This is a genomic window from Sphingomonas sp. 77B (assembly GCF_056497825.1).
Genome location: NZ_JBWMBY010000001.1, coordinates 3,295,800 through 3,351,521 on the forward strand (window position 1 = coordinate 3,295,800; position 55,722 = coordinate 3,351,521).

At 66.5% G+C, this 55,722-nt stretch carries 53 protein-coding genes, 1 tRNA gene and 1 pseudogene (2 of these 55 running past the window's edge); 40 read left to right on the forward strand and 15 right to left on the reverse strand.

Annotation, left to right across the window (positions count from 1 at the left end; genetic code table 11):
• The 4 genes from AC1GI4_RS15490 to metH all read left to right on the forward strand — a co-directional run.
• Positions 1–748: the 3' portion of an ArsR/SmtB family transcription factor gene (locus AC1GI4_RS15490; RefSeq protein ID WP_479630097.1), read on the forward strand. The gene continues 215 nt to the left of window position 1, outside the view; the window shows 748 of its 963 coding nt (coding positions 216–963); its start codon lies off the left edge, out of view; its stop codon occupies positions 746–748.
• Positions 745–1,686 carry a methylenetetrahydrofolate reductase gene (gene metF, locus AC1GI4_RS15495; RefSeq protein WP_479630098.1) on the forward strand — a complete coding sequence of 314 codons (942 nt, stop codon included), beginning with the start codon at positions 745–747 and terminating at the stop codon, positions 1,684–1,686. Before AC1GI4_RS15490 ends, metF begins: the two co-directional genes overlap by 4 nt.
• 254 nt (positions 1,687–1,940) lie before the next feature.
• Entirely contained in the window at positions 1,941–2,987 is a 1,047-nt protein-coding gene (locus AC1GI4_RS15500; RefSeq protein ID WP_479630100.1) for a homocysteine S-methyltransferase family protein, read from the forward strand.
• A 128-nt stretch (positions 2,988–3,115) separates the two neighbouring features.
• The gene (gene metH / locus AC1GI4_RS15505; protein ID WP_479630101.1) at positions 3,116–5,713 is read left to right on the forward strand and encodes a methionine synthase; all 2,598 of its coding nucleotides are present in this window, start codon (positions 3,116–3,118) and stop codon (positions 5,711–5,713) included.
• A 197-nt stretch (positions 5,714–5,910) separates the two neighbouring features.
• Here metH and AC1GI4_RS15510 read toward each other — a convergent pair whose 3' ends face one another.
• Positions 5,911–6,114, reverse strand: a complete 204-nt coding sequence (locus AC1GI4_RS15510; protein WP_294273634.1) for a hypothetical protein — start codon at positions 6,112–6,114, stop codon at positions 5,911–5,913.
• Positions 6,115–6,141: 27 nt separating this feature from the next.
• Here AC1GI4_RS15510 and AC1GI4_RS15515 point away from each other — a divergent pair, with 27 nt between their 5' ends.
• The 3 genes from AC1GI4_RS15515 to AC1GI4_RS15525 all read left to right on the forward strand — a co-directional run bounded on the left by AC1GI4_RS15515 (position 6,142) and on the right by AC1GI4_RS15525 (position 8,518).
• Entirely contained in the window at positions 6,142–7,068 is a 927-nt protein-coding gene (locus AC1GI4_RS15515) for an EAL domain-containing protein (RefSeq protein ID WP_479630102.1), read from the forward strand.
• Positions 7,069–7,187: 119 nt separating this feature from the next.
• Positions 7,188–7,907 carry a guanitoxin biosynthesis heme-dependent pre-guanitoxin N-hydroxylase GntA gene (gene gntA, locus AC1GI4_RS15520; RefSeq protein WP_479630103.1) on the forward strand — a complete coding sequence of 240 codons (720 nt, stop codon included), beginning with the start codon at positions 7,188–7,190 and terminating at the stop codon, positions 7,905–7,907.
• Complete coding sequence (locus tag AC1GI4_RS15525) at positions 7,904–8,518, forward strand: DUF1989 domain-containing protein (protein ID WP_479630104.1); 615 nt, start codon at positions 7,904–7,906, stop codon at positions 8,516–8,518. The genes gntA and AC1GI4_RS15525 overlap by 4 nt, the downstream gene beginning before the upstream one ends.
• Before the next feature lie 110 nt (positions 8,519–8,628).
• Here AC1GI4_RS15525 and AC1GI4_RS15530 read toward each other — a convergent pair whose 3' ends face one another.
• On the reverse strand, positions 8,629–10,323 hold the full coding sequence (locus AC1GI4_RS15530) for an alkaline phosphatase family protein (protein ID WP_294273620.1): 1,695 nt from the start codon (positions 10,321–10,323) through the stop codon (positions 8,629–8,631).
• Between the two features lie 71 nt (positions 10,324–10,394).
• Here AC1GI4_RS15530 and AC1GI4_RS15535 point away from each other — a divergent pair, with 71 nt between their 5' ends.
• The 4 genes from AC1GI4_RS15535 to AC1GI4_RS15550 all read left to right on the forward strand — a co-directional run bounded on the left by AC1GI4_RS15535 (position 10,395) and on the right by AC1GI4_RS15550 (position 15,829).
• Positions 10,395–12,416 (forward strand): protein-disulfide reductase DsbD family protein, encoded by a 2,022-nt coding sequence (locus tag AC1GI4_RS15535; RefSeq protein WP_479630105.1) that lies wholly within the window; start codon positions 10,395–10,397, stop codon positions 12,414–12,416.
• A 208-nt stretch (positions 12,417–12,624) separates the two neighbouring features.
• A complete protein-coding gene (locus AC1GI4_RS15540; protein ID WP_479630106.1) occupies positions 12,625–14,118 on the forward strand; it encodes a circularly permuted type 2 ATP-grasp protein in 1,494 nt (497 codons plus the stop codon).
• On the forward strand, positions 14,118–15,053 hold the full coding sequence (locus AC1GI4_RS15545) for an alpha-E domain-containing protein (protein ID WP_294273612.1): 936 nt from the start codon (positions 14,118–14,120) through the stop codon (positions 15,051–15,053). Before AC1GI4_RS15540 ends, AC1GI4_RS15545 begins: the two co-directional genes overlap by 1 nt.
• Positions 15,053–15,829, forward strand: a complete 777-nt coding sequence (locus AC1GI4_RS15550; RefSeq protein WP_479630107.1) for a transglutaminase family protein — start codon at positions 15,053–15,055, stop codon at positions 15,827–15,829. The genes AC1GI4_RS15545 and AC1GI4_RS15550 overlap by 1 nt, the downstream gene beginning before the upstream one ends.
• A 45-nt stretch (positions 15,830–15,874) precedes the next feature.
• Here AC1GI4_RS15550 and AC1GI4_RS15555 read toward each other — a convergent pair whose 3' ends face one another.
• The 3 genes from AC1GI4_RS15555 to AC1GI4_RS15565 all read right to left on the reverse strand — a co-directional run bounded on the left by AC1GI4_RS15555 (position 15,875) and on the right by AC1GI4_RS15565 (position 19,351).
• On the reverse strand, positions 15,875–16,951 hold the full coding sequence (locus AC1GI4_RS15555; protein ID WP_479630108.1) for an ISAs1 family transposase: 1,077 nt from the start codon (positions 16,949–16,951) through the stop codon (positions 15,875–15,877).
• A 230-nt stretch (positions 16,952–17,181) separates the two neighbouring features.
• Positions 17,182–17,979: an arginyltransferase gene (locus AC1GI4_RS15560; protein ID WP_479630109.1), complete on the reverse strand. Its 798-nt coding sequence runs from the start codon at positions 17,977–17,979 to the stop codon at positions 17,182–17,184.
• Positions 17,980–18,094: 115 nt separating this feature from the next.
• Positions 18,095–19,351 (reverse strand): threonine ammonia-lyase, encoded by a 1,257-nt coding sequence (locus AC1GI4_RS15565; protein ID WP_479630110.1) that lies wholly within the window; start codon positions 19,349–19,351, stop codon positions 18,095–18,097.
• Positions 19,352–19,907: 556 nt separating this feature from the next.
• On the opposite strand from AC1GI4_RS15565, the gene AC1GI4_RS15570 reads away from it, so the two are divergent.
• From AC1GI4_RS15570 to AC1GI4_RS15585, 4 genes are all read left to right on the forward strand, one after another.
• Positions 19,908–21,758 (forward strand): potassium transporter Kup, encoded by a 1,851-nt coding sequence (locus tag AC1GI4_RS15570; RefSeq protein ID WP_433911428.1) that lies wholly within the window; start codon positions 19,908–19,910, stop codon positions 21,756–21,758.
• Positions 21,755–22,267, forward strand: a complete 513-nt coding sequence (locus AC1GI4_RS15575; protein ID WP_479630434.1) for a 2'-5' RNA ligase family protein — start codon at positions 21,755–21,757, stop codon at positions 22,265–22,267. Before AC1GI4_RS15570 ends, AC1GI4_RS15575 begins: the two co-directional genes overlap by 4 nt.
• Before the next feature lie 55 nt (positions 22,268–22,322).
• Positions 22,323–22,399 (forward strand) — tRNA-Met (locus tag AC1GI4_RS15580).
• 369 nt (positions 22,400–22,768) lie between these two features.
• A complete protein-coding gene (locus tag AC1GI4_RS15585; RefSeq protein ID WP_479630111.1) occupies positions 22,769–23,938 on the forward strand; it encodes a GGDEF domain-containing protein in 1,170 nt (389 codons plus the stop codon).
• 4 nt (positions 23,939–23,942) lie between these two features.
• Here the strand turns inward: AC1GI4_RS15585 and fdhD are convergent, their stop codons facing one another.
• The 3 genes from fdhD to AC1GI4_RS15600 are packed head-to-tail and all read right to left on the reverse strand — an operon-like array spanning position 23,943 to position 27,537.
• Complete coding sequence (gene fdhD, locus AC1GI4_RS15590; protein ID WP_433910059.1) at positions 23,943–24,749, reverse strand: formate dehydrogenase accessory sulfurtransferase FdhD; 807 nt, start codon at positions 24,747–24,749, stop codon at positions 23,943–23,945.
• Positions 24,746–25,252, reverse strand: coding sequence for a molybdenum cofactor guanylyltransferase (gene mobA, locus AC1GI4_RS15595; RefSeq protein ID WP_433910060.1), 507 nt, complete (start codon positions 25,250–25,252; stop codon positions 24,746–24,748). Before mobA ends, fdhD begins: the two co-directional genes overlap by 4 nt.
• A complete protein-coding gene (locus AC1GI4_RS15600) occupies positions 25,249–27,537 on the reverse strand; it encodes an FdhF/YdeP family oxidoreductase (protein ID WP_479630112.1) in 2,289 nt (762 codons plus the stop codon). Before AC1GI4_RS15600 ends, mobA begins: the two co-directional genes overlap by 4 nt.
• A gap of 119 nt (positions 27,538–27,656) precedes the next feature.
• On the opposite strand from AC1GI4_RS15600, the gene trxB reads away from it, so the two are divergent.
• Positions 27,657–28,625, forward strand: a complete 969-nt coding sequence (gene trxB / locus AC1GI4_RS15605) for a thioredoxin-disulfide reductase (RefSeq protein ID WP_479630113.1) — start codon at positions 27,657–27,659, stop codon at positions 28,623–28,625.
• A 135-nt stretch (positions 28,626–28,760) separates the two neighbouring features.
• Here the strand turns inward: trxB and AC1GI4_RS15610 are convergent, their stop codons facing one another.
• On the reverse strand, positions 28,761–29,216 hold the full coding sequence (locus tag AC1GI4_RS15610) for a universal stress protein (RefSeq protein WP_294273583.1): 456 nt from the start codon (positions 29,214–29,216) through the stop codon (positions 28,761–28,763).
• Between the two features lie 129 nt (positions 29,217–29,345).
• Between AC1GI4_RS15610 and AC1GI4_RS15615 the strand changes: the two genes are divergently transcribed.
• The 4 genes from AC1GI4_RS15615 to lpdA all read left to right on the forward strand — a co-directional run bounded on the left by AC1GI4_RS15615 (position 29,346) and on the right by lpdA (position 32,786).
• A complete protein-coding gene (locus AC1GI4_RS15615; protein WP_479630114.1) occupies positions 29,346–30,686 on the forward strand; it encodes a pyruvate dehydrogenase complex dihydrolipoamide acetyltransferase in 1,341 nt (446 codons plus the stop codon).
• 20 nt (positions 30,687–30,706) lie between these two features.
• Positions 30,707–30,919, forward strand: a complete 213-nt coding sequence (locus AC1GI4_RS15620; protein ID WP_058743830.1) for a hypothetical protein — start codon at positions 30,707–30,709, stop codon at positions 30,917–30,919.
• A complete protein-coding gene (locus tag AC1GI4_RS15625) occupies positions 30,916–31,311 on the forward strand; it encodes an acyl-CoA thioesterase (RefSeq protein WP_433910063.1) in 396 nt (131 codons plus the stop codon). The genes AC1GI4_RS15620 and AC1GI4_RS15625 overlap by 4 nt, the downstream gene beginning before the upstream one ends.
• A 62-nt stretch (positions 31,312–31,373) precedes the next feature.
• A complete protein-coding gene (gene lpdA / locus AC1GI4_RS15630) occupies positions 31,374–32,786 on the forward strand; it encodes a dihydrolipoyl dehydrogenase (protein ID WP_294271702.1) in 1,413 nt (470 codons plus the stop codon).
• A 316-nt stretch (positions 32,787–33,102) separates the two neighbouring features.
• Here lpdA and AC1GI4_RS15635 read toward each other — a convergent pair whose 3' ends face one another.
• Complete coding sequence (locus AC1GI4_RS15635) at positions 33,103–33,651, reverse strand: isochorismatase family protein (protein WP_479630115.1); 549 nt, start codon at positions 33,649–33,651, stop codon at positions 33,103–33,105.
• Between the two features lie 134 nt (positions 33,652–33,785).
• On the opposite strand from AC1GI4_RS15635, the gene AC1GI4_RS15640 reads away from it, so the two are divergent.
• Together AC1GI4_RS15640 and AC1GI4_RS15645 are read left to right on the forward strand one after the other, a co-directional pair.
• Positions 33,786–35,168, forward strand: a complete 1,383-nt coding sequence (locus tag AC1GI4_RS15640; RefSeq protein ID WP_479630116.1) for a hypothetical protein — start codon at positions 33,786–33,788, stop codon at positions 35,166–35,168.
• Between the two features lie 47 nt (positions 35,169–35,215).
• On the forward strand, positions 35,216–35,554 hold the full coding sequence (locus tag AC1GI4_RS15645) for a DUF3140 domain-containing protein (protein WP_479630117.1): 339 nt from the start codon (positions 35,216–35,218) through the stop codon (positions 35,552–35,554).
• A gap of 32 nt (positions 35,555–35,586) precedes the next feature.
• Here the strand turns inward: AC1GI4_RS15645 and AC1GI4_RS15650 are convergent, their stop codons facing one another.
• Positions 35,587–35,853 (reverse strand): hypothetical protein, encoded by a 267-nt coding sequence (locus tag AC1GI4_RS15650; RefSeq protein ID WP_294274729.1) that lies wholly within the window; start codon positions 35,851–35,853, stop codon positions 35,587–35,589.
• Positions 35,854–35,998: 145 nt separating this feature from the next.
• Complete coding sequence (locus AC1GI4_RS15655; RefSeq protein ID WP_479630118.1) at positions 35,999–37,753, reverse strand: fatty acyl-AMP ligase; 1,755 nt, start codon at positions 37,751–37,753, stop codon at positions 35,999–36,001.
• A 172-nt stretch (positions 37,754–37,925) separates the two neighbouring features.
• Between AC1GI4_RS15655 and AC1GI4_RS15660 the strand changes: the two genes are divergently transcribed.
• The 5 genes and pseudogenes from AC1GI4_RS15660 to AC1GI4_RS15680 form a co-directional block, all read left to right on the forward strand.
• A complete protein-coding gene (locus AC1GI4_RS15660; protein WP_479630119.1) occupies positions 37,926–38,414 on the forward strand; it encodes a regulatory protein RecX in 489 nt (162 codons plus the stop codon).
• 131 nt (positions 38,415–38,545) lie between these two features.
• Positions 38,546–39,115 carry a cold-shock protein gene (locus tag AC1GI4_RS15665; protein ID WP_479630435.1) on the forward strand — a complete coding sequence of 190 codons (570 nt, stop codon included), beginning with the start codon at positions 38,546–38,548 and terminating at the stop codon, positions 39,113–39,115.
• Positions 39,112–39,594 (forward strand): DUF192 domain-containing protein, encoded by a 483-nt coding sequence (locus AC1GI4_RS15670; protein ID WP_479630120.1) that lies wholly within the window; start codon positions 39,112–39,114, stop codon positions 39,592–39,594. Before AC1GI4_RS15665 ends, AC1GI4_RS15670 begins: the two co-directional genes overlap by 4 nt.
• Before the next feature lie 271 nt (positions 39,595–39,865).
• The gene (locus AC1GI4_RS15675; RefSeq protein WP_433910070.1) at positions 39,866–40,258 is read left to right on the forward strand and encodes an NADH:ubiquinone oxidoreductase subunit NDUFA12; all 393 of its coding nucleotides are present in this window, start codon (positions 39,866–39,868) and stop codon (positions 40,256–40,258) included.
• Positions 40,259–40,461: 203 nt separating this feature from the next.
• Positions 40,462–40,695, forward strand: a pseudogene (locus AC1GI4_RS15680) (DUF2155 domain-containing protein); the annotation flags it as partial.
• Positions 40,696–40,730: 35 nt separating this feature from the next.
• Here the strand turns inward: AC1GI4_RS15680 and aat are convergent.
• From aat to AC1GI4_RS15695, 3 genes are all read right to left on the reverse strand, one after another.
• Entirely contained in the window at positions 40,731–41,489 is a 759-nt protein-coding gene (gene aat / locus AC1GI4_RS15685) for a leucyl/phenylalanyl-tRNA--protein transferase (protein WP_479630121.1), read from the reverse strand.
• Positions 41,486–42,199 (reverse strand): ParA family protein, encoded by a 714-nt coding sequence (locus AC1GI4_RS15690; protein ID WP_479630122.1) that lies wholly within the window; start codon positions 42,197–42,199, stop codon positions 41,486–41,488. The genes aat and AC1GI4_RS15690 overlap by 4 nt, the downstream gene beginning before the upstream one ends.
• Positions 42,200–42,323: 124 nt before the next feature.
• The gene (locus AC1GI4_RS15695) at positions 42,324–42,710 is read right to left on the reverse strand and encodes a hypothetical protein (protein WP_433910073.1); all 387 of its coding nucleotides are present in this window, start codon (positions 42,708–42,710) and stop codon (positions 42,324–42,326) included.
• 187 nt (positions 42,711–42,897) lie between these two features.
• Here AC1GI4_RS15695 and AC1GI4_RS15700 point away from each other — a divergent pair, with 187 nt between their 5' ends.
• The 13 genes from AC1GI4_RS15700 to murG all read left to right on the forward strand — a co-directional run.
• Positions 42,898–43,863, forward strand: a complete 966-nt coding sequence (locus AC1GI4_RS15700; protein ID WP_294273651.1) for a cysteine synthase A — start codon at positions 42,898–42,900, stop codon at positions 43,861–43,863.
• Positions 43,864–43,953: 90 nt separating this feature from the next.
• Positions 43,954–44,205 (forward strand): hypothetical protein, encoded by a 252-nt coding sequence (locus AC1GI4_RS15705; RefSeq protein WP_479630123.1) that lies wholly within the window; start codon positions 43,954–43,956, stop codon positions 44,203–44,205.
• Positions 44,206–44,647: 442 nt separating this feature from the next.
• A complete protein-coding gene (locus AC1GI4_RS15710; protein ID WP_479630124.1) occupies positions 44,648–45,133 on the forward strand; it encodes a division/cell wall cluster transcriptional repressor MraZ in 486 nt (161 codons plus the stop codon).
• A gap of 8 nt (positions 45,134–45,141) precedes the next feature.
• Positions 45,142–46,110 (forward strand): 16S rRNA (cytosine(1402)-N(4))-methyltransferase RsmH, encoded by a 969-nt coding sequence (gene rsmH / locus AC1GI4_RS15715; protein ID WP_479630436.1) that lies wholly within the window; start codon positions 45,142–45,144, stop codon positions 46,108–46,110.
• Positions 46,107–46,775: a hypothetical protein gene (locus AC1GI4_RS15720; protein ID WP_479630125.1), complete on the forward strand. Its 669-nt coding sequence runs from the start codon at positions 46,107–46,109 to the stop codon at positions 46,773–46,775. The genes rsmH and AC1GI4_RS15720 overlap by 4 nt, the downstream gene beginning before the upstream one ends.
• The gene (locus AC1GI4_RS15725) at positions 46,772–48,490 is read left to right on the forward strand and encodes a peptidoglycan D,D-transpeptidase FtsI family protein (protein WP_479630126.1); all 1,719 of its coding nucleotides are present in this window, start codon (positions 46,772–46,774) and stop codon (positions 48,488–48,490) included. The genes AC1GI4_RS15720 and AC1GI4_RS15725 overlap by 4 nt, the downstream gene beginning before the upstream one ends.
• 10 nt (positions 48,491–48,500) lie before the next feature.
• Positions 48,501–49,931 (forward strand): UDP-N-acetylmuramoyl-L-alanyl-D-glutamate--2,6-diaminopimelate ligase, encoded by a 1,431-nt coding sequence (locus tag AC1GI4_RS15730; protein ID WP_294274974.1) that lies wholly within the window; start codon positions 48,501–48,503, stop codon positions 49,929–49,931.
• Positions 49,928–50,059, forward strand: coding sequence for a hypothetical protein (locus AC1GI4_RS15735; protein WP_294274975.1), 132 nt, complete (start codon positions 49,928–49,930; stop codon positions 50,057–50,059). The genes AC1GI4_RS15730 and AC1GI4_RS15735 overlap by 4 nt, the downstream gene beginning before the upstream one ends.
• Entirely contained in the window at positions 50,056–51,429 is a 1,374-nt protein-coding gene (locus tag AC1GI4_RS15740; protein ID WP_479630127.1) for a UDP-N-acetylmuramoyl-tripeptide--D-alanyl-D-alanine ligase, read from the forward strand. Before AC1GI4_RS15735 ends, AC1GI4_RS15740 begins: the two co-directional genes overlap by 4 nt.
• Positions 51,430–51,434: 5 nt before the next feature.
• On the forward strand, positions 51,435–52,505 hold the full coding sequence (gene mraY / locus AC1GI4_RS15745) for a phospho-N-acetylmuramoyl-pentapeptide-transferase (RefSeq protein ID WP_479630128.1): 1,071 nt from the start codon (positions 51,435–51,437) through the stop codon (positions 52,503–52,505).
• Positions 52,502–53,923, forward strand: a complete 1,422-nt coding sequence (gene murD / locus AC1GI4_RS15750) for a UDP-N-acetylmuramoyl-L-alanine--D-glutamate ligase (protein ID WP_479630129.1) — start codon at positions 52,502–52,504, stop codon at positions 53,921–53,923. The genes mraY and murD overlap by 4 nt, the downstream gene beginning before the upstream one ends.
• On the forward strand, positions 53,920–55,149 hold the full coding sequence (locus tag AC1GI4_RS15755; protein WP_294274978.1) for a peptidoglycan glycosyltransferase FtsW: 1,230 nt from the start codon (positions 53,920–53,922) through the stop codon (positions 55,147–55,149). Before murD ends, AC1GI4_RS15755 begins: the two co-directional genes overlap by 4 nt.
• Positions 55,146–55,722, forward strand: partial view of an undecaprenyldiphospho-muramoylpentapeptide beta-N-acetylglucosaminyltransferase gene (murG, locus tag AC1GI4_RS15760; protein WP_479630130.1) — the 5' portion only. 575 nt of this gene lie beyond the right edge of the window; only the first 577 of its 1,152 coding nucleotides appear in the window; its start codon is at positions 55,146–55,148; its stop codon lies beyond the right edge, outside the window. The genes AC1GI4_RS15755 and murG overlap by 4 nt, the downstream gene beginning before the upstream one ends.

The window sequence follows — 55,722 nt, forward strand, 5'->3', positions numbered from 1 at the left end:
TCGCGAGGCGGTGGAGCCGATGACGGCGGCGCTCGATCGCTGGACAGCGGAGACACCCGACCCCTGGGTGGTGGCGGACGTCGCGCGGCTGGCGGCGGTGCGCGCCGACCGGGCGGCGAGTGCGGCGGCCTGGTTCGAAGATCATGCGGGCGAGTGGGATGCGATCCGCTCGCTCCACGTCGCGGACAGCGAGATCGAGGAGGCGATGGCGGGCCTGATCGGCGAGGGCCATCTGGGCACGCTGATCGACATCGGTACCGGCACCGGGCGGATGCTGGAGCTGTTCGGCGACCGCGCCGACGCGGCGCTGGGCATCGACCGTTCGTCGGAGATGCTGCGGCTGGCGCGCGCCAAGCTGCACGGGCGTGCCAATACCGAGCTGCGCCAGGCGGACCTCTATGCGCTGCCGATGGGCGACGGCGCGGCGGATATCGCGATCCTGCACCATGTCCTGCACTTCGCGCAGCAGCCGGGCGCGGCGATCGCCGAGGCTGCGCGCGTGCTGGGGCCGGGCGGGCGGCTGCTGATCGCCGATTTCGCGCCGCACGACCGCGAGGAGCTGCGGCAAAAGGCGGCGCATAGTCGCCTGGGCTTTGGCGACGAACAAATGGCCAGCTGGTTCGGCCCCGCCGGGTTGACGCTGGCCGAGACCGAGACGCTGGAGGGCGGCGAACTGACCGTCAAGCTCTGGCTGGGGATGAAAAAGGGGCTTCGGCCCGTCGAGACGAATAGGGTGAAGGCGGCATGACGAACACGATCCTGACGCGGGCCGAGGCGGCGCTGGCGCATGACGAACCTCTGTTCGCCGATGTCGGGGGCGACATCGCGGTCAGTTTCGAATTCTTCCCGCCCAAGACGGAGAAGATGGACGCGCAGCTATGGGATGCGATCCGCACACTAGAGCCGCTCGATCCGCGTTTCGTCTCGGTGACGTACGGCGCGGGCGGATCGACCCGTGAGCGGACCCATGCGACGGTGGCGCGGATTCAGCGCGAGACGACGATGGACGCCGCTGCGCACCTCACCTGTGTCGAGGCGACCCGCGAGGAGATCGACCAGATCGCAAATGAATATTGGGCGGCGGGCGTGCGGCATATCGTGGCGCTGCGCGGCGATCCCCCCGCCGAGGGCGCGCGCTTCGTCAGCCATCCGGGCGGCTATGAGAATGCCGCCGATCTGGTCGGGGGCCTCAAGAAGCTGCACCCGTTCGAGATTTCGGTCGCGGCCTATCCTGAATGCCATCCGGATTCGGCGGATCAACAGGCCGACATCGATAACCTCAAGCGCAAGATCGATGCGGGTGCGAACCGCGCGATCACCCAGTTCTTCTTTTCTCCGGAAGCCTATTTCCGCTTCCGCGATGCCGCGGCGGCGGCCGGGATCACGGCGGAGATCGTACCGGGCATCCTGCCGGTGTCGAACGTCGCGCAGACGCGCAAGTTCGCCGCCATGTGCGGCGCGCGCATCCCCGACTGGATGGACCGGCTGTTCGAGGGGTTGGACGATCATCCCGGCGCGCGCCAGCTGGTCGCCGCGACCATCGCCGCCGAGATGTGCCGTCGGCTGTATGCGGGTGGGGTGAAGGGCTTCCACTTCTACACCCTCAACCGCGCCGAACTCGCCTATGCGATCAGCCATTTGCTGGGCGTGCGCGGCAAGAAGGCCGAGGCGGTCGCGGCGGCGTGACGATTGGCCCCCTCCCGCAGGCGGGAGGGGGTTGGGGGCGGGCCTTGCCACAGGCAATATGGCGCGTGGCTTTCCCTCCCCCGGCCCCTCCCGCCTGCGGGAGGGGAGAAGAGAATTGAGGGTCGACCCACGACCCAGGCACGCCCCTCCCGCAAGCGGGAGGGGATGGGGGAGGGCAGGGCCACGGGCGACGACGCCTCAGGCCTCACCACCCCAAAAGAAACAACCGCTCGCACGCGAGCAGGAGCAAGACGATGACGACCCGCGAAACCTTCCTCGCCGAAGCGGCCAAGCGCATCCTGATTACCGATGGCGCGTTCGGCACCGAGATCCAGAACTGGAAGCTGGACGAGGCGGCCTATGCGGGCACGCTGGGGCTGACCCATGACCAGAAAGGCAATAACGACATCCTGGCGCTGACCAAGCCGGAGGTGCCCGAGGCGATCCACCGCGCCTATTTCGAGGCCGGGGCGGACATTGCCGAAACCAACACCTTCTCGGCCAACCGGATCAGCCAGGCCGATTACGGCGCCGAGCATCTGGTGCGCGAGATCAATGTCGAGAGCGCGAAGCTCGCCCGCCGCCTGGCCGACGAATATCAGGCTAAGGACGGCCGCCCCCGCTTCGTCGCGGGCGCGATCGGGCCGACCAACAAGACGCTGTCGCTCTCGCCCGACGTCAACGATCCCGGCTATCGCGAGATCGACTTCGATTATCTGAAGGATGTCTATCGCGAACAGATCGACGCGCTGGTCGAGGGCGGCGCGGACTTCATCCTGATCGAGACGGTGTTCGACACGCTGAACGCCAAGGCCGGGATCATGGCGACGATCGAGGCGGGCGAGGCGCTGGGCCGCGACATCCCGATCATGCTGTCGATGACGCTGACCGACCTGTCGGGCCGCAACCTGTCGGGTCATACCGTCGAGGCCTTCTGGCACGCCGTGCGCCATGCCAAGCCGGTGACGATCGGGCTGAACTGCTCGTTCGGGGCGGAACAGCTGCGCCCGCATGTGAAGACGCTGAGCGAAATCTGCGACACGCTCATCATGATCTACCCCAATGCCGGGCTGCCCAACGAACTGGGCGCCTATGACGAGGCGCCCGTCACCACCGCCGGCCTCGTCGGCGAATGGGCGGTCGAGGGGCAGGTCAATGTGCTGGGCGGCTGCTGCGGCTCGACGCCTGCGCATATCAAGGCGATCGCCGACAAGGTGCGGGGCATGACGCCGCGCTCCATCCCGACCCCGCCGGTCGTCACCCGCCTCGCCGGGCTGGAGCCGTTCACCATGGCGGCCTGACCCGCAAAGCCCCTCCCCTTCAGGGGAGGGGTTGGGGGTGGGGCGTCGCCTTCATCCCGGACCTTTGACTGCCTGGACAGGCCCCACCCCAACCCCTCCCCTGAAGGGGAGGGGCTAGGAACAAGACGATGACCACCAACACCTCCACCAATTTCGTCAATGTCGGCGAGCGGACCAACGTCACCGGCTCGGCGGCGTTCAAGAAGATGATCCTGGCGGGCGACTATGCCCGCGCGGTGGAGGTGGCGCGCAGCCAGGTCGAGAATGGCGCGCAGGTGGTCGACGTCAACATGGACGAAGGGCTGCTCGACGCCGAATACGCCATGACCACCTTCCTCAAGCTGATCGCCGCCGAGCCCGATATCGCGCGCGTGCCGATCATGATCGACAGCTCGAAATGGAGCGTGATCGAGGCGGGGCTGAAGTGCGTCAGCGGCAAGCCGATCGTCAACTCGATCAGCATGAAGGAAGGCGAGGAGGCGTTCCTGCATTACGCCCGCCGCTGCATGGCGTATGGCGCGGCGGTGGTCGTCATGGCGTTCGACGAAGTGGGCCAGGCGGACACCAAGGACCGCAAGGTCGAAATCTGCGCGCGCGCCTACGACCTGCTGATGGGTATCGGCTTCCCGCCCGAGGACATCATCTTCGACCCCAATGTCTTCGCGGTCGCCACCGGCATCGAAGAGCATAACAATTACGGCGTCGACTTCATCGAGGCGTGTCGCGCAATCAAGGCGCGTTGCCCGCACGTCCATATCTCCGGCGGCCTGTCGAACCTGTCGTTCAGCTTCCGCGGCAACGAGCCGGTGCGCCGCGCGATGCACTCGGTGTTCCTCTACCACGCCATTCCGGCGGGCATGGACATGGCGATCGTCAATGCGGGCCAGCTCGACGTGTACGACACGATCGACCCCGAATTGCGCCAGGCGTGCGAGGATGTCGTCCTCAACCGTGACCCGGAAGCGGGCGAGCGGCTGGTGGCGCTGGCCGAGCGCTATCGCGGCACCGATGCGGTCGCCGAGAAGCAGGCGGCCGAGTGGCGCAGCCTGCCCGTGACCAAGCGGCTGGAGTACGCGCTGGTCAAGGGCATCGACGCGCATGTCGTCGACGATACCGAGGAATGCCGCCAGCAATTCGCGCGGCCCATCGAGGTGATTGAAGGCCCGCTGATGGACGGCATGAACGTCGTCGGCGACCTGTTCGGATCGGGCAAGATGTTCCTGCCGCAGGTGGTGAAGTCCGCGCGCGTCATGAAGAAGGCGGTCGCGCACCTGCTGCCCTTCATCGAAGCTGCGAAGGAGCCGGGGGCGAAGGGCAAGGGCAAGATCGTGCTTGCGACCGTGAAGGGCGACGTTCACGATATCGGCAAGAACATCGTCGGCGTCGTGCTCCAGTGCAACGGCTTCGAGGTGGTCGATCTGGGCGTCATGGTCCCCTGGGCCAAGATCATCGCTTCGGCGGTCGAGCATGACGCCGACATGATCGGCCTGTCGGGCCTCATCACCCCCTCACTCGACGAGATGGTGACGGTGGGCGAGGAGATGCAGCGCGCAGGGCTAACCATGCCGCTGCTGATCGGTGGCGCGACGACCTCCAAGGTCCACACCGCGCTGCGTATCGCGCCTGCTTATGAGGGGCCGGTGGTCCATGTCCTCGACGCCAGCCGCGCGGTCGGCGTGGCGACGACGCTGGTGTCCGATACCCAGCGCGACCCTTACGTAGCGCAGGTCGCCGCCGATTACGAAGCCGTCCGCAAGGCGCGCGAGGGCAAGGGGGCGAACGCGCTGCTGCCGCTGGACGAGGCCCGCGCGCGCGGCTTCGTCGCGGACATGGCGCTGAAGGCGGGCGAGCCGAAGCAGCCGGGCGTGCATGTCTATCAGGATTGGGACCTGACCGACCTGCGCGACTATATCGACTGGACGCCCTTTTTTCGCGCCTGGGAACTGGCGGGCAATTTTCCGGCCATCCTGAACGACGAAGTGGTCGGCGAGAGCGCCAGCGGCCTCTATGCCGATGCGCAGGCCATGCTCGATACGATTATCGCCGAGAAGTGGCTGACCGCGCGTGGCGTCGCCGCGCTCTGGCCGTGCCGTCGCGATGGCGACGACGTGATCCTGACCGCCGAGGGCGAGGAAACCCGCATCCCCTTCCTGCGCCAGCAGATCGCCAAGCGCGAGGGACGCGCCAACATGTGCCTGGCCGACTTCATCGACCCCGCAGGCGACTGGATTGGCGGCTTCGCGGTCGGCATCCACGGCATCGACGCGCATATCGAACGCTTCCGCAGCGGGCATGACGATTATAACGACATCCTGCTCAAGGCGCTGGCCGACCGTCTGGCCGAAGCCTTTGCCGAGCGGCTGCACGCGCATGTCCGCACCGAGCTGTGGGGCTATGCCGCGGGCGAGCAGCTGACCAACGAGGCGCTGATCCGCGAGCAATATCGCGGCATCCGCCCCGCGCCGGGCTATCCGGCCTGCCCGGAACACAGCATCAAGCGCACGCTGTTCGACCTGCTGGGTGCCGAGGCGGCGGTCGGGCTGGAGCTGACCGAGAGTTTTGCCATGCTCCCGACGGCGGCGGTCAGCGGTTTCTACTTCGGGCATGCCCAGGCGGAATATTTCGGCGTCGCGCGAATCGGGGAAGATCAGGTTGCCGATTATGCGACCCGCCGCGGTGTCGATGTGGCGCAGGCGACCCGCTGGCTTCGTCCCAATCTCGACTGATCTGCGGACCTGTATTCGGCAAGATATTGATCTATGAATATTTTGGCCACCGCAATCGATATTGGGACCTAATTTCGGAAAGAAGGTTAACGAACTTACCCCATCTATCTGGACATTTTGAACCATGGTAATCGCCATCCCACCAGATGGGATGCGCTTACCGGGGGCGTTGGGGCCTCGTCTCTATGGAGGACGGTTCAAAATTGTCGGAGGGGTATTACGACGTAGAGATCAGCAATCTCGCGTTGATCGACGCCTGTTGGGGGACGTCCGTCGCCGATCAGGTCGTCGACCATGTCCGGATGCGACTGCACCATGCCGGTCTGCGTGTCACGCAGGAAAGCGGGTGGGGTGGGTTCCGGATCGTCTGCAACCTGCGCAGGCCGGGTGTCGTCGATCATCGGAGCCTGGCCGAACTCGCCTATCAATTGTCCGCCGAGCCGATTTCGATAGAGATCGCCGCCAATCAGAAAGCGGCGGCGGTCCATGCCGTGGTTTCATGGGAATGCGATAACCTGCCGCGTTATCGCACGCCGCGCGACATCCAGTCCGATCATCAGGAACGCTGGTTCGCCATCTACAAGAGCGACATGCAGATCGCTGCCTATGTCTTCCGCTGCATGCGCGAGGGGCGGTTGGCGCCGCATTGGCAGGCCGTGTGCGACTATCGTCAACCGGAACAGGTGCTTTATCACGAAGGGCTGATGCGGTTCAGCGACGTGAACGAGGCGCTGGCCCCTGACATCGTGTTTCCGGCGCTGGAGCGAACCGGCCTCGCATCGACCTTCGATTGGCTGATGGTGTCGCATGTGATCGGCGAGTTGGAGAGCGATTCCAAGGCGACGCTCGGTGTGAATATCTCGGCGAACTCGGCGCACCTTCGCGGCTGGTGGGGCAGCGTGATGGACGATCTCGAAAGGCGCCCGGCGGTGGCACGGCGTCTGGTCGTGGAGATTACCGAAACCGAGCCCCTGATCCATATCGAAGACGCCGCAGTCTTTGCCTGCCGCCTGCGGGCGTGCGGTGCGGCGCTCGCACTCGACGACTTCGGGGCAGGCTATACGTCGATCCGCCATCTGATGCAGCTGATGCCCGCATTCGTGAAAACGGATGGTTCATTCGTCAGGCGGATCAGTCGCAACGAACTTCCCTGCGACGTGTTGCCGCACCTCATCGGCTTGATAAAGGCATTGGGGGGCACCGTGATCGTCGAGGGGGTGGAAACCCCCGGAATGGCGGACCTGGCCTATGCCAGCGGCGGGGTCTGGCAGCAGGGCTATTTTCACGGACGGCCGGACCTTGTGCGCACGGGCACCAGTTGTGCGTCGCCCCGCGCATTTTTTCACGACTATTAGGAACCATGCCGGAAATGGAAGAATTGATCCGCATCAATAAATGGCTAAACATATAGTAAGTTATTGGCAAATAATCCATTTTTCGGAACGGCGATAGTGGTGCCGCGTTACGGCATCCCATGTTGAAATCTGTCAGCAAACTTTTTCCCGCGCACGATCCCAGTGAGCCGGAATCCGCCGCGATGCTTCGCGATCATATTGCGAAGACGGATTTTCCTTGCGTCGGCGCCAAGGCGGCCATGGCGCGCGGGACGCTGGAAATCCTGGGTGCGCGCGATATCGCCAGCGCCTGGGACGATTTGCGCATCCATGACTGCCTGCGCCACTTCGCCGAGCACTACCGCGCCGAGCCGCAACTCTTTCGCAGCCTGGCGGTCGTATTCGCTGGGCCGGATACGCTGGACGAGGCGGCCTTCGAGCGGGCGGTGTGGTCGCGAATCCAGTCGCTGTCCGACAAGGATGTCTGGCTGGGCCAGGATTGGGACACGCGGGTCAGCGCCGATCCCGATGATCCGCATTTCTCGCTGTCCTTTGGCGGCGAGGCGTTTTTCGTGGTCGGCCTTCATCCCAATGCCAGCCGCCCCGCACGTCGCTTTCCCCGCCCGGCGATGATCTTCAACCTGCACGACCAGTTCGAGGTCCTGCGCGCGCAAGGCAAGTATGAGACGATGCGCGAGAAGATCATGACGCGTGACGAGGCACTGGCCGGGTCGCGCAATCCGATGCTGGCGCGCCATGGCGAGATGAGCGAGGCACGCCAATATAGCGGCCGCGCAGTCGAGGAGGGCTGGCGTTGCCCCTTCCACTATGCAGGCGCGGGCAGCGAGGCCAAAGCATGAGCGGCCAGACTGTTGAAATCCCCCCGCGTAGCGGCGACGCGTTCCGGCTGGCCAAGGGCGACAGCCTGACGGTCATCGACCCACGCGGACGGCAGGTCGCCGATCTGCTGGCCTTCAACGCCGATGATCTGGAAGAAGTGATCTCGTCGGGCCGTACGCTCGATTATGCCGAGACGATCCGGCTGACCAAGGGGCACAAGCTCTATTCCAACCGCTCGCGCGTGATGCTGGAGATCGTCGAGGATAGCGTGGGAATGCACGACTTCCTGCTGACGCCCTGCTCGGTCGACACATTCGACTATTTCTATCCCGACCTGCCGCGCCATCGGGGGTGTTTCGGCAATCTGGCGGCGGCGCTGGCGCCTTATGGCGTGAAACCTGACCGGATTCCGGTGGCGTTCAACTGCTTCATGAACGTGCCGGTCGACGGCACGACCGGCAAGCTGGTGGTGCTGCCCCCGCTGAGCAAGCCCGGAGACCATATCCGCTTCGTGGCGTGTATGGATTTGGTGATCGGGCTGACCGCGTGCTCCGCGCCTGCATCCAATGGGGGGAGCTTCAAGCCGATCGAATATCGGGTGGAGCGCCACCAGCAAATTCCTCCCCTGTAAGGGGAGGTGGCAGTCCGCAGGACTGACGGAGGGGTGTTACGGCCAGCGGTAACACCCCTCCACCACCGCTTCGCGGCGGTCCCCCTCCCCTTGCAGGGGAGGAATGGGGATCACCGCTTGCACGTATCCGCAGCACCTGGATCAAGGTCCAGACAGCGTCCGTCCACACCCGGGATCGGCAGTCCGATCGTCGCGGCCAGCGTCGGGGCGATGTCGACGGTTTCCACCGACAGCGGTTGTTCGAACCCGGCCATCCCCTTGCGCCAGAACAGGATCGGCACCCGCCGGTCATAGTCCCAGGGCGAGCCATGCGTCTCGACATAGCCGGGGGCGGGCTCCTCGATCGTCGTCACGCGTGGTTTCAGCAGGATCAGCAGGTCGCCCGAGCGCGTCGGATCGTAGGAGGAGCGCGCCTTTTCCTTCAGCGTCCAGGTTTCGGGCGGCGTGGTCGGCCAGGGCGTCGCCGCGATCTCGTCGCGGGTCAGCGCGGCGGCGACCTGCGGCAGGGCTTCGTAACGGCGCTTGGCCTCGGCCAGCACCTTCGCGCGGGTGGCGGCGGGCAGGGACGTGTTGAGGTAGATGTCGCCCTCGGCGCTCATCATGATCGGCGGATCATTCGGCAGACCCAGCGCCTTGGCGATCTCGGCCGACATCGCCTTGGTCTTGGCTTCCGGGGCGACATGGCTTTCCATCGGCATGGCGCGGATCTGCTGCCGCTCGGTCATGTCGTGCGCGCCGTGGTCGGCGGTCAGCATCACCTCATAATCCACGCCGGTCGCGTCGAGCACGTCGAAGAAGCCCGCAAGCGAACGGTCCAGCTCGGCCATCTGGATGCACATCTCGGCGCCCTGGGTGCCCAGCGCATGGCCGATATAGTCGGTCGCGGACAGGCCGACCGACAGGATGTCCGTCTGCGGACCCTGGCCCAGCTTCATGTCCTGGACGAAGCCCGCCGCCATGGCCAGCACCGCCGCATCCGATGCGGGGGAGACGCGGAAGGCCTTCAGGTCACCCGCCGCGCGCTGGAACCGGCCGGTGCCCAGCGTCTGGCCGCCGACCGTGATCGGCCGGTCGAGCGGCTTGCAGAAACCGGGCAGCGGCAGCGGCGCCTGCGGGCGGGAGACCAGGTCGGCCACCGCCTTGCGCGTGCGCTCGACGACCGGCGGCACGGCCCGCCCGGCATAGGAGACATAGGTCTTGCCGTCCCACCACCAGATCTCGTCCATCTTGTGGCCGCCCATCATCACGGCGGCGCGGTCTTTCCCTGCGACCGAGACGGTGCGCACGCGCGGATCGGCGGTCTTCATCCGCTCGCCCAGCGTGGGCACCTTCAGATGCTTGTCCGAGACGACGTAATGATTGTGGTCCATGCCCGCGACGCTTTCGTCCTCCGAGCAATAGACGATCTTGTCGGGGCGGTTCACCGACTGGTCGACCCAGTTGTTGGCGATGATGCCGGTATGGGCGGGGCGATAGCCGGTCAGGATGGTCGAATGGCCGGGGCACGTCTCGGTCGCGGCATGGCTCTGATAGCCGGAAGGAAAGACCGCGCCGGTCAGCAGGCGGGCCATGCCGCCGGTGAAGTGGTTGCGATATTGCTGGAACAGGTCGGCGGAGAACTGGTCGACCGAGATCGCCACGATCAGCTTGGGCGGCGTGGTGGGGAAGGGGGGCTGCGGCGTGCCCGGTAGCGGGACGACGGGAGCGGGCGCGGCATAGCCCGGCACCGGGCTGGCGGTCTGTGCGGTCGCGGGCGCGGCGAACAGGGCGGCGGAGGCCAGAAGCGCGGCAGTCAGGGAGTTCATGGGCAACCTTGGTGCAAAGCGGGGACAGGGGCGCTATGGAACGCGAAACGGGGTTTGGGCAAGGTCGGTCGATGCGCGGTTGGTTTTACATCCTGATGACGGCTCTGTTCATGCTGCTGGCGGCAAGCCCCGGCATGACCGAAAGCGCGCCCGCGCCGGGGGCCATCCATCTGCCGATGCGCCTGGTCGCCGAAAGCGAAACCCCGGCGGCGGGCAGCCACATTACCCTGGCGATCGTCGCGACGCCGGAAAAGGGCTGGCACGGCTATTGGAAGAATGGCGGCGATGCGGGCCTGCCGACCGAGGCGCACTGGACCTTGCCCAAGGGCGTAAGCGCCGGGGAATTGCGCTATCCGGTGCCGGGGCAGCTGAAGATCGCGGGCCTCATGAACTATGTCTATGAGCGGCCCTTCACGCTGCTCGTCGACCTTTCGATCCCCGCCGGGCTGGCCAGGGGCACGCCGCTGCCCGTCACGGTCAAGCTCGACTATCTGGTCTGCACCGATACGATCTGCGTGCCCGAGAGCCAGACGCTTTCGACGACGCTGACCGTCGGTGACGGCGCGGTGGCGGCTGCGACACGCGCCGCATTCGATCGCTGGCGCGCCGCATTGCCGAAGCCGCTCGGCGGTGACGGGGTGATCGAGACACAAGGCAAGGGGGTGCGGATCGCGGTGCCGCTGCCCGCCTCGGTCGCGGTCGAGAACGCCTATTTCTATCCCGAGCGCAGCGGCATCATCGACCATGCCGCGCCGCAGGCCGTGACGCGAAGCGGCGACCAGCTGATCCTCGCCATGCCCGCCGCCGCGGTGCCGACGCCGGGTCCGGTGTCGGGCGTGTTGTCGATCGGTCGGGGCCAAGGGCTGTCCTTCGCCGCCAAGCCCGGCGTGATCGCCGGGGCGAGCGGGGCTGCGAATCATGGTTTCGGGGCGATCGCGCTGGCGTTTCTGGGCGCGGTGCTGGGCGGGTTGCTGCTCAACATCATGCCCTGCGTCTTCCCGATCCTGAGCCTGAAGGCGCTCAGCCTCGCCAAGGGCGGCGGGGACGAGCGCCATGCCCGGGCCGAGGCGCTGGCCTATACGGCGGGCGTCGTGCTGGTGTGCGTGGGGCTGGGCGTCGTCCTATTGGCGTTGCGCGCGGGCGGGCAGAGCGCGGGCTGGGCGTTCCAGCTTCAGGACCCGCGCGTGATCGGCATATTGCTGCTGCTGGTCGCCGGGATCGCGTTTAACCTGGCCGGGCTGTTCGAACTGCCGACGCCTGCCTTTGCCGGACGCTCGGGCGCGATGGGATCGTTCGCGACTGGGGCGCTGGCGGCGTTCGTCGCCACGCCCTGTTCGGGGCCGTTCATGGCCGGGGCGCTGGGCGCCGCGCTGGTCCTGCCCGCCGCCGCCGCGCTGGCGGTGTTCGCCGGACTTGGGATCGGCATCGCGCTGCCCTTCATCGCCATCGGTTTTGTCCCAGCGTTGCGGCGGCGGCTGCCCAAGCCGGGCATGTGGATGGTGCGGCTGCGCCATATCCTGTCGGCGCCGATGTTCCTGACCGCGCTCGCGCTCGCCTGGATCCTGGGGCAGGAGGCGGGGGTTACCGGCATGACGCTGGGGCTGGCCGCCGCATTGATCGCCTCGCTTGGTTTCTGGTGGACGGGGCTGCGCCAGCATGGCGGCAAGGGGCGGGCGGGCTGGCCTGCTATCGTGGCGCTGGCGCTGGCGGTGGCTATCGTCGTGACGGTGAAGCCCGCCGCCGCCGTGGCCAAGACGACCGCGGACACGGCCTTTACCGAGGCGAAACTGGACGACCTGCGCAAGCGGAACCGCCCGGTCTTTGCCTATTTCACCGCCGACTGGTGCCTGAGCTGCAAGGTCAACGAGGCCGCCGCGATCGAGCGTTCCTCGGTGCGCGACGCGTTCCAGCGCAACAAGGTGGCGGTGCTGGTCGGCGACTGGACCGATGGCGATCCGGTTTTGGGACGCTTCATCGAGCGGCATAACCGTGCGGGTGTGCCGCTCTACCTCTATTACGCGCCGGGCGCGAAGGCGCCGCAGGTCCTGCCGCAGGTGCTGACCCCGTCGATGCTGGAGAAGTTGGGGGCGTAACTACCTTGAATTCCTCCCCTGTAAGGGGAGGTGGCGCGCGTAGCGTGACGGAGGGGTGTCCCGCTATCGAGAGGGGTGACACCCCTCCGTCAGGCCTTCGGCCTACCACCTCCCCTTACAGGGGAGGAAATTCGGGAGCCCCCCCTTGCGTACCCCCTTCCTGCGGTGCAGCATGGAACCGAGGCACTAGGGGGAGCGTAACGACCGGATGGGGACTATCGCCGCGTTCGACGAAATCATGGGGGCTTCCGACGCAGGTTCGTCGCGGCCCGAACTCTCCGCATTGCAGCGCTGGCTCGATCTCACCCCCGATAACGAACTCCGTCGCCGCCAACAGGCGGCCGAGGCGACCTTCCGGCAACTCGGCATCACCTTTGCGGTGTACGGCGAGAATGACGCGGCCGAGCGGATCATCCCCTTCGACATCGTGCCGCGCGTCTTCCTGCCCGACGAATGGGCGCGTCTGTCCGAAGGGCTGGTGCAGCGGGTCGAGGCGATCAATGCGTTCCTCGACGATATTTACGGCGAACGGAAGATCCTGCGCGACGGTATCCTGCCGCCCGACCTGATCTTCGGCAATCCTCAGTTTCGTCCCGAAATCGCCGGGATGCGGCCGCCCCACGGCGTCTGGGCGCATATCTGCGGCATCGACCTGGTGCGTACCGGGCCGGACGATTTCTTCGTGCTGGAGGACAATGCCCGCACGCCCTCGGGCGTCAGCTATATGCTGGAAAACCGCGAGGCGATGCTGCGCCTCTGCCCCGAGCTGTTCCGTCAGTTCCGGGTGGCCGCCGTCGACAGCTATCCCGACCGGCTGCTCGCAACGATGAAGTCGGTCGCGCCGCATGGCGTCGCCGAGCCGACTTGCGTCGTCCTGACGCCGGGCCACTATAATTCCGCCTATTACGAGCACAGCTTCCTGGCCGATTCGATGGGGATCGAGCTGGTCGAGGCGGCCGATCTGGTGGTGGACGACGACATCGTCTGGATGCGCACCATTGCGGGGCGGGTGAAGGTCGACGTCATCTATCGCCGCGTCGATGACGATTTCCTCGACCCGCTGGTCTTCCGCCCCGATTCGATGCTGGGCGTGCCCGGCCTGATCGCGGCCTATTCGGCGGGCAACGTCGCCATCCTCAACGCGCCGGGCAACGGCATCGCCGACGACAAGGCGATCTACAGCTATATGCCCGACATCGTCCGCTATTATTCGGGTGCCGAGCCCAAGCTGAAGAATGTCGAAACCTGGCGCTGTCGCGAGCCGGAAGCGCTGTCCTATGTGCTCGATCACCTGAGCGAGCTGGTGGTCAAGCTGGTCGACGGATCGGGTGGCTACGGCATGCTGGTCGGCCCGACCGCCAGCGCGCGCCAGATCGAGGAGTTCCGGGCCGCGCTGATCGCCGAGCCGCACCGCTATATCGCCCAGCCGACGCTGGCATTGTCGACCGTGCCGACTTTGGTCGACAGCGGGGTCGCCCCGCGCCATGTCGATTTCCGTCCCTTCGTCCTGACCGGCCGCAATGGCGTCGAGGTGACGCCGGGCGGCCTGACCCGTGTGGCGCTCCGCGAAGGCTCGCTGGTGGTCAATTCCAGCCAGGGCGGCGGCACCAAGGACAGCTTCGTCCTGCTGCCCGCCGAACTCGACAGCTGGGTCCAGGTCCAGGGACAAGAGTCGCAAATCCAGACGCAGGGGGCGCACTGATGCTCTCGCGTACGGCATCCTCGCTCTACTGGCTGGGGCGTTATTTCGAGCGGGCGGACTTCATCGCCCGACTGGTCGAGGCGACCGTCCGGCTCGACGTGCTGTCGCCGCGCTCGGCCGGGCTGGCCGCCTGGGGCTCGGCGCTGGCCGTGACCGATACCGCCAGCGCCTTTGCCGAGGGTGGGCGCGAGATGCGCAGGCGCGAGGTTGCGCGCTTCCTGACGGTCGAGAGCTGCCATCCCGGCTCGATCGTCCGCTGCGTCGACATGGCGCGGACCAATGCGCGGGCGGTTCGCACCGCGCTGACCCGCGAAGCCTGGAGCGCGATCAACCGCGCCTGGCTGCATTTCGAGGCGAAGCCCGCCGCCGACGATCCCACCGCCGTGCTCGGCCTGGTCGAGGCGGTGAAGAACGAGACGCGCGGTTTCGAGGGCGCGGTCCACCGGATGCTGCGCAACCAGACGACCTGGTTCATCCGGCTGGGCCAGGCGGTCGAGCGCGCGGACAACACGGCGCGGCTGCTCGATGTGAAGTATCACATCCTGTTGCCCGCGGGCGAGCGGATCGGCGGCGTCGTCGACCGCGACCAGTGGACGACGATCCTTCAGACCGTCTCCGCCGTCACCGCCTATCGCTGGCTCTATTCGGACGGGCTGAAGCCCGCCAACGTCATCGACCTGCTGATCGCGCGCACCGAATTGCCGCGCAGTCTGGCGGCGTCGGTCGAGGAAACGGTGGATGTGCTGGGGCAGCTTGCCCGGCGGACGGGGCAGCATGGGGAGGCGGATCGTATGGCGAGGTTGCGCGCAAACCGGATGACGAAGACGCGGTCGGGGGACGTGATCGCGGGCGGGCTTCACCAATATCTCGAAGCCTTTATCCAGGAGAATGCCCTGCTGCACGGCGCGATCGGCCGTCAGTTCAAGTTCGCCTGATGCGCATCGCGATCGAGCACCAGATCGTCCACCGCGCGCGCGCGGGGCGGCCGACATCGGTCCAGATGCTTCGCCTGACGCCGGAGAATTACGACGATCAGACCGTGGCCAACTGGCATATCGACGTGGACTGCGACGCGCGACTGCGGCGGGGGCATGACGGCTTCGGCAATGCCGTCACCATGCTCTACATCCAGGACGCGCCCGAGACGGTGACGATCACCGCGACCGGCGAAGTGTTGACCAGCGATGCGCATGGCGTGGTGCGCGGCACCACCGAGACGCTGCCGCCCGCGCTGTTCCTGCGCGCAACCCCCGCGACGCCCGCCGATGCGGCGATCGCCGCCTTTGCCGAGGAAGCGATACGCGGCGCGGACAGCAGTCTTGCGGCGCTCCATGCGGTGAATGCGGCACTCCACCGGCGCTTCGCCAGCGAGGCGAATGGTCCTGCGCCCGATGCGGCAGCGGCCTTCGCGGCGGAATCGGTAGGCGCGTGCGACCTGGCGCATATCTTCTGCGTGGCCGCACGCTCGCTGGGGGTGCCCGCGCGATTCGTGTCGGGCTTCGCGTCGTGGGACGATGCGGCGAGCGCGACCGCGCATTGCTGGGCCGAAGCCTATGTCGACGGACTGGGCTGGATCGGTTTCGATCCCACTATCGGCCTCAGCCCGCAGGATCGCCATGTCCGTGTCGCCGTCGCGCTGGATGCCGACGGGGCCACGGCGGTGTCGGGCGAGGCGTGGCGGGAGGTGGCGCTGGCCGAGGCGTCGCAGTAGGATCGGTAAGCCTGACGCTCTTCCTTCCTCCCCTATAAGGCAGGGCTATCGCATATGAGCGAGTAGCGAGAGTAGGAAAGCATTGTTCCACCCTGCGCGCTTGATCTTGCCCTTGATGGATCCTTTGTCAGGGTGGTGTCTAAGGATATTGAGGGCGAGTTTGCGCAGGATGGCGAGGTTCTGCGGGGCATGATCCTTGCGGGCCCTTGCGGCATCCTCACCGAAGTCGACATCGAGGACCCAGTGGAGCTGGTTCTCGATGGTCCAGTGGGCGCGAGCGACATCGAGCATGCGCTGGGGGCTAAGGACGGTGGACAGGAGGAACCAGCGCACGGCGTGGGTTTCGTGCTGGCCAGTGGGCTGGCGGTGGCTCTCGATCATGGCGACGGCGGCAACGCCGGGAAAGTCGAGATCGTCGGCAGGCAGGACGATGGCGCTGCGACTTTCTCGCCGGTCGTGGGCGATGGCGGGGGGCTGGTGGGCGCCGGTGGCCGGGTCGGCATCCCGAACGAGTGCCTGGGCGCGGGCGAGCAGGGTCGGCTGGTTGGCCTTGAGGGCCAGCGCATAGTCGGCCCCGGTAGCGAGGATAGCGCGGGCCGTGTCGGGGCGGCAGTGGAGCGCGTCGGCGGTGACGATGCAGCCGTCCAGACGGAGCAGCGCGAGCGCCTGCTGGGCGCCGAGCACCTCGTTGCGGCCCGGTGCCAGCCGCTGACCGATGACCAGCCGGGTCTCGGCCGCCCAGATGTTGACCAGGTGCAGCGGCATCGCCCGGCGGCCGCGCGCATAGGCCCCCCGCAAGGCCTTCCCGTCGATCGCCACCACGCCCTGCAGCGCCCCGCCGAACGCCTTCATGAACGCCGCGAACGCCGCCTCGAAGGGCTCGGGTGCGATCATCCGGAAAACCCGACTGAACGTGTCGTGGCTCGGCGCCCCGTGGTCCAGCTTCACCACCTGTCGCAGCACCTCGAGCTTGGCGCGCGCAAACAGCGCCATCTCAGTACAGTCCTCCGCCCCGCATAACGACGCAGCCAGCGCCACGAAGATCACCTCCAGGAAATCATGGCGCGCGTTGCCCGCCCGCGGATCCGCCACCGCCCCGAAATACTCGACCACACGATCCATTCTTTACCTCCCGAACCATGCCGGGAATCTTCAAAATCGGTATCAAGCCTCGCCGCAACCCATATGCGATCCCCCAGCCCTATAAGGGGAGGTGGCGCGTGCAGCGCGTCGGAGGGGTGTCACCCGTCGTGAGTGGGGTCGTCCCTCGCCAAGCGGGACGCCCCTCCGTCAGGGCTTCGCCCTGCCACCTCCCCTTGCAGGGGACGAATGGGTGAGCATCGGTCTCTGGCTCAGACTTCCCCGGCCTCGGCGGCGGTTTCGACCGGCGGTGGTGCGATCGGGGCATGGCCTTCGCCGGTGAATGGCACCCAGCCACGCACGGTCAGCGCCTCCAGCGGTTGGTAGCGGGTCTTGTACGCCATGCGTGGCGACCCCTTCACCCAATAGCCGAGATAGACGAAGGGCAGGTCGGCCGCGCGCGCGCGCAGGATATGGTCCATGATGATGAAGTTGCCGAGGCCGGGGCGGCTTTCATCCTCCGTCTCGAAGAAGCTGTAGATCATCGACAGGCCATCGCCCTGCCGGTCGGTCAGGCAGCAGCCTACCAGTCGCCCGCGCGTGCCATCCGCGGCGGTCGGCTCGCGATATTCGACCAGCACCGACTGGACCGGCGACAGCTCAACCATGTCGGCATAGTCACTCTCGTCCATCGCCGCCATGCCGCCGCCCGGATGGCGTTCGCCCAGATAGCGGCGGAGCAACGTGAACTGTTCGGCCGTCGCCCAGGGCTGGCAGGCGGTGACCTCCAGGTCGGCATGGCGGCGCAGCAGCTTGCGCTGGGTGCCGTTGGGGCGGAAACCGGCCGCCACGACGCGCACCGACACGCACGCGCTGCACCCGGCGCAGGAGGGGCGATAGGCGACCCCCTGGCTGCGGCGAAAGCCGATGCGGCTCAGCGCTTCGTTCAATTCGTCGGCATGGTCGCCGTTCAGCTCGGTGAACACCTTGCGCTCGTCGCGCCCCGGCAAATAGGGGCAGGGGGCGGGGCTGGTGACGAAGAAGCGCGGGAAACGAAAAGGCGCGGTCACCGCCGGGCAATTCCTTACGATTGGGGACGATGTCCCTCTTTACCGATCTTCCCGTCCGAAGCGATGGGTCAGCATCGTTCGGAAACGGGACGATCGGCCAGAAATGGCGTCGCGATCAGGCGAGTTCGACCTGCGTCGTCTCATACCCCGCCGCGCGCAGCGCCTCGATCAGCCGGTGCAGGTGCAGCGCGTCGCGCGTCTCGCACTCGATATCGGTGATGAGGCCCTTGGCGGGCAGGGTGGTGAAGACACGCTGGTGATAGACCTCGATGATGTTCACCCGCTCGCGGTCGAAGATGCGCGCGACGTTGAACAGCGCGCCCGGCTGGTCCTGCAACCGGATGCGCAGGCGGGCGAGCCGCCCCGAGCGGGCGAGGTCGCGCAGCAGTACGTTGGCGAGCAGGCGCGTGTCGATATTGCCGCCGCACAGCACGATGCCGACGGTCTTGTCGCGAAAGCGTTCGGGATGCGACATCAGCGCGGCAAGGCCCGCTGCGCCAGCGCCTTCGACCACCGTCTTTTCGATCTGGAGGAGGGCGCTGACCGATTCCTCGAGATGGCGTTCGTCGACCAGTACGATCTCGCGCACCAGTTGCGCGACCATCTGCGAGGTCAGGCCGCCCGGCACCTTCACTGCGATGCCCTCGGCCAGCGTATCGCCCGCGCAAGGCAGGTCGGTGCCGTTCAGCTTGTTGTACATCGACGGGAACAGCTCGGCCTGGACGCCGACCACCTCGACCGGCTTGCCCGCCGCCGCCGCGACCGTGGCGATGCCCGAGATCAGGCCGCCGCCGCCGATCGGCACGATCAGCGTGTCGATGTCCGGTGCGTCCTCCAGCATTTCCAGCGCGACGGTGCCTTGCCCCGCGATGACGCGCGCATCGTCGAACGGGTGCACGAAGGTAAAGCCGCGCTCGGCCTCCAGCTCGCGGGCATGGGCATAGGCGGCGTCGAAATTGTCGCCCTCCAGCACCACGGTCGCGCCGTGGCCCTCGGTCTGGACGACCTTCACGATCGGCGTGGTGCGCGGCATCACGATGGTCGCCGGGATGCCCAGCCGGTTGGCGTGATAGGCCAGCCCCTGCGCATGATTGCCCGCCGACGCGGCGATCACGCCCTTGGCGCGGGCTTCGTCGGAGAGTTGCAACAGGGTGTTGAGGGCACCGCGCTCCTTGTAGGCGGCGGTGAATTGCAGGTTCTCGAACTTCAGATAGACCGTCGCCCCGGTCAGCTTCGACAATGTCCGGCTGAGCAAGGTCGGCGTGCGGACAATCCGATCCGAAATCCGCGCATGGGCGGCGCGAACATCGTCGATCGTGACGATCGGGGGCGGGATTTCCGAAGCGGCCTGAGCGGCGGGACGACTAACCATGGTTATGCCGTAGCCGATCAGCGGCGGGAGGTGAACCGTCTCGGGTGGGATATGGCATTGTCGAGGAAAGGGTCGATGAAAGGCGGCTCCTTCTTGTTCTCCCCTCCCGCAGGCGGGAGGGGCCGGGGGAGGGCAGGGTGTCTCACCGAGTTCATCGTCTGTGGCTTTCCCTCCCCCATCCCCTCCCGCTTGCGGGAGGGGCGTGTCTGGGACTGACCGTCCGCGCCTTCGCTAGCCTCTCCCCTCCCGCAGGCGGGAGGGGTTGGGGGAGGGCAATGGGGTCTCGCAGAGACTGCCGCGCCGAGCAGTCGCGTTGCCACTGTTGCATCGCGGCATCGCCCATCCCTCGAAATCATGCATAGATGCAACAAGCGCATGGCCCCTGCGTTGCTGGCTTTTTGGGGCCATGCTAGGGCGTCGCGATGATCACAGGGTTGCCACGGATGTCGCCGATGATCCTTTCCATCACCGGCCCGATCCCCCAGTCATGAGCGTCTCACCCACCGGGGTCGCCACCACCGCCAGCAAGGATAGCTATCCTCATCCGCCCCAGAGCATGGCGCGGCTGGCGCTGGGCGCGATCGGCGTCGTGTTCGGCGATATCGGCACCAGCCCGATCTATGCGTTCCGCGAAACCTTCGCGAACCCGCACCATCCGCTGCCGCTCGACAACGCGCATATCCTGGGCGTCATCAGCCTGATCTTCTGGTCGATGATGATCGTCGTCTCGATCAAATATGTCGCGATCATCATGCGCGCCGACAACAAGGGCGAGGGGGGCAGTCTGGCACTGCTCGCGCTGGTGTCGGGGCAAACCAAGACGCGGCGCTGGTCGCGCGGGATCGTGCTGCTCGGCGTGTTCGCCACCGCGCTCTTCTATGGCGACAGCATGATTACGCCCGCCGTCACCGTGCTCAGCGCGGTCGAGGGGCTGGCGGTGGCCGCGCCCGCCTTTGGCGGCTTTGTGCTGCCGATCGCGATCACCATCCTGATCGTGCTGTTCAAGATCCAGCGTTCGGGCACGGAACGGGTCGGCCTGTTCTTCGGTCCCGTGATGCTCCTCTATTTCGGCACGATCGCGGTGCTGGGCATCATGAGCTTCGTCCAGACGCCCGAAATCCTCCAGGCACTGTCGCCGCATCATGCGGTGCGCTTCTTCTTCATCGACCCGGTGCGCGGCTTCCTGGCGCTGGGATCGGTGGTGCTGGCGGTGACGGGGGCTGAGGCGCTCTATGCCGATATGGGCCATTTTGGTCGGCGACCGATCGGCCTGTCCTGGCTGGTGTTCGTGCTCCCGGCGCTGATGCTGAACTATATGGGGCAGGGCGCGCTGCTGTTCCGCGAAGGCGCCGCCGCGCTCGAAAGCCCGTTCTACATGCTGGCGCCCGAGGGGTTGCAGCTGCCGCTCGTGATCCTGGCGACGGCGGCGGCGGTCATCGCCAGCCAGGCGGTCATCACCGGCGCGTTCTCGGTCACGCAACAGGCGATCCAGCTGGGCTTCATGCCGCGGCTGCGTATCGAGCACACGTCCGCGGCGACGGCCGGGCAGATCTACATCCCGCTCATCAACTGGTTGTTGATGGTAATGGTGCTTCTGCTGGTCCTGTTCTTCCGGTCCTCGTCCAACCTGACCTCGGCTTACGGGATCGCGGTGACGGGGGCGATGCTGATCGACACCTGTCTGCTGGGGGTGGCGCTGACCCGGTTGTGGAAATGGCCGCTCTATGCCGCCATGCCCCTGCTGGGACTGTTCTTCCTGGTCGACGGGGCCTATTTCCTCGCCAACCTGACCAAGGTGCCGTCGGGGGGCTGGTTCCCGCTGCTGGTCGGCTTCGTCATCTTCACCTTCCTGACCACCTGGTCGACGGGACGGAAGCTAATGATCGAGCGGCTGCGCGAAGGCACGATGCCGATCCACATCTTCATCGATTCGGCGGCGGGCGCGGCCAGCCGCGTGCCGGGCACGGCGATCTTCATGACGTCCTCGCCCGAGGGCGTACCCCATGCGCTGCTCCACAACCTCAAGCACAACAAGGTGCTGCACGAGCGCATCGTCCTGCTGACCGTCAAGGTCATGAGCCAGCCTTATTGGCCCGAGGATGACCGGGCGAAACGCGACGATCTGGGCCATGGCTTCCACCGCGTGGTCCTGCGCTTCGGCTTTATGGAGGAGGCCGATGTTCCCGCTGCGCTGAAGCGGGTCGAGATGGAAGGCGGCGCGTTCAAGATGATGGACACCAGCTTCTTCCTGTCGCGCCAGACGCTGCTCGCCGCCGAGCGGCCGGGCATGTCGATGTGGCGGGAGAAGCTGTTTTCCTGGATGCTGCGCAACGCCGAAAGCGCGATGGAGTTTTTCCGCCTGCCGACCAACCGCGTGGTCGAGCTGGGCAGTCAGGTGGAAATCTGACCGACCAGCCCGCCCCGATTATCGTCACCGCGCTGTTCGGCCGAACCGATCAGGGCTGGTTCGACGGACTGCGCCGCCAGCATTTCCCGCCGGAGCGCAACGTGCTCGACGCGCATTGCACGCTGTTCCACCATCTGCCGCCCTCGGCGGAGGCCGAGTTGAAGCATCGCCTCAACGGCCTGACGCGCGGGGTTCGCGCGCCCGAGGTGCGGGCGGGCGGGTTGATGTCGCTGGGCCGGGGCGTGGCGATCCGCATCGAATCGCCCGGCCTCGTCGCCATTCGCCGCGAACTGGTCGACGCCTTTGCGGGCATGCTTACCCCGCAGGATGCGGGCGGATGGCGCCCCCATGTGACGATCCAGAACAAGGTAACGCCCGCCACCGCCAAGTTGCTCCTGCAGCAGATGGAGCGTGATTTCCGGCCGCGCGCCGTGGAGCTGATCGGGCTGGGCGCCTGGTGGTATCGCGGCGGCCCATGGGAAATGCTTTCGCGTCATTTGTTCGCTTGACGCCCGAAAAACCCCTGTCTATAGGCGCGCCTCCACCGGGTGGAACGCCTAGCATGGCGAAGTAGCTCAGCTGGTTAGAGCAGCGGAATCATAATCCGCGTGTCGGGGGTTCAAGTCCCTCCTTCGCTACCACCCGGTGTATTTTCCCCTATCATCATGACGGTTTCGGCGAGCCCAAGGCTGCCTGGTTCGACCGATCATGCCCGGACGTTATAGCGGCGGCCAGTCCGATCCGCTCCCGTCACTGCCTTCCGACGGCAGGATGATGCGAATCGATCGCGTTCGGTGGATTCCATCGCCCATAAGCATGGCGTATCCGCCATAATTGTTTTATCGTCGCCCGCGTTTGGAGGGGGAACAAGGCCCGGGGGCCTGGGGTGCGGTGCTGCGCCTTAACCTCTCCTTTTCCTCTGCCGGATAGGTCTGCGTTACGATTTCCCAGGGAGTGTCGGAACTTAGGCCGTGAATGCTGCTGTCTATGCCTTGATAGCCAATAGCTGCATGGCGGCGCTTTTCGTCGTGACCTACGGCGTGATTGCGCTGTCCTACGCGCGCCAGCGGGCGACGGCCTGGTTCATGGTCAGCTACCTGCTCGGGTTTCTGACCCCCATTTGTCATCTGCTGATCCTCTATACCGATCAGGTCGCGCTGTTCTCGCTGCTCGGCTACGGGGTGTTCCTCGGCGGCATCGTCATGATGGCGGTGGGGATACAGGCCTTTGTCGGGCGTCGCCCGCAATGGCGACTGGCGCTCCTGCTATGGGCCGCCGGGATCGGGCTGCGCCTCGTCATTTGGGACGGGGCGCGCAACACCTTGCCCTATGAGCTGCTGTTTCAGCTTCCCTTCGCGGTTGCGGCGATCGCCGTCATGCTCGTCGCGCGCCAGATCGGGCAGGCCGGGCCGATTCGGGCCATGCTGGTCGGAATTTTCGGCGTCATCGCCGCGCATTTCCTGCTCAAGCCTTTCCTCGTCGTCTCGCTGGGCTCGGGGCCGACGCCCAAATCCTATCTTGGCAGCGTCTATGCCGTGGTGTCGCAAATCTCGACCGGCGTGCTCTTGGTCGCGGCGGGGCTCTGCCTGTTGCTGCTGGTGATCCAAAAGGCGCTGGAGGAGACGATCCTCGATGCGGAGACCGATCCGCTGACCGGCCTCACCAACCGGCGTGGTCTGTATCGGGTGGGGCCGCGGCTGCTGGTCGAGGCGACGCTGCGCGGGGAGGGGCTCCATGCCCTGTTCCTCGATCTCGATCACTTCAAGTCGATCAACGACCGCCATGGTCATGCGACCGGCGACAGCGTGCTGGTCGCCTTTGCGAGGGTGCTGCAGGATCTGGTCGCCACGGACATGCTGGCGGTGCGCATGGGGGGTGAGGAGTTCGCCGTCCTGATCCCCCACGATACGACCGGCACGCGCGCGGCCCGATTGGCCGATGCGATTCGCGGTGCCTTGAAGCCCTTTGCCGAGAAAGGGCTGCCCGCGCTGACGGTCAGTGGCGGGATCGTACGCTACCGCGCCAGCGAGACGCTGGACGGCCTGATCGCCCATGCCGACCAGCTCGCCTATCGCGCCAAGCGGGCGGGACGCGACCGCATCCTTCAGGAGCCTTTGGACAGGTCGTCCGAGCGGAGCGACATCGGCTGGGCGGAAGGGCCCCGGCTCGTCGCGGGTTGATCGGTCAGGCGAAGCGGCCGTGCGGATCGTGCGCGACCAGCATCGCATCGGATCGGGCCAGCGCGATCAGCGTCAGGCCATGCGCGCGGGCATGGTCGATCGCCAGACTGGTCGGCGCGGAGATGCCGACGAGCAGGCCGACCCCGGCCACCAGCGCCTTGTCGACCATCTCATAGCTGATTCGCGAGGTGACGAGGATGAAGTCGGGCTGTATCGCGTGGTCGCGGGCCAGGGCACCGACCAGCTTGTCGAGGGCATTGTGCCGCCCGACATCCTCCGCCGCCGCGAGGACGATCCCTTCCGCGTCGCAGGCGATGGCGCCGTGGACCGCACCCGTCCGGGCATTGAGCGGCTGATTCGCGCGGATCGTGCCGAGCGTCGCGAACAGCGTTTCGACGCTGACGCTCGGTCGGGGAGGGTGCCGCGTTACGGGCCGAGCGATCTGCTCCAGTCCCGACAGGCCGCATAGCCCGCAACTGGTGTCGCTCGTCCGGTGGCGGACCCGGTCCTGCATCCGACCGCGCAGATGCTCGGCCAGCGTCACCCGGACGATCCATCCGCTCTCTGCCGCGAACGGCTCGATGGCGAGGATATCGTTCGCCGCGTCGATCAATCGCTCGGTCAGCAGGAAGCCGGTGGCGAAATCCTCCAGCCGCTCGGGCGTCATCATCATCACGGCATAGCCGAACCCGTCGACCTCGATCGCGACCGGGCATTCGACGGCAATGTCGCGTTCGATCGAATGGGTCGCGCCATTTGATGGCAGGCGGATCAGCGTCAGTGTCCGGGCAGGCTCATGTTCTGCGGTCACAGCGCGGCGAGATCGGCGGGCGTGTTCACATTGGCGATGGGCTCGGGTGAGGAAATGGGGATCGCCCCGATCGCGCGTACCCAGCCGCGAACCGAGCGGTCCTGCCCCAGCGAAAGATGCGCCATCAGATGCGCACCTAACGCGGCGGGCCACAGCCCCAGCACCGGCGCGTCCCGGCAATAGCTGGGTTCGCGCCGCAGGATCGCCTCGATCAGTCCCTCGGGCAGGCGCGGCATGTCGCACCCGATGGTCAGGACGCAGCGAAAGCCGTGGCTCGCGGCGTAATCCAGCGCCCCTGCGATGCCACCCAGCGGACCCAGGCCGGCGGCGGGCATGTCGGGCACGCCGTCCACGCCGCCGACCTGCACCACGCGCGCGCAATATGGGGCTAGGCGCGCGCGGGCATGGGCCACCAATGTGCGGTCGCCGAGCATGGCGACCGCCTTGTTCGAGCCGAAGCGCGAGGATTGGCCTCCGGCCAGTACGGCACCCAATATGCTCATGCGGGGATGCGTACCTTCACCGGCACCGACTTGCCCGCAGGCACATGGCTTTCCAGCGCATGATGCTCCAGCGGGATCAGATAGTTGAGTTCGGGATAATAGCCGCCGATGCAGCCTTCCGGAATGTTGTACTCGACCACGCGAAGGCCTTCGACCACGCGCTCCTCGCCGTCATCGGCATCGCCCTCCAGCGCGATGGTCTGACCATCGGTCAGGCCCAGCCTGGCGATATCGGCCTTGTTCATCATCGCGACCATCCGCGTGCCGCTGATCCCCCGGAAGCGATCGTCATAGCCGTAAATGGTCGTGTTGAACTGGTCGTTCGAGCGCAGCGTGATGAGCCGCATCCGCCCCTCGGCGGGGGTGATGCCCGAGGCGTCCATGGCACGCGGCACGTTGAACTCGGCCTTGCCACTCTCGGTTTCCCATTTGCGATGCGAGGCGGGATTACCCTTCCAGAAGCCGCCGGGTTCGAACAGCCGTTCGTTGAAATTGGCGAACTTGTCCGGATAGACATTCTCGATCGCGGTGCGGACCAGACTGTAGTCGCCGACCCATTCGTCCCAGGGGACATTGGGATTGGGCTCCAGCACGGCTTTGGCGATCCCCGCGACGATGGCCGGTTCGGACAGCAACGTGTCGGCGGCGGGCGTCGCCTTGCCGACCGAACCATAGATATGGCTGAACGAATCTTCCATCGACACCGCCTGACGGCCGCCCGCCTGCATGTCGGTCTCCAACCGACCGAGGCAGGGGAGGATATAGCTTTCCTCGCCGGGCACCAGATGGCTCTTGTTGAGCTTGGTCGCGATATGGACGGTGATAGGCAGCTTCGCCCAGGCCGCCTTCATCTTGGCGTGCTCGGGTGTCGCCCGCAGGAAATTGCCGCCCAGCTGGACGAAGCCTTGCGCCGTCCCGGCGATGATCTGGCGACAGGCCTCGACGGTGTCCCAGCCATTTTCGGTCGGCGGCTCGAACTCGAACAGCTCCTTGAGCCGCTCGACGGGGGCGAGTTCGGTCTTCTCGGTGATGCCGACGGTGCGCTGGCCCTGCACATTGCTATGCCCGCGTACCGGGCCGGGCCCTGCGCCCTCGCGGCCGATATTGCCGCGCAGCAGGAGCAGATTGACGATCATGTGCAGCGCATCGATGCCATAGCGGTGCTGGGTAATGCCCATGCCGTATACCGCGATGACGCGTTCGGACTTCATATAGACGCGCGCCGACTGTTCGATCGCGTCGCGGGTCAGCCCCGAATCGCGGATGATGTCGCTCCAGGCGGCGTTGCGGCAGTAATTCGCGAAATCCTCGAACCGCGTGGTGTGCTGTTCGATGAAATGATGGTCGAGGATGCGCTTGCCACCGCTGGCGATGGCGCGGTCGTCCTCCTCGATCACCAGCTTGCAGATGCCGGTCAGCGCCGCGATGTCACCGCCCGCCTTCACCTGATGATATTGGCTGGAAATGTCGGTCGAGCTGCCGGTCAGCATCTGTACCGGATTTTGCGGCGAGGCGAAACGCTCCCAACCGCGCTCGCGAAGCGGGTTGAAGGTCACGATCTCCACCCCGCGCTTGGCGCAGGCCTGGAGGTTGTGGAGCATGCGCGGCGCGTTGGTCGCGACATTCTGCCCGAAGGAGAAGATCGCGTCGCACTTGTCGTAATCCTCCATCTGGATCGTCGCGACGGGCGAGCCGATGGCGGACTTGAGGCCGACCGAGGTCGTCTCGTGGCACATGTTCGAGCTGTCGGGCAGGTTCTGCTGGCCCCACATCCGCGCGAACAGCGAATACATGAACGAGGTTTCGAGGCTGGCGCGGCCCGAGGCGTAGAGGACGACCTTGGTCGGGTCGCAGCTCTTCAACTTGGCACCGATCGCGGCGAACGCCTCGTCCCAGCTGACCGCGACATATTTGTCCGACGCGCGATCATAGCGCATCGGATGGGTCAGGCGGCCCGCCTGTTCCAGGTCATGATCGGGCCACGCCTCCAACTCCGTCACCGTATGCTTGGCGAAGAAATCGGGTGTGACGCGAAGCGAGCTGAGTTCCCACGCCGTCGCCTTGGCACCGTTCTCGCAAAACTCCGCGATATGCGGTTTGGCCGGTTTGCCCCAGGCGCAGCTGACGCACATCACGCCGCCCGGCTTGTTCTGGCGACGCAGCGTATCGAGCGTTTCCGGGCCGAGCCCCTCCTTCGGCAGGACCTTGGCCATGCCCTTCATCGAACCCCAACCGCCTGCGGGGGCGGTATATTCGGTGATCTTCACATCGTCGTCGTCGCGCATCGGGCAAACCTCCACTCATAACGTGCAACGAAGCAGCAGCGGATTGGCCGCATGAGAAGCGGTTCATTTTTGATCGGGCAGCGCCTATCTGGGGGCAAATCGTTTCACAGGATTCGGACATGACCACCCACACCACGCGTATGCTCATCCTCGGCTCGGGGCCCGCCGGGCTCTCCGCCGCCATCTATGGCGCGCGTGCGGGGATGCAGCCGATCGTCGTGCAGGGCATCCAGCCGGGCGGCCAGCTGACCACCACGACGGACGTCGAAAATTATCCCGGCTTTGCCGACGTCATCCAGGGCCCCTGGCTGATGGAGCAGATGCAGAAACAGGCCGAACATGTCGGCGCGCGGATGATGTGGGATACGATCACGCAGGTCGACCTGACCAACCGTCCGTTCCGCCTGATCGGCGACGGTGGCGATGTCTATGAGGGCGAGGTGCTGGTCATCGCCACCGGCGCGCAGGCCAAGTGGCTGGGCCTGGACAGCGAAGAGGCGATGAAGGGCAAGGGCGTCTCGGCCTGCGCGACCTGCGACGGCTTTTTCTATCGCGGCAAGAAGGTTGCGGTGATCGGCGGCGGCAACACCGCGGTCGAGGAAGCGCTGTACCTGACGAACCATTCGGACGACGTGACGCTGATCCACCGCCGCGATTCGCTGCGCGCCGAACGTATCCTGCAGGAGCGGCTGTTCGCGCACCCGAACGTCAAGGTGCTGTGGAACAAGGAAGTTCGCGAGTTCGTCGATGGCGGCGGCAATGCGGGCCTGGTCGCGCTCGATCTGGTCGACACGGTGACGGGCGAACATAACCGCCTCGACGTCGAGGGCGGCTTCGTCGCGATCGGCCACCACCCGGCGACCGAGCTGTTCCGGGGCCATCTGGAGCTGGACTCGGACGGCTATATCGCGGTCGAGACGGGTTCGACCCGGACCAGCGTGCCGGGCGTGTTCGCGTGCGGCGACGTGGCGGACAAGGTGTATCGCCAGGCGGTGACGGCGGCGGGTACCGGCTGCATGGCCGCGCTGGATGCCGAGCGCTTCCTGGCGGCGGCGGAGTTCGAGGATATGGCGAAGGCGGCGGAGTAAGTCTGTAAATCCCTCCCCTGCAAGGGGAGGGGGACCATGCGCAGCATGGTGGAGGGGTGTCCCGCTATCGAGAGGGTGACACCCCTCCGTCAGTCCTGCGGACTGCCACCTCCCCTTACAGGGGAGGAATTTCTTTTAGCTCAACCGATCGATCGCCTCGGGCGTCAGCGAGCCCGGGATCATCATCACCGGCACGGGCAGCGCGCCCGCGTCGGTGCCGGAAAAGTGGCTGACCAGCTTGCCTGGCGCGCCGCTGGCCGCCGCGCCCAGCACCAGTGCGGCGATGTCGGGATTGGCGGCGATCATCTCGCGGATCACCTTCGGCCCGTCGCCCTCGCGTACCGTGATCGAGGGGCGCAGGCCCGATTCGTCCAGGATCGTGCCCGCCGCGCTGGCGAGCAGCGCCTCGGCCTGTTGGCGGGCTTCATCCTCGATCGTCGCCTGCACGCCGCCGAACGCGATGAACTCCTGCGGCGGCAGGAGGGTGAGGATTTCGACGCCGCCGCCGGTCTTCACCGCGCGCCGGGCGGCGAAGCGCAGGGCGATTTTCGATTCCGGACTGTCGTCGATCACGACCAGATAGATACGCATGGCGGCCCCCAATTTCCCGTGAAGGGATGTCGTTACATAGTATTTCATGCAAGGCCATGGCTTGACCGAGCGCAATTCGGGCGCAAGAGACGGGCCGCTACGGAATTGGTTTGCCCCGAGAGGACCTCCATGTCGATCGAGATCAAGATGCCCGCGCTGTCGCCGACCATGGAGGAAGGCACGCTGGCCAAATGGCTGGTGAAGGAAGGGGACACGGTGAAGTCCGGCGATATCATGGCCGAGATCGAAACCGACAAGGCGACGATGGAATTCGAGGCGGTGGACGAAGGCGTCATCGCCAAGATCCTCGTCGCCGAGGGTTCCGACAATGTGAAGGTCGGCACCGTCATCGCGATCCTGGCCGAAGAGGGCGAGGATGCCTCGTCGGTCCAGGCGCCCACCAAGTCGGAAACCCCGGCCCCGGCCAACCCCATGCCGACCGACCCGACCGATCCCAACAAGACCGGCAGCGAGGCCAAGCCCGCCGAGCGTACCGTCGATCAGGCCGAAGATCACGGCAAGCCCGCCGATTCGGGCAAGCCGGCCAGCAACGGCGGCCGCGCGATCGCCAGCCCGCTGGCTCGTCGCATCGCCTCGCAAAAAGGTCTCGACCTGTCGGCCGTGACCGGCTCGGGCCCGAATGGTCGCATCGTGAAGGCGGACGTCGAGAACGCGCAGCCGGGCCAGGCCAAGGCCGCCGCTCCTGCTGCGTCGACCTCGGCTCCGGCGGAAGTCGCTGCCGCTCCGGCCGCGGCGCCCAAGCCCGCTCAGGTGCCGGATATCCCGCACGAAGCGTCGAAGCTGTCGAACATGCGCAAGACGATCGCGCGTCGCCTGACCGAATCGAAGCAGCAGGTGCCGCACATCTATCTGACGGTGGACATCCGCCTCGACGCGCTGCTGAAGCTGCGTGGCGAGCTGAACGCCGGTCTCGAATCGCGCGGCGTGAAGCTGTCGGTCAACGACATGCTCATCAAGGCGCTGGGTGTGTCGCTGATGGCGGTGCCGAAGTGCAACGTCATGTTCACGCCGGACCAGCTGATCAGCTTCAAGCGCGCCGACATCTCGGTCGCGGTGTCGACCCCGGCTGGCCTCATCACCCCGATCGTGTCGGAGGCGGATACGCGCTCGCTGTCGTCCATCTCGACCACGATGAAGGACCTGGCCACCCGCGCCCGCGACAACAAGCTGCAGCCGCATGAATTCCAGGGCGGCACGGCGTCGATCTCGAACATGGGCATGTTCGGCATCAAGCAGTTCGAGGCGGTCATCAACCCGCCGCAGGGCATGATCCTGGCGATCGGCGCGGGCGAGAAGCGTCCGTACATCGTCGACGACCAGCTCGGCGTGGCGACCGTCATGTCGGCGACCGGCAGCTTCGACCACCGCGCCATCGACGGGGCCGACGGCGCCGAGCTGATGAAGGTGTTCAAGGAGCTGGTCGAGCGTCCGCTCGCCATGCTGGCCTAAAGAAGCGAAGGGCGGGGGCCATGCGGGTCGGGATCGAGCTGTTCTATATCGGCCTGGGGCTGGTGGCGGCGCTCGTCATGACCTGGGCCGCCGCCTGGGCCTATCCGCTCGCCCGCACCGAAATCTGGTGGTGCGGGGCGGGGGCGGCGCTGGCGACGGTGGCAATGGGCATCGGCCCGCTCCACCGCGCGCGCATCGCCGACCGCATGGCGCGCAGGCATAGCGAACAATGAGCAAGCTGCCCGACCTCGATCCGACGCTTCGCGTCACCGCCATGCCGTCGGACGCCAACCCGTATGGCGACATCTTCGGCGGCTGGCTGATGGGCCAGATGGACCTGGCGGCGGGTTCGGTGGCGTCGCGCCATTCGGGCGGCCGCGCGGTCACGATCGCGGCGGAGGGCATGAAGTTCCACGCCCCCGTGCTCGTCGGCGACGAGGTGTCGGTCTATGCCACGCTGGTCCGCGTCGGCAACACGTCGATGACGATCGAGGTCGAGGCCTGGCGCCGCGCGCGCCACATGGAGGACGCGACCAAGGTGACCCAGGCGCGCTTCGTGTTCGTCGCGACCGATAAGGACCGCAAGCCGCGCACCGTTCCGCCGATGGACCCGGCGAAAAACTGACATTTACTTGGGGGTTGCGCCCCCACGCACCGCCAAGGCGCGCGTTCAGAAGGAAGATCAAAGTGGCTGACACTTACGACCTTATCGTCCTCGGCTCGGGTCCCGGCGGCTATGTCGCGGCGATCCGCGCGAGCCAGCTCGGCCTGAAGGTCGCGATCGTCGAGCGCGAGCGGCTGGGCGGCATCTGCCTCAACTGGGGCTGTATCCCGACCAAGGCGCTGCTGCGCTCAGCCGAGGTCTATCATTACATGACCCATGCCGCGCAGTACGGCCTGTCGGTCGAGAAGCCCTCGTTCAGCCTCGACAAGGTGGTCGATCGCAGCCGCAAGGTGGCGGGCCAGCTCAACGCGGGCGTCAAGGGCCTGATGAAGAAGAACAAGGTGACGGTCGTCGAGGGCGTCGGCACCATCACCGCCAAGGGCAAGCTGTCGGTCGTCCAGGGCGACAAGACCACCGAGCTGACCGCCAAGCACATCATCGTCGCCACCGGCGCGCGCGCCCGCGACCTGCCCTTCGCCAAGGCGGATGGCGAGCGTATCTGGACCTATCGCCACGCGATGGTGCCGCCCGCTATGCCGACCAAGCTGCTCGTCATCGGATCGGGCGCGATCGGCGTCGAGTTCGCCAGCTTCTACAACGACATGGGCGCCGAAGTGACCATCGTCGAGATGCTCGACCGGATCATGCCGGTCGAGGATGCCGAAGTCAGCGAGTTCATGACCAAGCAGCTGACCAAGTTCGGCATGACCATCAAGACCAAGACCGGCCTGGAAAAGCTGGAAGCGACTGCATCGGGCGTGAAGGCCGCGATGAAGGGCCCCGACGGCAAGGTCGAGACCGCCGAGTTCAGCCACGCGATCGTCGCTATCGGCATCGTGCCCAACACCGAGAATATCGGTCTGGACAAGCTGGGCATCGAAACCGATCGCGGTCACATCAAGACCGACGGTTATGGCCGCACCAATGTCGACGGCATCTGGGCGATCGGCGACGTGACGGGCGCGCCGTGGCTGGCGCACAAGGCGAGCCATGAGGGCGTGATCGCCGCCGAAGCCATTGCGCAGGCGCTGGGCAACAAGGATGTCCACCCGCATGCGATGGACAAAGGCAACATCCCGGGCTGCACCTATTCGCGTCCGCAGGTGGCGAGCGTCGGCTTTACCGAGGCGAAGGCCAAGGAAGCCGGTTATCAGGTGAAGGTCGGCAAGTTCCCCTTCATCGGCAACGGCAAGGCGATCGCGCTGGGCGAGGCAGAAGGTTTCGTGAAGACCGTGTTCGACGCCAAGACCGGCGAGCTGCTGGGTGCGCACATGGTCGGCGCGGAAGTGACCGAGATGATCCAGGGCTATGTCGTTGCTCGCCAGTTGGAGACGACCGAGGCCGAACTGATGGAAACGGTGTTCGCGCACCCGACCATCTCGGAATCGATGCACGAGTCGGTGCTCGCGGCTTATGGGCGCGCGATCCACATCTGATTTTGGTCGATCCGGTTATAGGAAAGGGGCTCGCTGCGGCGGGCCCCTTTTTCGTTGGACTGTGATGACATTGCCTTGAACCAACGTAAGCCCCTCCCCTTCAGGGGAGGGGTTGGGGTGGGGCCTCGCCACAGACTGTACGTTTGCGGAAACGCCCCACCCCCGGCCCCTCCCCTGAAGGGGAGGGGTGAGTTCATCTCATGTCATCTTGCTCCAGGGAGTAGCGTCGCCTTCGACTACGCTCAGTCTGAACGGCTGTTTGGTTGATTCCCTCACTTCGTTCAGCCTGAGCGAAGTCGAAGGCCACGCCCCACTCTCACAACCTAGCCAATACCGCCTCGCCATCCACCACCTCGGCGAAGTCGGCCGCCAGCAACCCCATGGTCACGTCGAAGATCACCCCCGCGTCCAACCCGGCGGAGGGCAGGTCGAACCCGATCACCCCGTCGCGTACCACCGTCACGCGAAACCCCAAGTCCGAGGCCGCGCGCACCGTCGAGTTGACGCAGAACCCCGCCACGGCCCCCACGACATGGATATGCGTGATCCCCCGACCGCGCAGATGCGCCTCCAGCGCCGTCGTCGCAAAAGCCGACGAGCTGCGCTTCACGAACACGGCCTCGTCGGGCCGTTCCACCGAACAGGCCATGGGCGAATAGCCGGGGGCAGCGTGATTCAGCGGCGAGGTGGGGTCGGCCTCGGCATGGCGGACATGGATGACCGGGCGACGGGCGTCGCGAAAGGCGTAGGCCAGCGCCGCGATGATGGCGGGGGCATCCGGATTGACATGGGAACGTCCCGCGTCGATCCGGTGCTGCATCTCCATCTGCATGTCGATGATGAGCAGTGCCGTGTCGCTATCCATCCGCTTGCCCCCGATTGACGCCAGCGCACCATCTACGCGTGGGAGGCCGATGCCGCTATCCCCGCGCAACCGCGACGATATGCCGCATTCCGCTTGCGAAACGTCCGGTTTTGGCCGCATCGGTCGCATCCGTCATGACCCGAACCCATAGCCACCGCCTGCGCATCATCGTCGCGGCCCTGATCCTGTTCGGGGTCAGCGTCACCGTCTTCGCGCCGGGCTTCGTCCAATATGACAGTGTCGGCCAATATGCGCAGGCGCTGACCGGGCAGTATGACGACTGGCATCCACCGATCATGGCGCGGCTCTGGTCGCTGTTCACCGGGCAGGGCGCGGCGCCGATGCTGGTGCTGCAATTGGGCTGTTGGTGGCTAGGGCTGGGCCTGCTGGCAGCGGCGATCGTCGACCGGCGACCGCGTGCCGCGCTGATGGTGCTGGCGGTCGGGCTGGTGCCGCCCTGGCTGGGCTGGCAGGTCGCGATCCTGAAGGACGGGCAGATGACCGGCGCGACGCTGGGTGCGGTCGGGATCATCGGCTGGTGGCGGTTGCGGGGGCAAGTGGTGCCGCGCGGGGCCTGGGTCGCGGCGGGGCTGTTGCTCGCCTATGCCGCGCTCGTGCGGGCCAATGCGATCTTCGCGATCGCGCCGCTCGTCGCGCTGCTGGTGGCTGAGCGTTGGTCGCGCCGGATCGCGATCACCGTCGCGCTGACTCTGGTTACGCTGGCGGCGGCGCCCGTCATCAACCACCGACTGCTGGGCGCGTCGGACAGCGGCGTCGCGCGGACCCAGGCGCTGTATGATCTGGCGGGGATCGCGGTGCGCGTGCCCTATGATCCCCGCATGGGGCTGTCCCCCGCCGAGGTGGCGGAGATTCGCGAGAAGCGTTGCGTAAAGCCCTTCTTCTGGGATCCGCTGGGCGAGCCCGCCCGCTGCGGCGTCCGGCTCCAGCGGTTCGAGAAGACCCCGCCGGGGCAGGTCTATGCCAAGCTCGCACCCGCCATCCTGCATCACCCGCTGGCCTATGCGGAACAGCGGCTGGCGCATGTCAATTCGACCTGGCGCTTCTGGGTGCCCGCCCGCTGGATCAATGCCGCCGCGCCGCAGGGGAGCGAGCCCAACGACTATCATCTGGGTCAGCCGGGCCGGACGGCGCTGGCGTGGCAGAAGATGGCGGCTCCCTGGGTCGATTCCCCGATCATGTGGCCGATCGTCTGGCTGGTGCTGGCCACCGGAGGGTTGGCGGTGACGCGGGGGAATGGCTTTGCGGGGGCGTTGTTCGGCTCGGCGCTGGGGCTTGAGGCGAGCTTCCTGGTCATCAGCGTGGCGTCGGACTTCCGCTATCACCTCTGGCCGATCATGGCCTGCGCGCTGGGGCTGATGATCGCCAAGCCCTGGCATGGCGACCGCTGGATCGTGCGGACGACCGGAGCGGTGCTGTTGGTGGTGCTGATCCTCGGCGGGGTTGCGCGGGCTACCCTGCCGCTGCCGCCGCAAAGCTATGACGCGATGCTGCTCTGAACCCCAAAGCCGCCATGCGACGTTGAGCGCTTCGAAAGGAGCCACGCATGGCCGACGATCAGGAGCAGATTTACGCCGATTTTAAAGAGGCTGTGAACATGGCCCCGGCGGAGCTGGAGAAGTTTCTGGACACCGACGAGTCGCAGGCGGTCGGCCAGAAAAAGGGCGGGTCAGGCGAGAGCGTCGGGCATGAATCGGGCCGCCGCATCGTCGAGATCAAGCGAAAGAAGAAGACCGATCTGACCGACGACGACTATGCGCACATGAAGAAGGTCGTCGGCTATGTGCACCGGCATCTGAAGCAGGGTGGACCTGACAAGGATGCCGAGCATTCACCGTGGCGGTACTCGCTGATGAACTGGGGTCATGATCCGCTGAAGGATTGAGCGGAGTCGAAGGCTCGCCCCCGATCGATAACTCAGTTACGCCGGTTGCGCTCGTTCGTGCTGGTCATGTTCAATGCCCGGCGAAACTCACCCACGCCCTCCTGACCTATGCTGTCGAATTTCTGCCATTCCGCCTCCGTGTTGCAGACGCGGGTAGGCAGAAAGGACCCGGTCGGCGTTAACGAACGGCAGGTCTTCTTGACCTTGGGTTTCTCCGCGCCCTGTCCCGCTTGCGCGATGGCGGGGGCTGCGGTCGTCATGACCGCCAGGGCCATCATCATTGCGCCGATATGGTTCATGCCCGTCATCTCCCCCTTGAATTGCGGCAGGATGCGTCAGCACTGCGGACGTATCAAGCGCTGATGGGTACGCGAACGGACTTTTGTAACCGCACAAAAAGGGGCCCGGTCTTTCGATCGAGCCCCTTTTTACTGTTCCGAAGGATCACGCCGCGACGTCGTACGGCTTGATCTCGCCCGCCAGATACAAGTTGCGGGCCTTGGCGCGGCTCAGCTTGCCCGAGCTGGTGCGGGGCAGGGTGCGCGGCGGGATCAGTTCGATCACGCAGTTCATGCCGGTCACCGCGCGCACCCGCTCGCGGATTTCGTCGCGCAGGCGAAGGCGCTCTTCATCGTCCGAGCTGCGGCACTGGACCAGCACGGCGGGGGTTTCCTCGCCGCCCGGCGTGGTGATGGCGAAGGCGGCGATGTCGCCCGCCTTGAAGCCCGGCAGCTGCTCGACCGCCCACTCGATGTCCTGCGGCCAGTGGTTGCGGCCGTTGACGATAATCATGTCCTTGGCGCGGCCGACGATGTAGATATAGCCCTTCGACATATAGCCCATGTCGCCGGTGTCGAGCCAGCCATCGACCAGACAGGCATCGGTCGCGGTCTGGTCGCGGAAATAGCCGACCATGACCGACGGGCCCTTGCACCACACCTTGCCGATCGCCCCATCGGGAAGCGGCGTGCCGTCTTCCTCGCGGATCTCGATCACCATGTCGCGCGCGGGCTTGCCGCAATTGACGATGGCGCGGAAACGCTGCGGCCGGTCGGTCCCTTGCGCGCCGCCCGACAGCTGGGTCTCCTCGACCAGCTCAACGCGGATGCCTTCGCCCGGCGGCATGATCGACACCGCCAGCGTGGCCTCGGCCAGGCCATAGGACGGCAGGAAGGCAGTCGCCGGGAAGCCTGCATCGGCAAAGGCGTCGACGAAGCTCTGCATCACGTCGGGGCGAATCATGTCCGCGCCATTGCCCGCGATCCGCCAGCGCGACAGGTCGAAGCGATCCGACGCCTTGGTCTGCGACGAGATGCGACGCGCGCAAATGTCATAGCCGAAGGTCGGCGAATAGCTGACCGAAGTACCGGAATTGCGGCTGATCATGTCCAGCCAGGCGAGTGGACGGCGCGCGAAATCCTCGGTCTTGAGGTAGTCGGTCGACACTTGGTTGGCGATCGGCGACAGGAAGCAGCCGACCAGCCCCATGTCGTGATACCAGGGCAGCCACGAGATGCAGCGGTCGCTGTCCTGGATCTTCATGCCATGGCTGTGGGCGGCCAGGTTGTTCAGCAGCGCGTGATGGGTGATCGCCACGCCATGCGGAAAACGGGTCGAGCCGCTGGAATATTGCAGATAGGCGATCGCCTCGGGATCGGCCTTCGGCAGCTTGGTCTCGGGGGCCGCGCGTGTGGCGAAGCTGTCCCAGTCCACGCCCTCGACGCCCGCGGCCTCGGCGGCGGCGCCCGCCATCTGGGCGAGTTCGGGCGGGAAGATCAGCATCTTGGGGTCGCAGCTGGCGAGCTGGACGCGCAGCTGTTCGATATAGCTGTCACGCCCGCCGAACGACGTCGGCAGCGGTAGCGGCACCGGCCATGCGCCCGCATAGACGACGCCGAAGAACAGGGCGGCGAATTCCGGCCCCGTCTCGGACACCAGCGCGATCCGCTCTTCCGGCTTCACGCCGCTAGCGATCAGGCGGCGGGCGCAGGTCAGCGCATCCTCGCGCAGTTCGGCGAAGGGGTAGGGGCGGGTCAGGGTGCCGCGTGCGTCGTGGAAGTTTAGGCCGCGCGCGCCCGAGGCCGCATAGTCCAGCGCTTCGCCCAGCGTATCGAAGTCGGCGAAGCGGCGCGGCAGCGCATCCTCGGTCGGCGTCGCGATGATGGCGCGCGCGTCGTCCTGATGGTGCTCGATCGTCATGGCCTTGCCTTCGTTCCTTATGCTTTTGCGTCCCCGCAAGGTGATCGCGCGGGCACGAGTGATTCTTTTCCGCCATCAAATGGCGGCTTCCCGCGTTCTAATTCCGGTGTCAGTGTGGCACAAACAAGGCGTGTCCGCCGATCGTCGCCCGCCAAAACCCCTTGACCCCAAAATGCTGGAGAATCTGGCGTTACGGTATGTCGAGCGATTTGCCACCACCGAAGGCAAGCTGGTCGACTATCTGACCCGCAAGCTGCGCGAAAGGGACTGGGCGGGGGAAGGGCCGCCCGACGTGCGCGGGCTGGCGGCGCGTATGGTCGAGCTCGGTTATATCGACGACCGGGCCTATGCGGAGGCCAAGGCGGCCTTGCTGGCGCGGCGGGGGCTGGGAGCGCGCCGCGTGGCGCAGGCGCTTCACGCCGCGCGGGTCGGGGCGGAGGATCACGAAGCGATCGCACCCCAGGTCGCCGAGGCGGCGCAAGCCGCCGCCCTGGCCTTTGCCCGGCGGCGGCGAATCGGGCCGTTCGGCGAGGGCGAGGTCGACCGGGCGGTGCGCGAGAAGCAACTCGCGGCGATGTTGCGCGCCGGACATGCCATGGAGCTGTCCCGGCGGATCGTATCGGCGGCACCCGGCGAGATGTCGGACGATGAAGAATATTGATCCAGCGCAAGGCCATAGGCTGCCAAGCCTGATTTTTGAACGATCGTCCCAGTCCGAACCAGCAAAAAACGAACGTCGCCGCATTGCGAGTGCGAACAATGCTGCTAGCGTTGCAGTATAAGGGTGCGATGATGCTGGAAGAAACGCCAATTCAAGGGGGCGGCATCGACGGCGAAACGGCGGAAACGGCCGTAAGGCTGGCGGGGGTCGTGAAATGGTTCGACGTGACGCGGGGCTTTGGCTTCGTTGTGGCGGACGATCCCATCTATGGGGATGTGCTCGTGCATTTTTCCATATTGCAGCCACATGGGCGGCGCAGCCTGCCCGAGGGCGCCCGCGTCGAGCTGCTGGGTGCGCGCGGGGGGCGGGGGTACCAGGCGCGTGAGGTGCTGACCATCGACCTGACCCATGCGGTGCCCGAGCAGCCCAAGCGGCCGCGTTCGCCCGACCGGATCGACCCGGTCGCGCTGGTCGATGAGGCCGGGGAGCCCGAACAGGTCGCGGTGAAGTGGTTCAACCGGCTGAAAGGCTATGGCTTTTTGCTGCGCGAGCGTGACGGGGCGGACATCTTCGTGCACATGGAGACGCTGCGCCGCGGCGGGATTCTGGACGTCGAGCCGGGGCAATTGCTGGCGGCGCGCGTGGTCGAGGGGCCGAAAGGGCCTTTGGCCGTGATCGTGACGCCGAGAGGACCCGAATGATCCGCATTGCGATGGTGGCGCTGGCCCTGGCTGGCGCGGGGCTGGCGGGATGTTCGGAGAAAACATCGTCCTCCGAACAGGCGGGGCAGAAGGTCGCGACCGTGCCCGTCACCATCACCACGGCGCAGGGCAAGCATCGTTTCCAGGTAGAAGCGGCCCGCACCGCCGCCGAGCAGGCCCAGGGTCTGATGTACCGCACCGACCTGAAACCCGATGGCGGCATGTTGTTCGCACCCTATCCGCCCGAGGGCGGTGGTCCTCGCGCGGCGAGCTTCTGGATGAAGAACACGCCGACCCCGCTCGACATCCTGTTCATCCGCGCCGACGGCACGATCGCCCGGATCGCGGAGAATAGCGTGCCGTTCAGCGAAGCGCAGATCCCCTCCGGCGAGCCGATCGCGGCCGTGCTGGAACTGGTCGGCGGGCGTTCGGCGGAACTGGGGATCGCGGAGGGCGATTCGGTTTTCTGGCCGAAGTGATCGGCTGAGGTAGACCGTTTAAACCGAGCCGCTGCCTCCTCGCAGGTGGGGGGCTTCATGCGACGGTGCCTTGCCCCGCACTTCTCCCCTCCCGCAGGCGGGAGGGGTCGGGGGAGGGCCGATGTCTCACCGAGGCCATCGCTTGCGGCCATGCCCCCACCCCAAACCCCTCCCCCCTGCCGGGAGGAGGGGCTTCAAGCGAACTCATGAACTGGTCCCAATCACGCGAACGCGGTTGAAGGGCGGCGAGAGCCGGGCTACACGGCGCGTCATGGGCATCAACCTCAATCCCTTCACCTGGTGGAACGGCGCCACCATCGGCACCTGGTTCGGTCTGCGCGGCAAGGCGCAGGTGGGCGAGGATGCGCATGGCAACGTTTATTATGAGGGCGGCAGCGACACCGCTGGCCGTCCGCGCCGCTGGGTGATCTATAACGGCTCGAACGATGCCAGCCGCGTTCCGGCGGAATGGTTCAGCTGGCTGCATCATCAGGTCGATGACGTGCCCGACCGCTCGCTGCCGCCGCGTCGCGCGTGGCAGAAGCCAGCGATTCCGAACATGACCGGCACCGCCATGGCCTATCGCCCGTCCGGCGCGCTCGAAAAGGGTGGCCAGCGTCAGGCGGCGACCGGCGATTACGAAGCCTGGACGCCCGAGGGGTGAAGACGTCGCGCTGGCTGGCCAGCGGTGCGTTGGTCGCCTTGCTGGGGGTCGGTGGCTGGTTCGGCTATCAGGCGCTGACCGATCATCGGGGCGGCTCCGCCGAATCGGCGGTTAGCCAGATTCTACCCGACAGCCCCGGTGCCGCGCCGGGGATCGAGTCGGTCGACGGCACGCAGGCGAACCTGCCCACCGGCGGGACTCCGATGGCCGAGCGCGTTGCGGTGATCGGCCTGCTCAACAAGCGCAACGGCGTGTCGCGCGACCTGACGCTGAAACCCGGCCAGGCGGTGCGCGTTGGCGATGTCGTGGTACGTCTGCGCGCCTGCGAAAAGACGGCGTCATGGGAGCCGGAACAGCTGACCGGCGCTTTCGTCCAGCTCGATGTGCGCGGGGCCAATCAGCGCTGGCAGCGGGTCTTTTCAGGCTGGCTGTACAAGGAGCGGCCCGCGCTCAACGTCGTGCTCCACCCGGTCTATGATGTCTGGGCCAAGAGTTGCACGATGTCTTGGCCCGAAACGGGGCCGGATACGGTTCCCGCCTCGCTGCCCGGTGCCGCCCCCAAGCGGTCGAGCGCGGCGAAATCGCCCGAGGCCGATACCCCGGCAGCGGAGGCGCCGGGCGCGACCACGCCCGCCAATGCGTCGGACAACAGCGCGACATAATCGTCGCGCCCGATCTCGACTGCGCCCATGGTCGACAAATGGCTGGTCTGGAACTGGCAGTCGAGCAGGGTGTAGCCCCCGGCGCGCAGCCGCGCGACCAGCCAGACCAGCGCGACTTTGGACGCATCGGTGCGGCGGCTGACCATCGACTCGCCGAAAAAGGCGCGGCCCAGCGACAGGCCGTACAGCCCGCCGACCAGCTCGTCGCCGTCCCAGCATTCGATCGAATGGGCGAACCCCATGTCGAAGAGGTCGATGAAGACCCGTTCGATCGCATAGTTGATCCAGGTTTCGGGCCGATCGGGAACGCTCTCCGCGCACATCCGGATGATCGACTCGAACGCGGTGTCGGCGGTGACGCGGAACCGATCCTTCGCCACTGTCTTGCGCAGCGAGCGGGAAAGGTGAAAGCCGTCGAGCGGCAGGACGGCCCGCTTGCGTGGCTCCACCCAATAGACATGATCGGTGTCGCGTGTGTCCGCCATCGGGAAAACGCCGACGGCATAGGCCCCCAGCACCAGATGCGGGGTCAGCCGTTCGGGCGGGCCGGGGTCGTCGCGGCGGCTCATCCCCCCGCCATTCGCCGTTCGACGCTGCGCCACAGATCGGCATAGGCCTGGGCGATACCGCTGCGCGGCGCGAAAGCCCCCAGGGGCGCGCGATGTTCGCCCATCGCCTCGACCAGGCTGGCCATCGGGATGATCGGCCAGTCGGGATGCGCGGCCAGCGCCTCGGCATGCAGGCGGCGGCGACGATCCACCATGACATGCACGGGCAGCAGGGGCACGCGTCCGCGGACATAGCCATCCACCACCTCCAGTGCACGGGTGGCGAGTGCGGAGGGCACGACCGGCACCACGATCAGGTCGACCGCACGCAGCACCTGTTCGGTCGTTTCGGTCAGGCCGGGCGGGCAGTCGAGGATGACGCGCTCATAATCGTCCAGCCCGTCGACCAGCTTGCCGAGCCGCTTCTTCTTGTCGATCGCGTGGAACAGATGATCCAGACCGCGCAGCGAATCGTCGGCACCGATCAGCGAGAGGCGCGGGATGGCGGTCTGGCGGATCAGGCGCTCGGCGGAAATATCGCGGGAAAATACGGCCTGCGCCTGGTCGCCATGGGCGCCGCCGCCGAGCAGCCAGGTCGAGGCGGCCTGCGGGTCGAGGTCCCATAGCAGCGTCCGGCGCGCGCACAGGCTGGCGGCACACCAGGCCAGATTGACCGCCATGCTGGTCTTTCCGACGCCCCCCTTCAGGCTGTAGATCGCGATCGCGGCCACGGCTTTTCTCTCCGACCTCCCGACACGGCCCAAAGAAAAGGCCGACGGAGATATCCCCGCCGGCCGGTTTTCGATCAAGTCCTTATCGTCGATCAAGCGACGCCAAGGCTGAATGCGCCACGGATCAGATGTGGCAGACCTGCGCGGGCTTCTTCGGCGTGGTCAGGGTGACGGCCTTTTCGTCGCCGGTCATCTTCCAGCCGCCCTCGGCGGTCAGCGGCTCACCGGCGGCAGGCGCCTTCAGGATCACCGGAGCATCGCCCTGCTTCAGGCGGACATTGGCCTGCTTGTCGCCCTCGAAGAAGGTGACGAAGACCAGGCTGTTGTCCTTGCAGCGAAGGCTCTTTTCCGCCTTGATCGCGGGCGGCAGCTCGACCGGCGCGCGGTTGGCGAGGATGTTGGCCATGGGGTCGGGATTGGTATCGACGACCTCGGGCTGGCTGGGCTTGGAGTTGCACGCTGCCAGGGCGAGCAGCGGTGCGGCGACGAAAACGGGGAGGAGGCTTTTCATAGCGAGGCGGTGCTTCGCAAATGCAGCAACCCGGCGTCAAGCACGACCTGCAGGTCAGGCGTCCTAATGTCCAACATTTCGGGTCGCCACTCCCTGCATGCGCCGACTGAGCCCGCGCGATCCAGCTTGTGCGAGCCCAAGCAAGGCTTGACTTGCCCGATGGCGGGGCAGGGGCCATCTAGGCGGCATGGATGTGATCTCCGATACGCTGGCCCTGATCGGCAACACCCCGCTCGTCCGTCTGAAGGGGCCGAGCGAGGCCACGGGCTGCGACATTTACGGCAAGTGCGAATTCGCCAATCCGGGCGCCAGTGTCAAGGATCGCGCGGCCCTGTTCATCGTCGAGGATGCCGAGGCGCGCGGATTGCTGAAGCCCGGCGGCACGATCGTCGAGGGGACGGCGGGCAATACCGGCATCGGCCTGGCGCTGGTCGCCAATGCCAAGGGCTATCGCACGATCATCGTGATGCCCGAGACGCAGAGCCGCGAGAAGATGGACACGCTGCGCGCGCTGGGGGCCGAGCTGGTGCTGGTGCCCGCCGCGCCCTATTCCAGCCCGTGTCACTTCGTCCACACTTCGCGTCGCATCGCCGAGGAGACGGACAATGCGATCTGGGCCAACCAGTTCGACAATATCGCCAATCGCCGCGCACATATCGTCGGCACGGCCGAGGAAATCTGGAACCAGATGGGCGGGCGAATCGACGGCTTCACCTGCGCGGCGGGGACCGGCGGTACGCTGGCGGGCGTCGGCCTGGGCCTGAAGGCGCACGACGAGTCCGTGACGATCGCGCTCAGCGATCCCTATGGCGCGGCGCTGTACGATTATTATGCCCATGGCGAATTGAAGTCCGAAGGATCGTCGGTGGCCGAGGGCATCGGCCAGGGGCGGATCACCGCCAATCTGGAAGGGGCGCCGATCGATACCCAGTTCCGCTTGTCCGATGCCGAAGGCTGGTATTGGGTACAGCGGTTGCTGAGCGAGGAGGGGCTGTGCCTGGGCCTGTCCTCCGGCATCAACGTCGCAGGCGCGGTGGCGCTGGCGCGTCAGCTGGGGCCGGATAAGCGGATCGCAACCATTTTGTGCGATACCGGATTTCGTTACCTCTCCACGCTCCACAACCCGGCGTGGCGGGCCGAAAAGGGGCTATAGCCGCTGCCCCGGCGCGTCGGAGGTCGACAGAATGCGGCGCACGAGATAGTATACCCAAATTCCATGAAGTCACCCGACCACCATCATATCATGCAGCGCGTGAAAGTCGGCATGATCGGCCTTGCCGCCGTCATCCTGCTGATCGCCATCGCCAGTACGATTCTGGGCTCGCTCAACCGCGATGAGCCGCCGGTCGTGGCGGCTGGTGCGGCGCAGTCCAACATGGTCGCCGATATGACCGTGACCAACGCGACGACCCCGGCGAGCAACGAGCCGCTGGCCGAGCTCGGCGTTGCGCCGGCGCCGGTCAACACCCAGGCCCCGGTCGAACCCGCACACTGATCGCCGCATCGCGACCGGCACTTTGGCGCGGCTGCTATGTTCGAGCGTCGGCGCCTGACACGGTCTGTCGGTTCCGGCCGGTTCGGACTTTTCACTTAACGGAAGTTAAGCTGACCGTGGCCGCTGTCCTGCGTGGTCGATGTCGGGGAAATCCGGGGAATGCGCGCCCATCGGCGGAAATCGGGCGTTTTCGACCAGTGGTCATGATAGCCTTTTCCCGTCCGTCGCCCAGCCGTTCGTCGCATTGCGCCGTTTTCAGACATGATTTCCCCGCTCATCCCCAAAAATCCCGTTGCCTCCCGGTTATGCTATAGGTAAACCGAGTCCTAACAGAGGGGCAGGCTCACTGTGATCCAGAAATGGTCGGAATGCGGCGAGGGTCGTGTTTCGAAATGGTGAGGCCGTGCGCGCCATGTGCGAGGTTGGCGTGTCCGAAAGGGGTTTGTATCAGGGAAGTGGCATTGGCCTTGTCGACGACAAGGGTCGCGTCGCCATCCCCAATGCACTCCGCTCCACGCTGGCCCAGAATGCGCCGCGCCCCGACGGAAAGGATGGCGGGACCATCATCATTGCGGTCCATGAAACCGAGCGTTGTCTGATCGCCTATGACCCGGGTTATGTTGCCGTGCTGAAGAAGGAGCTGGACGCGCGAACCGAGATGTCGCGCGGGCCCGACGGCCGCATCGACTATAATATCAAACGCGACCTGGCGAATGGCGAGGCGGTGCCCTTCGATGGGTCGGGCCGTTTCATCATGCCGGGCTTTCCCCGTTTCCATGCCGGGATCACCGGCCACGCCTTTTTCTGGGGTACGTTCGACTATATCGAAATCTGGGACCCTAAGACGCTGGTCGAGACGCCGGGCCTGCCCGCCAAGATGATCTCGGCCGCGCGGTTCCATTGCCAGGAAAAGGGGATCGCGCTGTGAGCGGTTCCCTGAGCGACGCCCCGCACATTCCCGTCCTGCTCGACGAAGTCCTCGACGCGCTCGCCATCGCCCCCGGCGAGACGCATGTCGACGGCACGTTCGGCGCGGGTGGTTATACCCGCGCGATGCTAGGGCGCGGCGCGAAGGTCGTGGCCTTCGATCGCGATCCCGATGCGATCGCGAACGGCCAGGCGCTGGTCGCCGCTGAGCCGGGAATGACCCTGATCCACCACGAATTTTCGGGGCTGGACCAGGAACTGGACGCTCGCGTCGATGGCGTGGTGCTGGATATCGGGGTGTCCTCGATGCAGCTCGACCAGGCGGAGCGCGGCTTTTCCTTCCAGGGCGACGGGCCGCTCGACATGCGCATGGCGCAGGCGGGCGAGTCGGCGGCCGATTTCCTGAACACCGCCGACGAAGCCGCGATCGCCGATGTCCTCTATCATTACGGCGAGGAGCCGCGTTCGCGCCGCGTCGCGCAGGCGATCGTCGCCGCGCGTCCGCTGACCCGCACCGGCGAGCTGGCCGCGGTGGTCCGCCGCGCGCTGGGCTATCGCCCGCATGACAAGAAGGACCCGGCGACCCGGACCTTCCAGGCGATCCGCATCCATGTGAACCGCGAGCTGGACGAGCTGGCCGAAGGACTGGCCGCGGCCGAGCGTGCGCTGAAGCCGGGTGGTCGCTTGGCGGTGGTGACGTTCCACAGTCTGGAAGATCGCATGGTCAAGCGCTTCTTCCGCGAGCGTGCCGGGCAGATGCCGGGGGGGTCCCGCCATCTGCCCGAACAGGCGGCGGCGCGGGCGCCCAGCTTTGCCCAGGTCGGCAAGGCGGTGCGCGCCGGCGAAGCGGAACTGGCTCGCAATCCGCGCGCGCGATCGGCGACGCTGCGTTTTGCGACGCGTACGGAATCCCCGGCCTGGTCGGCGGAAAAGGGTAGGGCGCCGGGGGGCGAGTTGAGTCAGGAGTTTGGCGTATGACGGCGGCGTATCGGTTGAGGGGGATAGGGTGGTTCGGGAGCTGCGTCGCAGTCGTCCTGGGATTCTACCTCGTCTCCTTGCAGGTGGCGGCGGAGCGCAAGAAGCTCGACGACGTCAACGGCCGCATCGCCGCTGCGCAGCGGGACATCCGCGCGCTGGAGACCGAGTTCGACACCCGCGCCAACCTGGTCCAGCTGGAAAAGTGGAACGGCGACACGCTGGCGCTGATCGCGCCGGTGGCGGGCCAGTTCGTCGGTGACGAGGCGCAGCTGGCCTCGCTCGACGTGACGCGTGGCCCTGCCGAGAGCGCGGTCCAGACCGCCGCGCTGCTTGTCCCCTCGCAGCCCGCCCCCGTCGTCGTGCAGCCGGACGCCGTGGCTGCCGCCGCCACGCCTGCCGCCCCGGCCAAGCCCAACGCGCCCGCCCCCGTCGTCCGTCTCGCCAAGGTCGACCTTCCCAAGCCCCAGATCGTCCAGGCCGTGTCCGAGCATGTCGTCAGCGGCAAGAAGGCCAAGCCCGCGCCGCTCGCCACCGTTCGCACCGCCGCCGCCGTCGCGAAGGTTCGCCCGGAAGCGGTGGCGATGCTCGACCGCCAGCTGCTCTCGGACACGACGCTGGGTGACATTCTGAAAGGCGCCAAGACCGAATCGCGGCGGCGGCGTTGAGCGTTCTGGTCGCGCGTCCCACAGGCACGCAGCGTACCGCCGGCCAGCGCCACGCGCTGGTCGCGACGACGCACATGCGCCTGATGATGCTAATGATGCTGTTCGGTGCGGCGGTTCTCGTCGTCATCGGGCGGCTGATGCTGCTGGCGGTGTTCGCCGGACCCGCCGATGCGGCGACGCGAACCGCCACGCTGGCGGCGCGCGGTGACATCGTCGATCGCAACGGTGCGCCGCTGGCGCGTACGATCGACAGCTGGACGATCGCGGTCCACCCGAAGAAGCTGATCGGCGATCCGATGGAAATCGCCGCGCGCCTCGCCGCGCTGATGCCCGATCGCGGCGATCAGGCCTGGTTCTATGGCCAGCTGACCCGCAAGGCCAATTTCGTCTATCTGCAGCGCCGTGCCAGCCCCACGCTGGTCGAACAGGTCAACGCCATCGGCGAGCCCGGCCTGGTCTTCGATCGCGAGACGCAGCGCCTGTACCCGCAATCCTCGCTCGCCGCGCATGCGCTGGGCTTCCTGTCGACCGACGGGCATGGGATGAGCGGCATGGAGCGCGTGCTCGACGAGCGGCTGCTGAACCCGGCGCAGGCGGGCAAGCCCGTGGCGCTGTCGATCGACACCCGCGCCCAGGCCGCGCTGGAAAGCGAACTCGGCCGGGCGATGAACACCTTCTCGGCGCGCGGCGGAGGCGGCATCATCCTGGACGTGCACACCGGCGAAGTGATCGCGATGGTCTCGCTGCCCACCTTCAACCCCAACCGGGTCGGCATGGCGGGCAGCGAGGAACTGCGCAACATCACGACGCAGAGCGTGTTCGAGCTGGGTTCGACCTTCAAGCCGATCACCATGGCGGTTGCGATGGAGAATGGCGTCGTCACCTCGACGCAGCGGCGCTTCGACGCGACCCATCCGCTCAAGGTCGGGAACTATACCATCCATGACGAAGCGGGCGATCCCAAACGCTGGCTGAACATGGCCGAGACGCTGATGTATTCGTCCAACGTCGCGACGGCGCGGATCGCCGACGAGATCGGGCCGCAGCGGATGCAGGCGATGTTCAAGAAGCTAGGCTTCGATACCAAGCCCGATATCGAACTGCGCGAAAAGGGGCGTCCGCTGCTGCCCACCTATTGGGCGCGCACGACGACGATGACGACGGCTTACGGCCACGGCATCGCGGTGACGCCGCTGCACCTGGCCTCGGCCTATGCGGCGCTGGTCAATGGCGGCATCTGGCGGCCTGCGACGCTGATGAAGGTCGCGCCGGGCCATGCGGCAGCGGGGCGTCGGGTCATCAGCGAGGCGACCAGCTACAAGATGCGGCAGATGCTGCGCCTGATCGTGATGCGCGGCACGGGGCGCAAGGGCGATGCGCCGGGCTACCGCGTCGGCGGCAAGACCGGCACCGCCGAGGCGGCGGTCGCGGGCGGCTATGATCGGTCGCGCAACGTGGCTACCTTCGCGGCGGCGTTCCCGATGGATGCGCCGCGCTATGTGGTGGTGGCGATGCTCGACTCGCCAAAGGGTACGAAGGAGACGTTCGGGTGGAAGACCGCAGCCTGGAACGCCGCCCCCGTGGTCGGGCGGACGATCACGCGGGTCGGCGCGATGTTGGGCGTGGTGCCCGATGCCACCAAGGATATCGACGAGTCGGATATCCTGCCGACCCTGTGGCAGGACCCGAAGTCGCCGCCGGTGGATGGACGATGAGGGGCGCGGCATGAAGCTGAACCAACTGACCGGAAACGATCACGAAGAGGGCGGTGACGCCCTCGTCTCCGGATTTGCGATCGACCACCGCAAGGTCGCGCCGGGCACCATCTTCGGCGCATTCCAGGGCGCGCGGGTGAACGGTGAGGATTTCATCGCGGATGCGGTGCGCAGTGGCGCCGTCGCGGTCGTTGCGCGACCGGGTGTGAAGGTCGAGGGGGCGGTCCATATCGCCTCGGACGAGCCGCGCGCCGCCTTTGCCCGGCTGGCGGCGGCGTTCTTCGCGCCCTTCCCGGCGACGGCGGTGGCGGTGACCGGCACCAACGGCAAGACCTCGACCGTCGAGATGACGCGCCAGCTGTGGCGCATGGCGGGTCACCACGCCGCCTCGATCGGGACGCTGGGCGTAACCACCGCCGACGAGCGGACCTATACCGGGCTGACCACGCCCGATGTCGTGACCTTTTTGTCCAACGTCGCTGGCTTGGCGCGCGAGGGCGTGACCCATCTGGCGTTCGAGGCGTCGAGCCACGGCCTGACCCAGTATCGTACCGAAGGGCTGGAGGTGTCGGCGGCGGCCTTCACCAATTTGTCGCGCGATCACCTCGACTATCATGGCGACATGGGAGCCTATCTGGCCGCCAAGATGCGGTTGTTCTCCGAAGTGCTGTCGCCGGACGGCACGGCGGTCGTCTGGGCCGACGTGGTCGAGAGCGGCCGCGTGATCGATCTGGCGCGAGCGCGCGGCAACAAGCTGGTGACGGTCGGCACGCGCGGATCGACGCTGAAATTGGTCGAGCGGCATCCGACCCTGTTGGGCCAGGGGCTGGTGATCGAGGATGAGCATGGCCAGACGCACAAGGTCCAGCTGCCGCTGATCGGCGCCTATCAGGCGGCCAACGCGCTGGTCGCCGCCGGGTTGGTATTGGCGACCGGGGGCGATGTCGCGACGACCGTCGCCAACCTGGCACGGCTTCAGCCGGTCCGCGGGCGGCTGGAGCGGGCGGCCATCGCACGGAGTGGCGCGCCGGTCTATGTCGACTATGCCCATACCCCCGACGCGATCGAGGCGGCGATCGCTGCACTCAAGCCACATGCGGGCGGACGGCTCATCGTCGTACTGGGCGCGGGCGGCGACCGCGATCCGGGCAAGCGCGAGGCGATGGGGCAGGTCGCCTCGATGCACGCCGACCGGGTGATCGTGACCGACGACAATCCCCGCACCGAAGACCCCGCCGCGATCCGCGCGCAGGTGATGCGCGGCGCGACCGGCGCGATCGAGATCGGCGACCGTCGCGCGGCCATTGCCGCCGCTATCGCCGAGGCGGGCGAGCAGGACATCGTGCTGATCGCGGGCAAGGGGCATGAACAGGGCCAGATCGTCGGTGACCTCGTCCTGCCCTTCGACGACGTGACCGTCGCGCGGGAGTGCGCGGCATGAGCGCCCAGGCTCCGACCAAGACGCCCCCGAACGACAAGGCCGATGCCGCACAGCCGGAGGCGCCCGTGCGGGCCCGCCCCAAGCTGTCGCTCCATTATGGCGCAAAGACCCCCGAGGAGCGCAAATGACCCTGTGGACCGCGCAGGAGATCGCGGCCGCGACCGGCGGAACCGCGTCCGCTGACTTCGCCGTATCGGGCGTTGCCTTTGACAGTCGGGAGGTCGGCCAGGGCGATCTGTTCGTCGCCATGTCGGGCGAAGCGACCGACGGCCACCGCTTCCTTGACCAGGCATTCGCGCAGGGCGCGGCGGGGGCTTTGGTCAGCAATCCGACCGACCATCCCCATGTCCGCGTCGCCGACAGCTTCCGCGCGCTCGAAGACCTGGCCCGTGCCAGCCGCGCCCGGACGCAGGCGACGATCATCGGCGTCACCGGATCGGTCGGCAAGACCAGCGCCAAGGAAGCGCTCTACGCCGCCCTCGAACGCGGTTGGCGGGGAGCGGTGCATCGTTCGGTCAAGAGCTACAACAACCATACCGGCGTGCCCTTGAGCCTCGCGCGGATGCCGCGTGATTGCCAAGCGGGCGTGTTCGAGATGGGGATGAACCATGCGGGCGAACTGTCCGCGCTGACCGCGATGGTGCGTCCGCACATCGCGATCGTTACCGCCATCGCGCCCGCGCACACCGAGTTTTTCCCGGACGAATCCGCCGTTGCCGATGCCAAGGGCGAGATTTTCCAGGGGCTTCAGCCCGGCGGCACCGCGATCATTCCCTATGACAGTCCGCACCGCGACCGGCTGATCGCGGCGGCCAGGCCTTATGCCGACCGCATCGTGACCTTCGGCTTCGACCCCGCCGCCGATGTCCGCGCGGTCGAGGCGATGCGCGGCCCCACCGGCGGCAGCTTCGTCACCGCCAAGCTGGGCGACAAGGAACTGAATTTCACCTTGTCCCAGCCGGGGCGGCATTGGGTGTCCAATGCCCTCGCGGTGATCGCCGCCGTGGATGCGGCGGGGGGCGATCTGGGGCTGGCCGGGTTGGCGCTGGCCGAACTGGGTGGCCTTGCCGGACGCGGTGCGCGGTTCCGGGCCGCCAATGGCGCACTGGTCATCGACGAAAGCTACAACGCCAATCCCGCCTCGATGCGCGCGACGCTGGCGGTGCTGGCCGAGGAGCCCGGCCGCCACATTGCGATACTGGGCGAGATGCGCGAACTGGGCGAGGACTCCGCCGATTATCACGCCGGGCTGGCCGAGCCGATCCTCGCGGCGCGCGTCGAATGGGCGCTGCTGGTCGGCGAATCGATGGCGCCGCTGGCCGCCGCGCTTGAGGGGCGGGTCAATTTCGTCCATGTGCCGGATGCGAAGGCCGCGCGCGAGGCGCTGGCCGCTATCATCGCACCCGATGACGTGGTGCTCATCAAGGGGTCGAACGGCGTGGGGCTGTCGCGTGTCGTCGCGGCCCTGCGGGACGATCCCGCAACGGGCGGGGCGTGAGTTAGATGCTGTACTGGATCGCGGAGTATCTCGGTTTTCCGGGGCTTCTGAACCTCATCCGTTACCAGTCGTTCCGCACCGGCGCGACGGTGGCGACCGCTTTGTTCATCGGCCTTATCATCGGGCCCCGCTTCATCGGCTGGCTGCGCGTCCGCCAGGGCAAGGGACAGCCGATCCGCGCCGACGGGCCGCAGACGCACCTCGCCAAGCGCGGCACGCCGACCATGGGCGGGCTGATGATCCTGACCAGCATGACGCTGTCGATCCTGATCTGGATGAACGTGTTCAATCCGTTCGTCTGGGCCTGCCTGTTCGTGACGCTGGGGTTCGGCGCGATCGGCTTCCTCGACGATTACGACAAGGTGCGGAAAGCCTCGACCGCGGGCGTGTCGGGCAAGACCCGGCTGCTGCTGGAGTTCGCCATTGCGGGTGTCGCGGCGTGGATCATCATGGGGCAGAACGGGCCGCATCTGTACCTGCCCTTCACCTCGCGCATGTATCTGGATCTGGGTTATTTCTACCCGCTGTTCGCCGCCTTCACGATCGTGGCGTTCGGCAATGCGGTGAACCTGACCGACGGGCTCGACGGTCTGGCGACCATGCCGGTCATCATCGCCAGCGTCGCGTTCATGGTCATCGTCTATCTGGCGGGCAACGTGAAATTCGCCGATTACCTCGGCATCCCGCATGTGCCGGGCGCGGGCGAGCTGGCGATCTTCTGCGGCGCGGTGGTGGGCGCAGGGCTCGCCTTCCTGTGGTTCAACGCGCCCCCGGCGGCGGTGTTCATGGGCGACACCGGCAGCCTGGCGCTGGGCGGCGCGCTCGGCACCATCGCGGTCGTCGCGCATCACGAGATCGTGCTGGGCATCATCGGCGGCCTGTTCGTGGTCGAGGCGCTGTCGGTTATCATCCAGGTCTTCTTCTATAAGCGAACCGGCAAGCGGGTGTTCCGCATGGCGCCGATCCACCATCATTTCGAACAGCTCGGCTGGTCGGAGCCGACGGTCGTGATCCGCTTCTGGATCATCGCCTTCGTGCTGGCGCTGGCGGGCCTGTCGACGTTGAAGCTGCGATGATCGTTTCGCGCGACTGGGCGGGAAAACGGTACGCGGTGCTGGGGCTTGCACGCTCCGGCGCCGCGACCGTTTCGGCGCTGTTGGCAGGCGGGGCGAGCGTGGTGGCGTGGGATAGCGACCCAGCCAAGTGTGAGGCGATCCTCCCCGGTACGGGGAGGGGGACCAGCGAAGCTGGTGGAGGGGGCGTTCCGCAAGGGGCACCCTTTGCCGAAGCCCCCCTCCACCCCCAGCCTGCGGCTGGCGGTCCCCCTCCCCGTGCCGGGGAGGATCTGGTGATTGCCGACCTCGACACGCTCGACCTGTCCGGTTTCGACGCGCTGGTCGTGTCGCCGGGGGTACCGCTCAACACCCATCCGCTGGCCGCCGCGGCGCGGGCGGCGGGGGTGCCGGTGATCGGCGATATCGAGCTTTTCGCACAGGCCCGCAAAGACCTGCCGCCGCACAAGGTCGTCGGCATCACCGGCACCAACGGCAAGTCGACCACGACCGCGTTGGTCCACCACATCCTGAAGACGGCGGGCGTGCCGACCCTGATGGGCGGCAATATCGGCCTGCCGATCCTGGGACAGGAGCCTCTGCCCCAGGGCGGGGTCTATGTCCTGGAACTGTCCAGCTATCAGATCGACCTGACGCAGAGTCTGGACTGCGACGTCGCGGTGTTGCTGAACATCACGCCCGACCATCTCGATCGTTATGATGGGTTCGAGGGGTACGCAGCGTCGAAGGCTCGATTGTTTTCGATGCAGTCGGCCGGGCGCAACGCTGTGGTCGATGTCGTCTCGGCCGCAGATCATGATGCTTTGCGCGGTTCAAAGGGCGTGGTTGCGAGCTTTATCGAGGATGCTTTCGACTTCAAACCTATTAAAGATAGCGAACAGCGCGAATGGCCCGCCTTGCAGGGGCCACATAACCGGCACAACGCCCGTGCCGCCGTCGAAATATGTGATATTCTCGGTCTCGATCTCCATACCATTCGGATGGGACTGCGCACCTATGCCAGCCTGCCGCACCGGATGCAGCACGTCGCGACCCGGAATGGCGTGGCGTTTGTGAACGACTCGAAGGCGACCAACCCGGAGTCGACCGCTCCCGCACTGGCGGCCTTTCCCCGCGTCCACTGGATTGTCGGTGGCAAGCGCAAAGGCGACGACCTCGACGCCTGTGCCGCGCATCTGGATCATGTCGTTGCGGCCTATACGATCGGCGAGGCCGCGCCGTTGTTCTTCGATCTGCTGAAGGAAAAGATCCCCGTGGTCGAGCAGTCGGGCACGCTGGAGGCGGCCGTTGCCCATGCCGCCGCCGCCGCGCAGCCCGGTGATACGGTGCTGTTGTCACCGGCCTGTGCCAGCTTCGACCAGTTCCGCGATTACGAAGCGCGCGGCGACGCCTTCCGCGCGGCGGTGGAGGCCCTGGCATGAGCGAGCGCGCACCCAAGACCCCGCGTCCCGGCCTGATCGGATCGATCAAGGGGCGTGGCGGTCGTGGCGACCGCTCGCCGCTGGGCACCTGGTTCTGGGATATCGACCGGGTGCTGCTGCTGCTCACGCTGTTCCTGATCGCGATCGGCCTGATCGCGGTCGCCGCCGCCAGTCCGGCCACGGCGATCCGCTATTCGGGTGAGCATCGCAAATTCGCGCCGCTCTATTATTTCTGGCGGCAGGTGATGTGGGTCGGCGTCTCGCTGCCCGTGCTGTTCGCCGTCTCGATGCTGCCGGTCGTCACCGCGCGGCGCATGGCGGTGCTGGGGACGGCGGTGCTGATCGGGGTGCTGGCGCTGACGCCCTTTATCGGGGTGTCGATCAACGGCGCGCGGCGCTGGGTCGGGTTCGGCATCGCGCAATTCCAGCCGTCCGAGTTCCTGAAGCCGATGTTCATCGTGACGACGGCCTGGATCTTGTCGCTGCGGGCCAAGGAAAAGGACCTGCCCGCCACGCTTATCACCATGGGCATGACGGCGCTGGTCGCCGGGCTGCTGATGCTGCAACCCGATTTCGGCCAGACGATCGTCTTCTGTCTGGTCTGGATCGCGCTGCTGATGATCTCCGGCACGCCGATGCGGGTGATGCTGGCGATCGGATCGCTGGCGCCGATCGGGCTGGTCACCGCCTATATGTTCTATGGCGTGGCGCGCAGCCGCATCAACGCCTTCCTGTTCCCCGATGTCGATGGCGAGGGCGCGGCCGACCATTTTCAGGTCAACGCCGCGCACAACACGCTGACGGCGGGCGGCTGGACGGGCACGGGGCCGGGGGGCGGCACCGCCAAGTTCGGCCTTCCGGAAGCGCATACCGACTATATCTTTTCGGTGATCGGTGAGGAATTCGGACTGATCGCCTGTTCGATCATCGCCCTGGTGTTTCTGGCGATCGTGGTGCGCGTGTTCGTGAAGCTGCTTGACGAACAGGACGAGTTCAAGCTCTACGCCGCCTCCGGGCTGGCGGTGCAGTTCGGCGCGCAGGCGCTGATCTCGATGGCGGTGAATACGGGGCTGGCCCCGTCCAAGGGGATGACCCTGCCGTTCATCAGCTATGGCGGCTCGTCGATGATCGCGCTGTCGATCGGGATGGGGTTGTTGCTGGCGTTCACCCGGCGCAATCCGTTCCTGACGCGCAGCCCCTATATAGTCAGGTGGAGCGGGCAATGAGCCGTCACTTCGTCCTCGCCGCCGGGGGTACCGGCGGTCACATGGTGCCCGCCGCCGCGCTCGCGGCCGAGCTGACCCGGCGCGGCCACCGCGTGGCGCTGGTTTCGGACGCGCGCGGCGTTCGCTTCCCGGGGCTGTTCGAGGATATCCAGACGCATGTCCTGCCCGCCGGGCGCTTTTCGGGCGGGCCGATCGGCTGGGCCAAGGCGCTGCGCGAGATGTGGCGCGGCCGGGCGATGGCGCGCGAACTCTACAAGACCTTCCGCCCGGCGGCGGTGATCGGTTTCGGCGGCTATCCGGCCATGCCCGCACTTCTGGCGGCGTTTGCGGAAGGCATCCCCACCGCCATCCACGAGCAGAACGCCGTGCTCGGCCGGGTCAACCGGCTGGTCGCGGGCAAGGTCGATGCGATCGCGCTATCCTATGAGGAGACGCAGCGGCTGAGCGCCAAGCACGCCGAAAAGACCCGGCTGATCGGCAACCCGGTTCGCGATCAGGTGCTGGCGCTGCGTGCGCGGCCCTATCCGCTGCTGGAGGAGGACGGCATCTTCCGTGTCCTCGTTACCGGCGGCA

Excerpts from the sequence above, each read along its gene's own strand:
- AC1GI4_RS15670 (WP_479630120.1), top strand. The coding sequence starts at position 39,112 with ATGATCCGCATTGCGATGGTGGCGCTGGCCCTGGCTGGCGCGGGGCTG.
- metH (WP_479630101.1), top strand. The coding sequence starts at position 3,116 with ATGACCACCAACACCTCCACCAATTTCGTCAATGTCGGCGAGCGGACC.
- murD (WP_479630129.1), top strand. The coding sequence starts at position 52,502 with ATGATCGTTTCGCGCGACTGGGCGGGAAAACGGTACGCGGTGCTGGGG.
- AC1GI4_RS15530 (WP_294273620.1), bottom strand. The coding sequence starts at position 10,323 with ATGAACTCCCTGACTGCCGCGCTTCTGGCCTCCGCCGCCCTGTTCGCC.
- AC1GI4_RS15610 (WP_294273583.1), bottom strand. The coding sequence starts at position 29,216 with ATGCGTATCTATCTGGTCGTGATCGACGACAGTCCGGAATCGAAAATC.
- AC1GI4_RS15510 (WP_294273634.1), bottom strand. The coding sequence starts at position 6,114 with ATGATCGACGACACCCGGCCTGCGCAGGTTGCAGACGATCCGGAACCC.
- AC1GI4_RS15525 (WP_479630104.1), top strand. The coding sequence starts at position 7,904 with ATGAGCGGCCAGACTGTTGAAATCCCCCCGCGTAGCGGCGACGCGTTC.
- AC1GI4_RS15720 (WP_479630125.1), top strand. The coding sequence starts at position 46,107 with ATGACGGCGGCGTATCGGTTGAGGGGGATAGGGTGGTTCGGGAGCTGC.
- AC1GI4_RS15740 (WP_479630127.1), top strand. The coding sequence starts at position 50,056 with ATGACCCTGTGGACCGCGCAGGAGATCGCGGCCGCGACCGGCGGAACC.
- AC1GI4_RS15540 (WP_479630106.1), top strand. The coding sequence starts at position 12,625 with ATGGGGACTATCGCCGCGTTCGACGAAATCATGGGGGCTTCCGACGCA.
- AC1GI4_RS15755 (WP_294274978.1), top strand. The coding sequence starts at position 53,920 with ATGAGCGAGCGCGCACCCAAGACCCCGCGTCCCGGCCTGATCGGATCG.
- AC1GI4_RS15730 (WP_294274974.1), top strand. The coding sequence starts at position 48,501 with ATGAAGCTGAACCAACTGACCGGAAACGATCACGAAGAGGGCGGTGAC.
- AC1GI4_RS15585 (WP_479630111.1), top strand. The coding sequence starts at position 22,769 with ATGGCGGCGCTTTTCGTCGTGACCTACGGCGTGATTGCGCTGTCCTAC.
- AC1GI4_RS15555 (WP_479630108.1), bottom strand. The coding sequence starts at position 16,951 with ATGGATCGTGTGGTCGAGTATTTCGGGGCGGTGGCGGATCCGCGGGCG.
- AC1GI4_RS15645 (WP_479630117.1), top strand. The coding sequence starts at position 35,216 with ATGGCCGACGATCAGGAGCAGATTTACGCCGATTTTAAAGAGGCTGTG.
- AC1GI4_RS15735 (WP_294274975.1), top strand. The coding sequence starts at position 49,928 with ATGAGCGCCCAGGCTCCGACCAAGACGCCCCCGAACGACAAGGCCGAT.
- AC1GI4_RS15600 (WP_479630112.1), bottom strand. The coding sequence starts at position 27,537 with ATGCGCGACGACGACGATGTGAAGATCACCGAATATACCGCCCCCGCA.
- AC1GI4_RS15700 (WP_294273651.1), top strand. The coding sequence starts at position 42,898 with ATGGATGTGATCTCCGATACGCTGGCCCTGATCGGCAACACCCCGCTC.
- AC1GI4_RS15665 (WP_479630435.1), top strand. The coding sequence starts at position 38,546 with ATGCTGGAAGAAACGCCAATTCAAGGGGGCGGCATCGACGGCGAAACG.
- AC1GI4_RS15655 (WP_479630118.1), bottom strand. The coding sequence starts at position 37,753 with ATGACGATCGAGCACCATCAGGACGACGCGCGCGCCATCATCGCGACG.
- AC1GI4_RS15615 (WP_479630114.1), top strand. The coding sequence starts at position 29,346 with ATGTCGATCGAGATCAAGATGCCCGCGCTGTCGCCGACCATGGAGGAA.
- AC1GI4_RS15660 (WP_479630119.1), top strand. The coding sequence starts at position 37,926 with ATGCTGGAGAATCTGGCGTTACGGTATGTCGAGCGATTTGCCACCACC.
- AC1GI4_RS15625 (WP_433910063.1), top strand. The coding sequence starts at position 30,916 with ATGAGCAAGCTGCCCGACCTCGATCCGACGCTTCGCGTCACCGCCATG.
- AC1GI4_RS15640 (WP_479630116.1), top strand. The coding sequence starts at position 33,786 with ATGACCCGAACCCATAGCCACCGCCTGCGCATCATCGTCGCGGCCCTG.
- mraY (WP_479630128.1), top strand. The coding sequence starts at position 51,435 with ATGCTGTACTGGATCGCGGAGTATCTCGGTTTTCCGGGGCTTCTGAAC.
- metF (WP_479630098.1), top strand. The coding sequence starts at position 745 with ATGACGAACACGATCCTGACGCGGGCCGAGGCGGCGCTGGCGCATGAC.
- AC1GI4_RS15535 (WP_479630105.1), top strand. The coding sequence starts at position 10,395 with ATGCGCGGTTGGTTTTACATCCTGATGACGGCTCTGTTCATGCTGCTG.
- AC1GI4_RS15545 (WP_294273612.1), top strand. The coding sequence starts at position 14,118 with ATGCTCTCGCGTACGGCATCCTCGCTCTACTGGCTGGGGCGTTATTTC.
- AC1GI4_RS15550 (WP_479630107.1), top strand. The coding sequence starts at position 15,053 with ATGCGCATCGCGATCGAGCACCAGATCGTCCACCGCGCGCGCGCGGGG.
- trxB (WP_479630113.1), top strand. The coding sequence starts at position 27,657 with ATGACCACCCACACCACGCGTATGCTCATCCTCGGCTCGGGGCCCGCC.
- AC1GI4_RS15620 (WP_058743830.1), top strand. The coding sequence starts at position 30,707 with ATGCGGGTCGGGATCGAGCTGTTCTATATCGGCCTGGGGCTGGTGGCG.
- mobA (WP_433910060.1), bottom strand. The coding sequence starts at position 25,252 with ATGAGCATATTGGGTGCCGTACTGGCCGGAGGCCAATCCTCGCGCTTC.
- gntA (WP_479630103.1), top strand. The coding sequence starts at position 7,188 with ATGTTGAAATCTGTCAGCAAACTTTTTCCCGCGCACGATCCCAGTGAG.
- AC1GI4_RS15675 (WP_433910070.1), top strand. The coding sequence starts at position 39,866 with ATGGGCATCAACCTCAATCCCTTCACCTGGTGGAACGGCGCCACCATC.
- AC1GI4_RS15635 (WP_479630115.1), bottom strand. The coding sequence starts at position 33,651 with ATGGATAGCGACACGGCACTGCTCATCATCGACATGCAGATGGAGATG.
- aat (WP_479630121.1), bottom strand. The coding sequence starts at position 41,489 with ATGAGCCGCCGCGACGACCCCGGCCCGCCCGAACGGCTGACCCCGCAT.
- AC1GI4_RS15650 (WP_294274729.1), bottom strand. The coding sequence starts at position 35,853 with ATGAACCATATCGGCGCAATGATGATGGCCCTGGCGGTCATGACGACC.
- AC1GI4_RS15705 (WP_479630123.1), top strand. The coding sequence starts at position 43,954 with ATGCAGCGCGTGAAAGTCGGCATGATCGGCCTTGCCGCCGTCATCCTG.
- AC1GI4_RS15695 (WP_433910073.1), bottom strand. The coding sequence starts at position 42,710 with ATGAAAAGCCTCCTCCCCGTTTTCGTCGCCGCACCGCTGCTCGCCCTG.
- AC1GI4_RS15500 (WP_479630100.1), top strand. The coding sequence starts at position 1,941 with ATGACGACCCGCGAAACCTTCCTCGCCGAAGCGGCCAAGCGCATCCTG.
- AC1GI4_RS15570 (WP_433911428.1), top strand. The coding sequence starts at position 19,908 with ATGGCGCGGCTGGCGCTGGGCGCGATCGGCGTCGTGTTCGGCGATATC.
- AC1GI4_RS15565 (WP_479630110.1), bottom strand. The coding sequence starts at position 19,351 with ATGGTTAGTCGTCCCGCCGCTCAGGCCGCTTCGGAAATCCCGCCCCCG.